A 57,671-nucleotide genomic window follows, 5' to 3' on the forward strand; every position below is an offset into this window, starting at 1 on the left:
GCTATGGTGATAGTGAGAGGGCGTTAAACTATAAGGATCCAAATTAATTGGCTATCTTAAAGAACAGTGTTAATTTTTATACCCTGATGATTGGAGCGGAAGGCACGAAGACTCCTGTGGGAGTATGGTTCAGGGGAGACCCCGCAGGCGCATGCGCCGAGGAGGCTCGCCGAAACACCCACGGAAAGCGAAGTGCCTGGAGCGGAAATCAACAGGCAAGTTTAACAGAGGCTAATTTAAAAATAAAAATGCCTTCTATCTAAATAGAAGGCTTTAGTGAATATATATAAGATTATGAGTGGAGAAACAAAAATATGTGTTTTACCAATCGCGAGTATTCTCAAGTAATTGATCTATCTCAACAGTGTGTACTTTATTTCCATTTTTCTCAGATGTTAGACCCGAAGTAGCTTCTAGTAATTTGTCGATATCAATAATAACGATTCCCATATCTAACCTCCATGAAATTTTGTTTTGAACCTATCGTTGGTCCCTTTACCAAATGATTCGACCATCCTCTATTAAACATGGGGGTCGTTTAATTAAAAATCAAAACTCCATTTGAACAAGCCTTTACTATAGATCACTTGAAAGGTATGATAAATTTCACTATTTTTTCACAAAAAGGGGTTTACAATGGGATTTGGAATCAGACAAGTAGTTGGGGGACTTCTTGTTTGATATTCATATAACGGGAGGGGATTTTATGTACCAATCTATTGCGTGGTACGCTACCTTATTTTTCGTATTCCTCTTAGCACTTGCTTTTTCTTTTGTGTACGGGGAATCGAGAAAATTTAAAGAGTATGGACCAATTCAAGAAAAAGGCTACAAGATACGTAAGTTCTACTTTCTTGGGTTACTAGCTGTAATGGGTTTTGCTTCAGCGATGTCACTAAGCAAGCTTCCTTACCATGATCAGCATGCACATGCTGAAGCAAATGGTAAAGTTGTTGATGTGACAGGAATGCAGTTTAGCTGGATTTTAAGCAATGAGGACTTTGTAGTTGGAGAGCCTATACAGTTTCGTGTGACTAGTAAAGATGTAACACATGGTTTTGGACTTTATGATAGTGATCTTAAGCTAATTGCACAAACACAAGCTATGCCAGATTATACTAATACTGTTTCGATTACATTTGAAAAGCCAGGAACATATAAAATCCTATGCTTAGAGTATTGCAGTACGGGTCATCATGTAATGATGAAGGATATCATTGTTAAACCGAAAGGAGGTAAATAAAATGGGGAATTCGTCTAGAAATTACATAAAAAAAGGCGTGTCGTTATCCTTACTTGTTACCTCTGTCGTACTGGTACTTATGATGACTTTTGGCGTCATGATGTTATTAAATCAAGGAAATGTATTAAAAATTTCATCACAATTATTTTATAAAATTATGACCGTACACGGAACAGGAATGGTTGGTATTGCAGCTTTAGGTGGAAGCGCAATCATGTGGTATTTTTTATCAAAGTATATTCACTTAAATCATAAGGTGTTTTTTGCAAACCTCATCTTATCTTTGATCGGTGTCGTAATGATTCTTACAGCCATTTTTGTCTTTAATTTTTCAGATGGATGGACCTTTCTTTACCCACTTCCATCCTTCTCAGCGAAGATTAATGGAACAACTGGTGCTTTACTATTTCTTTTTGGTCTTCTCATTTTAGGTGTTGGTTATTTGGTCATGTATTTTTATTTAGCCGCTAGACTTATAAAAGAATTTGGAGGTTTAGGTAAATCACTTGGTTGGGATTATATTTTCAGAGGAAAAAAAGGATACGGGCCACCTGCTGCAGTGGTTGCGACAACAATGGTCATTATCGCAAATTCTACAGGCATTCTTGCAGGAGCTACTGCATTGGTAGAATCAATCTTAAATATCATAAATCCTAATTTGACCTTTGATCCGATGTTAGCAAAGCATCTAACCTATGCTTTCGGTCATATTTTTGCCAATTGCACTATCTATATGGCGGTTATAGCTGTATATGAAATCTTATCAGAGTATACAGGACGTCCGTGGAAATCAAATAAAGCTTTTTTGATTGCATGGAACTTCTCAACGTTATTCACGTTAATGATTTATACTCATCATTTATTAATGGACTTTGCAGTACCAAAATGGATGTTAATCATCGGTCAAATTTTTTCATATGCAAATGGTTTACCGGTAATGGTTGTTACCGCATACGGAGCATTAATGATCATATTTCGTTCTGCTGTTAAATGGGATTTTGCATCAAGTATGATGTTTTTAGCTATGTTCGGATGGGTGGCTGGTGCGGTTCCTGCTATTATAGACGCGACTATTGTTGTAAACCACGTTATGCATAATACTAAATGGGTTCCTGGACATTTCCACACTTACATGGGCATGGGTGTAGTTGCCATGATTTTCGGATTTATGTATTACTTTAATAAAACAGAAGGTACACAAAAGCAAACTGGGCTTGATAAATTTGCGATTTCAATTTACTTCTTTTTCTTTACTGGAATTGCTGGCTCGTTTCTTTACGCAGGAAAAATAAGTGCCCCACGACGGTGGGCTGAACATTTACCAGAATGGACCGGTTCAGACCAAGTGGGAGCCCTTTGTGGTATCTTTGTCATTGTAGCCTCAATTATTTTTACCATCAGATTTTTCAATGGATTAAAAACGGTTGGTAAGCAAACAGACATCACTATTTCAAAAGCTGCCTCGTAAAAAAGTAGTAAAAAAATCCAGCCAATAGACTCTGGCTGGATTTGTTATTGTTTAGAAAATTATAAAAAGGTACTAGTGTGTATAACTGAACTAGCTGTCTGAATCTAGCTCCAGCACCTAGCCCCTCGGGTAAAATAACCTTCGGCAAGAAAAGTCAAAAGGCAGACTTTTCCCGCCGAAGAACATTTGCCTGTCGGGGCTGAACGGGGCGCTTTCGCCTTTTGTTCTTGTCCTCAAGCAGATGGCTTCATTTCTCTCACATCAGAACGTGGATTAAAAAAGTATTTCATCATTGGTGGAGTAACTATAGTAGTTATTAGGACGACAATAACCAAGATTGAAAAAAGTTCTTGGTTAATTAACTTGGTTTCAAGCCCGATTGTCGCAATAATTAATGCGACTTCTCCACGTGAGACCATTGCAGCCCCAATCCCAAGAGAGCTTCTCAAAGAAAACTTCGCCATTCTTGCTCCTATAGCCGATCCAACCAATTTAGTTAAAATCGCTAGTACACTTAGCCCAATGATAAGACCTATGTGTTGAGTGATTCCATCAAAGCTTGCCTTTACGCCGATGGAAGTAAAGAAAACAGGTACGAAAATAGAATAGCCAATTGTCTCTACCTTTTCAAAAATTTCATGCTTGTAATTGGTCACACTTATAGCTACTCCAGCAATATACGCACCTATAATTGCTGCAACACCTGTTAATTCGGCAACATAGGCATACAAAAAGCAAATAATTAGTGCGGCTGAAATGAGAGATTCAGTTACCTTTAACGGAGCAAATTTCTTAAGGACCCACGGAACAATCTTCCAAGCTACTAAAATAGCTCCTCCAAAGAATAGGACCTTTTTAATAATGACCATACTTAAGTTGACGTCTCCACCTGCCATACTCATTAAAAACGCTAATGCGATAATGACAAGAACATCATCGATTACCGCTGCACCCAAAATGGTTATTCCTTCTTTCGACTGCATCTTATTTAACTCTTTAAGAGCTTGAACAGAGATACTTACACTTGTAGCTGAGAGTAATAAGCCTAAAAACATGGCCTCAATGTTCGTCATGTTCATTATGATTCCTGCTATATATCCTACAAACAAGGGTACAACTATCCCACTTACACCTACTAATGCTGAAGCTTTCCCAGATCGTTTGAATTCATTAACATCTGTCTCTAGTCCAGCTATAAACATTAATAAAATGACACCTATTTGACTTATTTCTTCTAAAGTTTTTGTTTCTGAGACAAGTCCTAGCACAGCTGGACCTAAAAGGATTCCAATCAACAACTTACCTAAAACGGATGGCTGACCTAATTTTACACTTATGTCCCCTGCTAATTTAGAGGCAAGTAGAATAATTGCTAATTCGAAAATTAATTCCATAATATCACCTTTCCTTTTCTGAAAATTAAAAAGAGTCTGTTTATTTGTAAACAGACTCTTTCCTTAAAACACAAAAAAGTCTGTCAAACCAAAGGACATAGATATCCCTTGGTGACAGACTCCTCCAAGTACAACAGTTATTTAATTAATTTCATTATATCAAACTTTTTTAAGTTAATCAACCTACTTAATCCCATTGCTTAATCTTATCAATCACCCTTTGCTTCAAGAAGGTGATAAAGGTTGATTCTCCTTTATGAATTTTTTGTTTATGCCATTCATTAAAGCTTGCTATCGTTATTAAAATTAGCCCGGTAATTAGTAAATAGAACCACCATGGCATGTTGCCCCAATACGGTCTTGTTTGGAGAAATACATTTAAAAGCAGGACCCCTGCTCCCACAAAGAAATAAGATTTTATTTGTAGGAACATCCCAGCGATCATCGATAGTAAGGAAAGGGAACCAATAATGATGGCATCATAAATTGTATTGCTTGCTAATCCATCCTGTATTAATAAAATTGACACAATAATTAATACTGTCCATTGTATGATTCTCGTCAACTCTGAAAAGCGTCCTTTTAAAGTTCTTCGAATAAAAATGACCAAAATAATAAAAGGAAGTACACGCACTTCTCGATCCCATAAAGGTGGGATATTTAATTCATTTATTATTGCATAATATGGTTGAAGTAAATATGTACCCCCAAGAATTGACAGCACATAGGAAACAGCTGCGGGTACTCTTCTCCTTTGCAACCATATCGTTAGTGCAATTAGAATTCCAGGTAACGCATCACTCCAAAAATATTGATTCTCCAGAAAGTACATACACCCAAAATATAAAAACGATACGAATGTGTATCCATCTAACTTTATTTCATGGATTTTTTTACCATTTTTAAATAGCTTTTTGTAAATTATTTGACCACTTAGAGTCATGATTATTCCTAATACGCCTAATAGAAGCATTTTAAACAAATTATCCATTTCAGAAAGGAAAACAAATTCCACAGTTGCTACAAATATTAAAAAAAGTGGTATAACGCCTAAAATATCCCACTGAATCTTGTGTAAATAAATCACAAGTAAGATTACATAGACACACGTTACTAGAAAAGGAACCAAGACAAATGGGTAGGTCGAAAGCATACCTGTAATACCAATAATGGAGAACGGGACGAAAAAATACATAGTACGCTTTTTATATAGTTCATTGGTGAGATGTATGAAAATGAAGATGATTCCGCTGGTAATCGGGAATTCATACAACCCATAATAATGATTTAGAAAGGTGTTTAATCCTGTTGATACAACAACAAAGAAGGATAGGAAACACGCATAAAGAGATACTTTGATACCCCATTCCTTCGAAGCAACCCTGGTACTTAATGCGTATACCAAGGTAGCCACCATAAAACTGAAAATGGCATCAGATTGGTAAGCAATCAATGTAAAAGCAAGGGCTAATGGAAACAAAATATGCCCAGTCAATGAAAATGCACTTGCTAAGTTCTGGTCCTTTATTCTGTAAAGAAAGGCAATGAACAACAAGAGGACTGAACTGATTGACGGGATTAATGAATCGACAACTCTAGCAAATGGAATAGTTGCATTTATGGCTTGAATAATTGAAAAATAAGTTAGTAATGTTGTCCCACTGATTGTATATGGAATCCAGTTTGTTTGAACTTTTTTATATAGATAGCCATACATTCCAATTCCCGCTACTAATACAAGAGGCTGCACCCATAATTCATTAATAGGATTCATAAATGCATGGAAAATGGCTATGGTATAAAGGACTGGTGCAACGTAAAGAGATTTTATGTTTATTTCCATTTCACCTATTCTATTCCATACAAATCTGGACAATAAGACAAAAATGGCACCAGCTGCAAAATTAACTGCATAACCGTACTCTTCATAATAAACAGTAGAGTTAGAACATAACTCCTCACCAAAAGCGACAACTGACAAACCTAGTGAGGATGGTAATATCCATACAAATAGTCCCTGTAATAATATTCTTTTTTCCTTTTTATATAGGAGATAGGCAGCTACCACTAGCAGGAGGAGAATAACCCCTAATTCCCACCAGAAAAAGAAAGCGACTGCGGCCAACATGGCAACCCCTATAATAGCTAAACCCACATCTCTGGAGGCAATTTGAATGATTGTTAAGTACTTGGATAATGGTGCAAGCCCAAATACTGTCAATAAAATAAATCCTGTAAGTGAAAGAGCTAACGAAAAGTTGATCATGTACAACGATTGAGCGCAATATGAAATAGCCTCGTAAATGCCCGTTGCAACAAAAACTGAACTTAAATAAGGAAATAACCATCTTGGGTTATTATAGGAGAGATATGCAAAATTGATTGCAATAATAAAATACGCTAGCATAAGTATAATAGAAGGTTCTCCAGCTCTAAGTAGAATTCCTTCTAAACTAATATAAATATAGGCAAACCCTGATATCACTGCACTTGTATAATGAAAGACCTTTTCTAACTTAAATTTCCCATCAAGAGTCTTTGGAACAAACATTATACCAAAACCAATCAAAGCGTAGAAAACTTCTCCGAAATAGTCAAGGAAGCTATGTTCAATTAATTGATATGCCCCATAAACAATTAATACACTGAAAATAAAATGATATTCCTTTTTTCCACTGACATACATCATTGATAAATATATGATTGCTGTCAGGAATAGATTGAAGCTATAAATAACTTCATTATTAAAAATAAAAAGCATAAAAAATGTGCAAAGAACAAGATTAACCTGTACATATGGAACAAATTCTTTTGTAAATAATTTTATGGATTCAGTGTTCTTTATCCGATGGTATACAAATATAAGGACAGCATTAAAAATCATCATACCAAAATAGAAAAAATCAATTTCTAACTTGACACCTGCTAATAAAAATGCCATCCCAGCAGAAAATGATACATATGTGAACCACACAAACAATCTTGAACCTAGTTTCATCGCAAAGAGTATGTAAATAAAAATAGGCAACAAACTTCCGAGCATTCCGAGAAGGTATCGCCCTTCTCCAGAAATGGATAAATAGGACCCTAAAAGGCCGAACCATCCCAGAGACAGAATAAAGATTGGTAAGAACAAGCTACCTAAGACAATAAAGGCAAAGGCCGTTTTATCTATATGTAAGATTCGTTTCGCTAAGAAAGCAATCCCATAAAAAACTAGCGCAACAATAGCGATCGACCCGCTCTTCATAAAGCTTGTCATTGACTCCCAATTACTCGTTGCGACAAACAAGCCTCCTATTAACAGGAAAATTACACCCATATTTAATGACCAGGTAATATTTCTTTCGCGAATCTCTTCTGGAGTTAGTGACTTTTTCACTTTTGGTGGTTTGGCTGGTACCTTTTGTTGAATAGGTGTACTTATTTCTGACACTTGCTTAATAGCCTCTGATTCTAACAAATCCAAATGATATTGATGATGGGCTTTCGCCACAGTTCCCACAATATCATCTGATAAATAACCCTCATCTTTTAAAGTGAATAGCTCTTGTCTAAATATTTTTCTTTTTTCATCTCTTGTAATAGGATCCAATTGATTCCCCCCATTTCAACCTCCCTATAAACAACATAAGTATATAGGAATCCCTAATTTTTCCTTTAGTGTAATTTTACACTACTTTTTGAATATTTTCCAATATATTCTCAAAAAATAAAATGTACCGTTAAATATTAAAAAAGTTTTACCTTTAACCAATAAATCTGTATGATTAAAAATATGTGAATTAACTAATGGAGGAAATGCATGCTTACATTTAATGAAAAATTAGCTATTATCGAATCTTTCCCTGAATTAGAAAGAAAGAATGTTTCTTTAGGAAGAATCAATTTTCAGTACCCAAATAGTATCTCTGATAAGAAGAATATTGTTTATCATTTACATCCAAATGGGAATGGCTTTATATATGCAGGACATTTAGATCAATATGATACAGACGAAAAAGGTTTGGTCAATATTCGTGATTTTACAAGTAATCAGCTGCGCGAGATTTTAAAGGATTCTATACAAAGGTTATCACCAAATGAAAAAATTGAATTTGAGGAAGCAATCATAGGGGATTCGAATGACGAGGAACGCTGGGTAGATAGTGAAAACAATCAGCTAATAGTGATAAATGAAAATGATGCCTGGAATATTTACTTTGGGTTGAATCTTGATAATAGCTTCGATACCTATGAGGAAGCGGTAGAATTTTTGAAAGAAGAAGGATTTTCACGTAAGGGTTAAAACAAGGAACAAAGGTCTGTGCTTGGACAATTTAAGCACAGACCTTTTTTAATCGTATTCCCTATCAATCATTTGATCTAAACGAAGAATACTTTGTTTTGCTCGTTCGAAATCAATTGTTCGATAATGATGAAGACCACCTTCTTCTTCATCCTTTTCGTCTGCCCATTTTACAATCTGCTGAAGTGGGGTTCGCACAATATCGTTTGAAGGCAAAAAGGAGTCAGTATGGAATAGTATGGAAAGTGCAACAGCTTTCGCTTTAATCGGGTTTTCACCAAGTCGAATTAAAAGCTTATGAGCTCTTTCTGCCCCCTTAATGGCATGTATATCATTTTGTTTATACAAATCGTAATCCCATTTTCCATTTTTATACCAAGTATAATGTCCCATATCATGGAGTAGTCCTGCTTTTACAGCAATATCCACATCCTGTTGATGCTCCTTTGCTAAATGGAAAGCATGATAGGCAACAGCAATTGCATGGGCAAGCCCAGAACGATTCAAATATTTTTGGGCGATATGATGGTTAAATATATTTAATAGGGTGACGTCTCTCATGTGATCCCTCCTTACTTTTGCAATATAGTATATTTTATTTAGTATATGAGAATCAACAATTCCTTGTTAATTTTATAAAAAAAGAGAGAAGAATAATCTTCTCTCTTTGGTTAATTGTTTTCAGATGTTTTTACCGTTTTGCTTCCTTTTGGCCCTAAATATTCGTAGTCATTAGGATTGATTGGTGTGTAGCCTTGTGGTTTATAGAAGCGTAAAAGGTCTTTATAAACTATTTCATCAGACATTTGAAGTTCTGTATTCACTTTTTCACCAATAGCCTTACAAGCATCATTGTTATCTAACAGGTCACCCGTTTCAAATGAATAACACTTTTCATTGATTTGAATGGCATCTGATGAAACAAAGTCACCATTTCTAAATGTAGCCCAATTGCGGTGTTCTTTCGATAATAAATCAGAACCAAACTCCATGTAATCCTTGGTATCTATCCCAAGTAAATGAAGAAGCGTCGGACGAACGTCTACTTCACCACCGATTTGCTTTTGAACTCCACCTTTAACACCTGGAACATGAATAAACAATGGTACACGCTGTAATTTCGCATTTATTGCTGGAGTTATTTCGTCGACTCCAAGTACTTTTGCCATCGCATCATTGTGGTTTTCGGAAATACCATAGTGATCTCCATACATAACGATTACGGTATTATCATATAGACCAGATGCTTTTAAATCATTAAAGAACTGCTCAAAGGATTGGTCCATATAATGCGCAGATTGGAAATATTGGTTAACAACTGTATCTCCGTAATCTCCTGCAGGGAAATCAGTATCTTCCGTATCCATTTCAAATGGGAAATGGTTTGATAATGAGATAAACTTCGTGTAAAACGGCTGTTTCATATTTTCAAGAATTGGCATCGATTCCTTAAAGAAAGGCTTATCCTTCATACCATAATTCTTGGTATTTTCATCTGACATACTATAGTACTCTGCATCGTAGAATTGATCATATCCCAACGCTTTATACATGACATTTCGATTCCAGAAAGTTTTATAATTACCGTGGAATACGGCTGAATTATAACCATATCCTTTTAAAATAGCTGGAGCGGCTTGAAAAGTATTCTGAGCTTTATTAACAAACACAGCACCTTGAGCCATTGGATATAAAGAGTTTTCCATCAGGAATTCAGCATCTGATGTTTTTCCCTGCCCTGTTTGATGGAAGAAATTTTCAAAGTAAAAAGTATTGTTATCATGCGCTAGAGAGTTCAAGAACGGTGTAACTTCCTGACCATCAGGCATTTTATAATCAATCATAAAGCTTTGGAATGACTCCATTGAAATATATATAACGTTCATTCCTTTTGCCTTACCAAAATAAGTTGGATTTGGAGCTGCATAATTTGCTTTTCGGTAGTTCTCTACCTCAGTAATATCACTGCTGTCTGCTAATGCACGCTGAGATGATGACTTAATGTTTTGAATCACGTCATATATGGTAAAGTTATAGGCACCTAAATATTTAACTAAATAGTTGCGGTCAAAAGATCTTGTAAGAAGCTGAGGACGATCTTTTTCAGCTAAACCAAGATTAAATAAGAAGGTAGTGATTGAAAATAACAGAACAATCTTAAACGACTTTCTGTTTGAAACTGTTACTTTTTTGAAAACTGTTAACGCAAGAGCAACCAAGATAAACATATCTGTAAAATAAAACACATCAAATGGGGACATTAAAGACAGTGCACTATCACCAAGCTGTCCAGCATTTGTTTTAGTTTGCATTAATACAGGTACTGTTATGAAGTCATTAAAAAACCGATAATATGCAATATTTGCATATAATAAGAAGGACAAAAGGAAGTTTATGATAATCATGACCAACTTTGTCCTTTTCTTAAATAATAGTGCAATTCCAAAGAAGAAAAGGGCCGAACTAAGTGGGTTTATCAGTAATAAGAATTTCTGTAAGCTATTATCAATTCCAAGGTTAAATTCAATTTGATAAGCTGCATAAGTTTTAATCCAAAATAATACTACAGCAATAGCAAAAAATGTAATATGGCTATTTTTAAATTTTATAGGCAGTCTTATTTTATTCATTTCTCTACTCTCCTCTCACTTACCAATCATGCTCTGGTAAACGAACCTCAATTACTATATCATACTTTCTATAAAAATAAAAACATAAATTATGCCATTTTATGTATTATTTAACTCAATAATTTACGCCATTATTTTAACGATTTCGACATTATATCTAAAATCTAAAATCCTTGGCTGTTATACCCATTATTTGATTTTCCCTTTTATCTTTATGTTAGTCTCATGTTGGACATGACTCTTTTTCGTTTATCATTTATATATGACGAATGAAACTGTTAATGGTTTCACAATTTTTTCGTTTTCTTTAAAACAGATTCTTAATCTTTTCATAATTAACCGTTTGTACGATTAAGAGGAATCATTTCTACATATAATAAACCTTAAACAGTTAAGTAAGCAATATGAATTTAGACTTATCTTTTTAGGGGGATTGAAACATGCCTAGAATTAGGCCTGAATTTACAAAAAGTCAATTTTTTGTTGATGAACCTGGAAATTGGCATTTAAAACCGGGTGCTCCAAAGGAATTGAAAGAGGAATTAGAGAATTATTTGTCCAGTTTAGAGGATGTGGATGAACCTGGAACAGTAAATGGAATACAAATTGACTATCCTTACTATCATTAATTATTCTTAAATGGAGAGTCTAATACAGTCCTACATTATATAATAGAAGAAAACGGTTACATCCAGCATCTATTAAAACCTTGATAACGTTTAAAACCTACTTTTTTTCATATTAATGTATTAAATAAAGGAGTGAATTCAATGAATGTTAATCGCGTGAAACAAATATTATCATCCTCAGCAGATATTGAAGTTAAATATAATGGTACCTCAGTCTGGATTGATCAATTAAATGAAGACGGTAGAACGGCTACAGTTCACTTAAGAGGACCACTTGAAGAAAGATCTACTGTTGAAATTGGAGAGTTAGTAGAAGAATAGAACATAATGTCACCTGGTTTCAACTAGGTGACATTTTTCATTTCGGTATCTTATTAAGAATTTATGAACTTTTTCGTATATTTATTGTCATATGAAATGAACTAGTTCTATTATTAAAATATAATGTTAAAGGAATTTTATGGGAGTGTATGTCGAAAAATGACAATTAATAAGCGATGGTTTACCATTATCCTCATTTACCTAATTCCCCTTCTCTTAGATCAAACCAATCAATCTGAAGAACTCATTTGGCTTATCTATATTTTCCCTTCTGTATGGCTTGCCTTCTATTACGGCTTAAAGGGCGGATTACATGCTGCATTCTTTGGAACCTTGATTCATGGTACAAATGAATTTATTGAAATCATTTGCAAACATAATATTTATTCAATAAAGGAAATTTGGAGTATTACCATAATTACCCTTGTTAATATCACAGTAGCAATTACCATTGGAAGGTTAGTTGATAAATTAAAATCCGAGCAGCATTCTTTGCAAAAAGTAATCGCTAAAATGGAGTATATGGCCTATCACGATTATTTAACCGGATTACCCAACCGATGGAATTTTGAGATGAAATTAAAAACTGCCTTAGAAAAAGCAGCTAGGATAAATTCATTAGTTGCCGTACTTTTCCTCGATTTGGACAGATTTAAATTAATAAATGATAGTTTAGGCCACGCTGTTGGAGATCAATTATTAAAGGACGTTTCAAAGCGGATCCAACTCACAGTTAAGGATGAGGACTGTCTTGCGCGACAAGGTGGGGACGAGTTCATTTTATTTTTAACTGGTTCCTACACTAAAAAAGGGATTGAATCTATTGTATCGACCATCCATCAGTCCATACAATTGCCTTTTAAAATTAAAAATCAAGAATATTTTATTTCTTCAAGTATTGGGATCAGTATATACCCAACTAACGGATTGGTATGGGATGATTTAATTCAACAGGCAGACATCGCCATGTATACAGCTAAAGAAAATGGCGGGAATGGCTATCAATGGTATAACAGTGATATGCAACAAGAAATCCATGATTTGGTTAAAATTGAAACGCAACTTAGGAAGGCATTACACCAGAACGAATTCACTTTAAACTATCAGCCTTTGGTTGATATTAAGGATGGAAGGATTTTTGGATTTGAAGCACTCATTCGATGGAACAATGCCGATTTAGGTATGATTCCACCCTCAGATTTCATCTCTCTCGCTGAAGAAATAGGTATGATTAGTCAGCTTGGTGAATGGGTGTTAAAAGAAGCATGTATAAAAGCAAAAACTTTTTCTAAAATTTGCCGGGAACCTATTCAAATCGCTGTTAATATCTCTTCGAAACAATTTCAAGAAGAAAACTTTGTAGAAATTGTTCAACATGCACTATTAGAAACAAAACTTCCCCCTTTCCAGTTAGAACTTGAGATAACCGAAAGTGTTTCTATGGATAATATTGACTTGGTTATTTCAAAACTTAATTCATTAAAAGAGATGGGTATTAGTATTTCCATTGATGATTTTGGTACGGGGTATTCTTCAATCAGTTATTTGAAATATCTTCCTGTTAATACATTGAAAATTGACCGTTCCTTCGTACAAAATATGTTAAATAACACAAAAGATAGGGCAGTAGTGGAAAGTGTCATCTCTTTAGCAAAAAGCTTCGGTTTTAATGTAATCGCAGAGGGTGTTGAGACAGAGGAACAATTAGATTTATTAAAATCCTTCGAATGTGGTTATGCTCAAGGATATTTATTCTCAGCGCCACTTCCGATGAAAGATTTATATAGACTTTTTGAAGAAAACAAGAAAAAAATTAATGCCATTGAATATGTATCTTAAACTTGTATAATAACCAGCCGCTGGATGAACGGCTGGTTTTATTACTAATTGACAGTACTATATTTAGCAAGTATTTGAATTGTTGCATCGTCCATAGGAGGATTATGAAGTCCTGCTCTAACATCACGATAATACCTTTGTAACGGATTACTGATTGACAAGCTTCTCGCACCAACTATTCTCATAGCTAAATCGACCACTGAAATAGCTGTATTAGTAACAGTTAATTTGGCAGCTCCTAATATTGGCCCCATCTTGCTCCTCTCCACTTCATTTGAAATGTCCCATTGTTTAGCTACTCCGTATAGAAAATATTCTGCTTGCATTAACTGTAGTTCTATTTCACCTATTTTTTGTTGTATGTTTGGTAATTCTATAATTGCCCCAGTAATACTATTTGGAGTATATTCTTTTGCAAATTCAAGCGCATAACGCTTGGCTGCTTTGGCGATACCAAGATAACAGGCAGGTATATGGAGAAGCCACCCGTTTGCCCTCTTCCCTTCAGTGACCAGTGTTTCAACAAGAAACTCTTTTGGCACAACTACATCTTCAAGAATTAAATCATGGCTTCCTGTTCCCCTTAAGGATATACTGTCCCACGTTTCATCAATTTTCACTCCCTTTGTACCGCGGGGGATAAGAAAATTTCCTATGTCATCGGAATCTTTTATGGCAGCAGAAACTATAAAATAATCAAGAACGGGCGACATGGTAGTAAAAGTTTTCCTTCCACTAATGACCCAGTTTTGACCTCTTGTTTCTGCTCTAGTTTCTGGTTTACCACCTCTAGTCGGACTCCCTGTTTTTGGTTCTGTTGCAGCGCTATTTATTAAAGCACCATTTTTTACACGTTCACAAAGATATTTAAACATGCTCTCTTTCCATGAGTTCTTTTCATGAAGATTTAATATAATCCCCATGTGCCATCCGATTGAAAGCGCTGTGGCACCGTCACCCTCTGCTATTATTTCCTGTAAGCGAATGAATTCATAAAGAGATATTTCCATTCCCTCATATTTAGTTGGCATTGTCAGAGTTGTATAGCCCGCATCTTTTAAATCCTGGATGTTTTCAAATGGAAAACTTCCTTCTACATCTACCTGGTGCGCCCTTGTTAGAAATTTTTTTGAAAGATTTCTCATGAGCTCCAATCGCTCTTCCATTGTCTCAACCGTTCGAAAGTCCACTTCATTCCCTCCCATACTATTTTAAAAGGTATATTTATATTTACATTACCATAAAATTCTCGTTGGGCTGGTTTAAAGCTACAAAAAAATAAAAAGCAATCAATGTATGAATGCTTTTTAGGAAATATAAATATGTTCGTCACAAAATTCTTTTTCCTCTATCGTTACTTCCTCCATTAATTTTTTAATCTTTTTTAATGCACGATGTTGGGTGGTCTTCACTTTGCTCTCTGACCATTCGAGTGCTATAGCGGTTTCACTAATTGACATGGACTGGATATATCTCAAAATTAATACCAATCGATACTCAATCGAACATTTATCTAAACAAGAATAGAGCAAATGGATTTGTTCGTTTTGAAGGGAAATTTCCTCAGGCAACGGTGATAAATCTTTAAATTCATTTTTATTCCAATCAAACGAACTAATAATTCTTTTTTTCCAGCCTGAATTCTTGCGAAAGGAATCAATGGCAACATGCCGGGCAATAGAGAATAGCCAAGTTTTTTCACTGCTCTTTCCTTGAAAGGTCCCATAAGATTTGAATATTCGTATATATACTTCCTGTAAGAGGTCTTCAGCTTGTTCACGGCTATTGACCAAATAATATAAAAAAGAAAATAGGTCCTGATGATATTTTTCATAGAGCTCCTCAAATTGACCTGACACAAATTTCGCCTCCTTTCAATGCATAAGGCGAAATTTGACTATTAAAAGTTACACTCCAGGGATAAATTTAATCTCAATGTAAAAATTCGAGATACTTGCAATATATATAAAATCATTCTAAATTTGCAAATCTTTCTAGATCCCGGTTTTCTCCTATCACAACTAATACATCACCATGATTAATAATCTTATCTGGCGAAGGAGATATATTAATCTCATCCTCATGCCTGATAGCTATTACACTTAAATTAAACTTAGCTCTTATGTCTAACTCTCTTAAAGTTTTTTCAATCATGTTTTCAGGTATTTTCACTTCTTCGACACTATAGTTTTTAGAAATCTCAATGAAATTTAATACTTTAGGTGATAGTAACTGATGGGCAACTCGTACACCCATATCTCTCTCAGGAAATACAACCCAATCAGCTCCAACCTTGTCTAAAACCTGTCCATGAAGCTTATTTAAGGCTTTAGCAATTACCCTTTTTACTCCCAGTTCCTTTAAAAGTAAAACCGTGAGTATGCTTGCTTGTATATCGTTTCCTATAGCCACTACAACGGTATCGAAATTTCGTATGCCAATAGATTTTAATGCCTCTGCATCTGTTGAGTCGGCAATAACAGCATGAGTAACAGAAGAATGCGAATCATCCACTCGTTCCTCATTTACATCGACACCTAACACTTCTTGTCCAGATTCGAATAACTTTTGGGCAATACTTATTCCAAATCTACCTAAACCAATAACTGCGTATTGATTAGCCATTTACAAGTCCCTCCTTGAACCCAACCTAAGAACATAAAAAAATAGGTTATTTATACTACTTTTACCCTTGGAGGAATAAAATATTTTGCTCTTTTTTTTAATGGACAAAAAAATGACAAGTAAATTTTATTTATCAAAGGCCCATTATGTGTCATACCTCACTGTATTATTTAAAAAAGTGTTCTATAATACTGAAGAAAATTTTTCCATACCTGTAGAATATGTAAGTAAGACAATATGTTTTGGCAATAATAATATGACATGGGAGTTAAGGGGGATAAAAATGAAGCAAGGAACAAAACAACTTTTTATTCAAACGGGAAGTCTTGTCGCAGGATTTATGGTTTGGGTGCTCATATCTTCACTAATGCCTTTTATAAAGGCAGATATACCGCTCTCATCCACTGAAATCGCATGGGCAACAGCGGTACCGGTTATACTCGGGTCACTCCTTAGGGTTCCAATTGGTTATTGGACCAATCGCTATGGAGCACGAATACTATTCACAATTAGCTTTATCGTTTTGCTGATTCCTATTGTAATTGTTAGTTACGCAAATTCATTATTCATGCTAATACTTGGTGGTTTTATGCTTGGTATCGGCGGAGCAGTGTTTTCCATTGGTGTTACTTCTCTTCCTAAATACTATGAAAAAGCTAGGCATGGTTTCATAAATGGAATTTATGGAGCAGGAAACATTGGTACAGCTATTACCTCCTTTTCAGCACCAGTACTAGCCAACATGTATGGTTGGAGAACTACCGTAAAGATTTTTTTAGTTATCGTGTTGATCTTTACAGTAATCAATTTCTTATTTGGAGATAGGAAAGAAAAGAGAGTAAACAATTCCTTATCTAACCAAGTAAAAGAAGTTTATAAAAATCCTAAACTTTGGTTTTTAAGTTTATTTTATTTTATAACGTTTGGTTCTTTTGTGGCGTTCACGATATACTTACCGTCCTTCTTAGTCAATCATTTTGAACTAGATAAAGTTGACGCTGGTTTACGTACAGCTGGTTTTATAGCACTTGCAACTTTTTTTAGACCAGTAGGAGGATGGCTGGGAGATAAAATTAATCCTTTCCTAATCCTAATGGCGGTTTTTTTCAGTTTAACCTTTGCAGGATTTCTACTGTCATTTACCCCATCCTTACCTATTTATTCTTTTGGGTGTTTATTAGTTGCTTTCTTTGCTGGCATTGGTAATGGTGCAATTTTTAAGCTTGTACCATTGTATTTTTCAAAGCAGGCAGGCATAGTAAATGGGATTGTTGCAGCAATGGGAGGATTAGGGGGTTTCTTCCCTCCAATCATTCTTACTATCCTATTTGATTGGACTGGTCATTACGCAATTGGATTTATGTCACTTTCCGAGTTTTCTCTTGCAAGTTTAGTCATTGTTGTTTGGCTATACTATCAAGATAAACTAGATATTTCAGCAAAAATCGTAAACCATGCTGTTGACGGTATTTGCGTTACAGATATAAATGGAATTATTCAGAGCGTAAATCCGGCTTTTACAAGAATTACGGGTTTTAGTGAGGACGAAGTAGTTGGGAAGACACCTAGTGTCCTTCAATCTGGCGAACATGACAATGAATTTTATAAGCAAATGTGGAATGTTTTAAGGACAGAAGGATTTTGGGAAGGGTATATTTGGAATAAACGCAAAAATAATGAGATTTATAAAGAATGGTTAACTATTACTGCAATTAAAGATGATGTGGGGGAAACAAAAAATTACGTTGGAATGTTCAATGAAGAGAAAGAATCGTAACTTACTATATGAAATAAGCTGAGAGATCTTCAAAGATGAAGGTCTCTTTTTTTTGCGTGATAAATTTTACAACTTTTTGTCAAACGAACTGAGTTCACAGTTCCTTCACTATTTTTGTGACGAACATCACAAAAATCATGTTACCATGTGTCTTATAGTAATAACACAAGGAACAACATAACATTTGTTAATTAATTAGATTGGAAATATAGGAGGAAAAAATTATGGCTCGAATTAATTATTGGAATCCAGAAGATGAAAAGTTCTGGAATGCAGAAGGAAAAAAACATGCAAAAAGAAATTTATGGATCTCAGTCCCGTCTTTGATGCTTGCATTTATCGTTTGGCAAATATGGTCAGTTGTAGCTGTCAGACTTAACGATATTGGCTTTCAGTTTACAGAAGAACAATTATTCACACTTGCTGCTATCCCGGGCCTTGTTGGTGCGACACTTCGCTTTGTTTATACTTTTGCTGTTGGGTCTTTTGGTGGTAAAAACTGGACAGTGATTTCAACAGGAATCTTAGCCATACCGGCAATCGGTATTGGTTTTGCAGTCCAAAATCCTGATACACCATTTTCAATCATGCTCCTACTAGCAGCCCTTTGTGGTCTTGGCGGAGGAAGCTTTTCATCTTCTTCAGCAAACATTAGTTTCTTCTTTCCTAAAAAAGAGAAAGGAACTGCACTTGGAATTAATGGCGGCTTAGGAAATATGGGTGTATCTGTCGTACAGTTTGTCACACCATTAATTATTACATCAGGCACTTTTGCACTTGTTGGTAATAAACAAGTTTTAGCAAATGGTCAAGAAGTATGGTTACAAAATGCTGCGTTTATCTGGGTCATTCCCATAGTCATCATGACACTTTTAGCAATGTTTAAAATGGATAATGTTCCAGGAGCAAAGCAGTCCGTTGCCGATCAATTTGTAGTTGTAAAACGGAAGCACACTTGGATTATGACAGCACTTTATGTAGCTACCTTTGGTTCATTTATTGGTTACTCAGCTGCATTCCCACTTTTATTAAAGTCTCAATTTCCGGAACACATTTCACTTGCCTTCCTTGGTGCATTAGTGGCTGCTGCAGCAAGACCTGTTGGCGGCTGGATGGCTGATAAAATTGGCGGTGCAAAGGTAACGGCTTATGTCTTAATAATAATGGGAATTGGTGCAGCAGGTGTTATCTACTTCTTAAATGGCAAACAATTTGCTGGATTCTTAATTGCTTTCTTAGTTCTTTTCCTTGCATCTGGAATCGGCTCAGGCTCTACGTTCCAAATGATTCCAAACATTTTTATTCCAAAAGAGGCAGCACCTGTAATCGGTTTTTCTGCAGCATTTGCAGCATATGGTTCATTCTTTATTCCTAAGTTATTTGGATGGTCTGTTAAAGCGACTGGAACACCTGTTACTGCGTTCTACTTCTTTATCGGATTCTATGTTATCGCATATGGTTTGAACTGGTTCTTCTATCAAAGAAAAACAGTTGCAGCCAAAACACTAGTAAAACAAGCCGGTTAATCCGGCTTGTTTTTTACAATAAAAAAAACTGCCATATTCGGCAGTTTTTTGTTTTAGTCTAATATTTTTACTTTTATTTCCTTCCTACCCCATTCAAGTGCTTTTTCTTCTGAGGGGATAAACACGTCAATTCTGTTTCCTTTGATTGCTCCACCTGTATCTGAAGCGATGGCTTCTCCATATCCCTCAACCAGAACTTTACTTCCAAGTGGAATGACAGAGGGGTCAACTGCAATTACCTTAGCACCAGGGTTAGCATTTAAATCGAGTCCTGTTGCAGTAGTTCCGCTACACCCTTCACACGATGCAGTATATGCAGTAGCCTTAACAGTAATTTCCTTCGAATTTTCCTCGGCTTTTGTTGTAACCGGAACTTCAGGTTTACTAGCAACATTTGTTGAAGCAGCCTTCACTTTTGTGTCCTCGCTCATAGAAGTGTCAGATTCTTTAGTAGCAACCGCTGGAGCTTTCGAGACCACTGGAGCTTTCGAGACCACTGGAGTTTTGGCTGGTTCAACCATCTTCCCAGTAGAAAAGTTATTTATTTCATCATAGATTACTAATTGTAATCCCGGATGAATCAGATCAGTATTTAATTTATTCCATTCTTTAATCATTGCAACCGATACTTGATATTCCTTTGCAATATCCCAGAGTGTATCATCCTTCACTACTGTGTATTGCTTTTCAGTTGCAATCGTTAATACATCTCCAGGGTGAATAAGGTCAGTAGAAAGGTGATTCCACTTTTGAATGTTTTCGACAGATGTATTATGTACACGTGAAAGATCCCATAAGGTATCCCCATCCTGTACAGTTAACTCTGCCGCTTGTACATTAGCACCTACAGTTCCTGAGAGTGCAACAACTGCAATAAAAGTTTTAATTTTTTTTATCATTTTTTTACCTCCCATGTTCTTTCGCAGCTAACTTTAATCATCTTAACATGAAATTTTCTAATCCAAAGAACAGGGGCATGTTAATTCGTTTACAAGGATGGCAGTTATATTACAATAACATTTCTAATTACCCGAACCACATATTTATTTTGAAATCATTTCCTATACTGGTATTAATTTCACCTTTTATAAAAAAAATAATAGTGCAAGGTATCCCCTGCACTATTTTACTAAAATATTCTTTTATACCTTTGATATAGAAACAGCACATGCTTTATATTCAGCTGTTCCAGAAATTGGGTCATACTCATTTAAGGTTAATACATTTGTTGGTGTTTCACTCCAATGGAAACTCATAAAAACAAGACCGGGAACCACTTGATCGGTTACCTTCGCCTTTACCTCGAGTTCACCTCTTCGAGATCGAACCTGAACAATCTCTCCATCCGAAATTCCAAGTCTATTTGCATCTTCTGGATGGATATCGACTGTCTCTTCTGTTTGCTTCACTTTTACTCCAGAAGCATAGTAGCGTGTTTGAGTGTGGGTATTATATGACTCATAGCGCCGCCCAGTTGTTAGCGTAAAAGGATATTCATTATCTGGTAGCTCTAAAGGCTCTGTATAATCTACAGGCACGAATGGCGCTTTTTTCACCACAGGGTTTTGTTGATGAAACCTCTCATGCATAACAAATGTACCTGGATGAGTTTCATCTGGACAAGGATAATGAAGACTATACTCATTTTCCAGTCTCTCATAAGAAATTCCACCGTACATTTCCCATGCTAGTCTTCTTATTTCATTCCAAATTTCCTCACTATTTTCATAGTGCATAGAATAACCCATTAGGGTAGACAGTTCACAAAGTATTTCCCAGTCTTCTTTCGTATTAGGGTGTGCCTCAACAGCTTTCCGAACGCGTTGGATTCTTCTATCTGTATTCGTATAGGTTCCTTCTACTTCTCCCCAGGATCGGGCAGGTAAAACAACATCAGCTAATTTTGCTGTTTCTGTTAAGAAAATATCTTGAACTATTAATAAATCAAGCTTTTTAAAGATTTCTTTTGTATGGTTCATATGAACATCAGCTTGGATTGGATTTTCTCCAATGACATAAAGTGCCTTTAACTCCCCCATCTCTAAACGGTCAAAGGTACGTGTTTGCGTGTCACCAGCCTGTGGATTCAGAACTACGTTCCATTCCTTTTCAAAACGTGCTCTGAACTCCATATTTGCAAGACTTAATGCTCCAGTCAATTGGTTTGGTAGACAGCCCATATCACCGGCACCTTGGACATTATTTTGCCCCCTAAGCGGCATAATTCCTGTACCCTGTTTACCAATATTACCTGTTAGTAAGGCTAAATTCGCAATATCAAATACATTATTTACACCACAATGGTGTTCAGTAATTCCCAATGTATATGCAATCATGGAACCATTCGATGCAGCATATTCTCTAGCGGTCGCTGTAATATCCTCTGCTTTTACCCCGGTAATTGCAGCAGCATATTCAGGAGTGTACGGATCCACCTGTTTTTTTAATTTTTCAAAATCAATAGTAAACTGCTCGATAAACGCTGGATCATATAGATTTTCTTCCAAAATAACTCGTATAAAGGCATTTATTAGAGCAATGTCAGAACCTACATTGATTTGTAAGTGGCGATGAGCCACTTTTACCATATCTATTTTCCTTGGATCTATTACAATTATCTTTAACCCCGACTTTGCTGCTTTCTTGATTCGATTGGCAATAATAGGATGTGCTTCTGTTGTGTTTGAACCCATTAGAAGTAAAACTTCTGCCTTTTCAAAGTCTTCTAGAGTATTTGTTGGGAAACCGCTTCCAAAAACAGTTGCCAGACCGGCAACGCTAGGAGCATGTCACGTTCGGTTACAACCATCAATATTGTTACTATTTATAACTGTCCTCATAAACTTTTGTGTAATAAAATTGGATTCATTTGTACTTCTCGCACAGGCAAACATGCTAATAGCATTTGAGCCCCAAGTATTTTTGATTCGATTTAGATTTTTGGCAATGTATTGATAGGCTTCTTCCCAAGTTGTTTCCACCAGCTTACCTGCTTTTCGGATGAGTGGCGATGTTAACCTATTCTTCGCATGTACATATTCATAGGCAAACGCACCTTTTACACATGTTTGCCCCTTATTTACAGGTGCTTCCTTGTCACCTCGTATTTTCATTATTTTATTGTCCTGAACCTCTAGAACTAAGCCACAACCTGTACCACAATAGCCGCATATTGTTTTAACAAAGTTTGGTTCCCCCACGTTCTTTCCTCCCTTACAATCATTATTACCTATATAACTATATTAATCTATTTATTCCATTTGTAGCTTTCCTTTTTTATGAAAATTATGGCTTTTTTTCGACGGAATCAAATGAAATAAAAAAAACGAGAGGAGTGCTCTCGTTTTAAGCAGTTTTTGCTGGTAATAAAATATTAAAGGTTGTTCCTTTATTAGGCTCACTTTCAACAAACACTTTACCATTATGGCTTTCAATAATCTTAAAACTTACCATTAAGCCTAATCCGTTGCCATTCTTTTTCGTAGTGAAAAATGGCTCCCCTAGCTTCTTTAATTTCTCTTTAGAGATTCCAACCCCTGAGTCTTGAATGGAAATTTGTACATTATTTTCATGTATGATGGTCTTAACATGCAGGTCTCCACCATTCGGCATGGCTTCAATTCCATTTTTAATAAAGTTTAAGAACACTTGTTTTAAGCGATTTTCATCACATTCAATTTGAATAATCTCTTGATTACAGTCAAAGGACAAGTGGACATTTTTCTTTCTAGCTTCAAATTCAAGTAATGAAACTACATTTTTTATAACAGGAACAACATTCTTTTCTTCCAATTCTACTGCCTTTGGTTTGGCTAATACCATGAAGTCTTCAACAATGGTATTGACCCTTTCAATTTCATCAAGAATAATATTCAGGAATTCCATTCGTTCAGGATCTTTTTCATCTAACTGTAAGAATTCTGCATATCCTTTCATGGATGTGAGAGGGTTTCGAATTTCATGTGCAACTCCAGCAGCCAATTGACCCACTGCTGCGAGCTTATCCTGACGATGTAGAACTTCTTCCGTTTTCTTTCGCTCAGTAATGTCATTTCGAATCGCAAGATACTGATAGGGCTTGCCATGTTCATTTAAAAACGGAACAATAGTTGTGTCTACCCAATAATATGTCCCATCTTTCGCTTTATTCCTGATTTCACCCTTCCATACTCTTCCTTCACCAATAGTTCTCCAAAGATTTTTGAAGAAGTCTTTAGAATGGTATCCAGAATTCAGGATATTATGGTCCCTCCCAATAATTTCCTCACGGCTGTATTTAGATATTTCGCAGAACTTATCATTGACATTTGTAATGATTCCTTTTGCGTCTGTAAAGGCTACAATAGAGGATTGATCCAAAGCAAATTTTATATCATTAATTTCTTTAATTGTTTCTTTTAGATGCTCTTCTGCTTGTTTTCTATTGGTGATATCAGATCTAATCGCAATATATTGAACTGGTTTCCCTTTTGAATTCAGGAACGGAACAATAGTCGTATCGACCCAATAAAAAGAACCATCCTTAGCTTTATTACGAATTTCCCCCCGCCAAATTTGGCCTGATTGAATGGTTTTCCATAAATTTTTAAAGAAATCTTTTGAATGATATCCAGAATTTAATATTCGGTGATTTTTCCCAAGAATTTCTTCCTTTTTGTACTTTGAAATCTCTTCGAATTTATCATTCACATAAATAATAGTTCCATGTGGATCAGTTATAGCAACAATGGCAGCAGCGTCAAGTGCGGCCTTAATATCTTTTAAATTAGTATCTGTTGTAGCTAATTGTTTACTTATTAGTGCACTTGAAATGATGAGTCCCCCAATGATCAGAACCGCAACAAATAATACTAAATAAATAAAAAAAGGACTATCCGTACTTGACCCTTTAACTACTTCACTAGTGGTAATCGTGGCCCTTTTTAAAAGAAAATGCCCTTGAGCAATTGCAGCAGAGATAATGATTGCACTTATTGGTTTTAACCAAACCTGATTACTGTTGTTATAGCTTTTTGTGGAGTAAAGGATCCAAAAGGAAAATAAAAATAATCCAAATATTAACAAAACTGAAAACAAGTATAGTAAAAAATTATATTTAATGCTTACATTCATAGCATATAAACTAATAACCTGGACTGCCAGCACAGCAAACGTCAAAAATGTGCTACCTACAATTAGATGGTAGTATCCAATTGATTTTCCAAAAAACGAAAGGAAGGCCATTCCTGTAAACGCAATTCCAATAAAAATAGAAAGAATAGTAAGTGGAATATGGTAACTAGCGAATCTATTTGTATCAGCAGCAATATGTCCAATAAAATTCATGATCCATATTCCAATTCCCATGGAAAATGTACCACCAAGAAAAAGCAGTCTTTTATTTCGGTCAGTCGACCTGATTAAGGTGAACATATCTAAAGCTGTATATGATGCCATTATGGTTAATCCGATAGCAATAATAATAAAATAAGGATGAAAAGTTCCAATCATCACATTCATTAACCAGCATCCCCCCAATTTCTACATTTTATTTCTACTATGATTGTAATGTAATCAATAAAGTTATGGAAGTATTATTTATTAATCAAGAACCATTTCTCCTTATTTTAACCCTTAATTTCTTGTCCATGACAATAACTATTCTCACCTTTTAAAAGGGATTTGTGATAAAAGACTTATTTTTATAAAATTTTCTGTTTTTTTAAAAAAAAGTCTACACAAATTCTTATTTTTTGTTTATACTGTACTATAACAAGACGGTTATTAAAAAACTGTACTAATAAAGGAGGAGTTTTAAATGTTAATGAGTCCGGTGGAGTTTTTCCGTAATTTACCTAAGAAGGAATGTTCAGAGTGTGGTCAGCATATGGAGGAGCAGGCTGAAAGTTATTTTATGGAATGTGACCACTGTTTAGCGAAAAAAGAAGAGTAGTTGTAAAACTCTCCAATTATTGGAGAGTTTTTTATTTGTTTCCGTTTCGTAAATATTTAGGCAGGGATAATCTGTTATAACATAGCAAATGCTTTATGTAAGGAGATGATGTCATTGACCAAAAATGAAGATAAGATAACAGCTTCAAACAATACTATTGGGTCTACAATTCCAAAAAAAAAATATGTAGCGGGAGAATCGGTGGATGAGCATACATTCTTTGAAGAAGCCAACATTATCCTAACTGGTGATGAAATTCTGCAGCAAAATGAAAATCTTTAAAGGAAGGTTATTATAAATGAGTTATCTCGATATAAATAACGCAAAACCAGGCGATGAAGTCTACGTCATATATCGAAATCCACATGTTCCCTCGGTAGCAAATGTAAAGGCTGCCGAAATTGTTCAGCATCCAAAAGACCCTAATGCATTGGCTTTATTTTTAAATGAGACTTTCCATGTCATTGAAGATGATGACGCGTTATTTTCAACCTCCGAAGCAGCACAACAGGCTTATGATGATCATTTCTTTAGTTCTTACGATGAATAAAAGACTGTCCCATTGCTGTGACAGTCTTTTTTCCATCAGGTTTTATTAAATTTTGGGAAGCTCTTTCATTTCCTGTATCATTTCATTGCCACACATCGGACATAACAAATCATCTGCAACAAATTCTTTTCTCATCCAGCCGATACATGAGTCATCCATACAAGAATAGATTTCGGTATCCACCAGTATTGTTTCGATCTCTTCTTCTTTTGCTCGTTTACCGTAAAAAATTGGTACCGCCTCCTTTACTATTTAGTATGGACAATAATATGACTTTTCATTTCATAAATATCCCTTTTCTAAGGAGGTTCCCATCCATGGTTGGTAATAAGCTCTGTCATTTCACAAAAGTTGGTACTGATATTGAAGAGGTAAAAAGATTAAATAGTCAATCAGGCTTAAGTTATAATGAAGTGAAAAAACTGCTCGCTTTAAAATATCTTCAAAATAAATAATGAAGTGGAACCAATTCAGGTTCCACTTTTTTAATCCAATTTATTTTTAGAACGATCTGTTGATATCGCGATCGAACGCCTTCCGATAATGGAACGATATACAATAAATTTTCGGCTTAGATACTCTAGGGGGAGACTCCATACATGAACTAATCTGGTAAATGGCCATATACCAAAAAGTAACAGGGCTGATACCACATGAATTTGAAAACCAAGCGGAATACCCACCATTAAGCTTGGTGTCGGGCGTAGAGAAAGAATACCACGAAACCATGGACTAATTGTTTCCCTATATTCAAATGCTACTCCTCTACCTGTATACCAGACTGTATTAACAAAGCCTGAAAAAATAATAAGTGTTAATAAAACGAGAACAATAATATCCCGAAAGGTACTATGAATATAGATTCGCTTTACGGTAAACCTGCGAATCATTAGTAAAACAACACCTATAATAGTAGCAATTCCAGCAATTCCACCAATCCATACTGCCCCAAAATGGTACATATGATCTGTAACTCCAATGGCCTCGTATAATGCCTTTGGAACGAGTACGCCAGCCACATGTCCAAAGAAAACGAAGACAATCCCATAGTGAAATAGAATACTTCCCCATTTCAACTGCTTTTTTTCAAGAAACTCACTTGATTTTGCTGACCATCCAAACTGATCAACGTTATATCGATATATATGCCCCACCACGAACATCGTCAACATAATATATGGGAAAGACACCCAAAAGAAATTTTGAAAAAACGTCATCATTCAGTCCCCCTACGAAGCCTTTTGCTTACTTAGCATGTCTTCAATTGTTTGTACACATGCTTGCAGAATCATTTGGAATGGACTTTCTATTAATGATAATTCTTTTAATAAATTGTCAATGGACCTTCGATGAATCAGTAGCATTTTTTGTGCAGTTTTTGTTGGTACTAAAGAGCAAAATTCAAGTATTAAAGGTAAATAATCTGGGAGCTCCTCACTTTGTAAAGGGAGACCTGCTTCATAAAACTCACTCTTTAATTTCAAAAGTGCTTTTCCTCGATCTGGATTCTCACCAAAAAGAGGATAGGTTAAATAAAGGGTTGTTTTATCATTAAAATCAAATGTCTTCGTATAATCGGTACACAGCTCTAAATAAGTAGTTGATTCCAAATATGATTGAAATTGCTTAAATAAGACCTTCACTAGCTGATTTTCAATTAAGGCAATTTCATCTTTTAGCTCATTTGATTCAACCCAATTTCTTTCAGGATGCTGAAGTAAAATAGATGCAAGACCAAAAATACGTTGATAATCATCCATTTAGTTCCCCCCAATAATCGTCTCCTACTTTATAATCTCCCGGTATCCCTGGTGTAACCGAGCATCCGGAGCACGCCTCCATAAAATCAAACCCTCCAGTTCCTTGTCCTAAATATTGGTTTGCAGCATCCTCCCGATGTGAGGATGGAATAACATAGCGATCATCGTACTTCGCAATTGCTGCAAGTTGATACATTTCATGCATTGTTTCTTCTGTCATTCCAACAGCATCTAGTATACTTTTCTCTGGTTTCTTCCCTAGATTTAGTGACCTCATATAACTTCTCATCGCGACCATCTTCTTAAGAACTTTCCGAATAACTTCTGTATCCCCGGCACTTAACATATTGGCTAGATACTCGATTGGAATTCTAAGCTGGTCAATTTGAGGGTATATAACATGAGGATTGACCCCATCTAAGCCTCCATCAAATGCGCTCATCACTGGACTGAGCGGTGGAATATACCAGACCATAGGCAATGTTCTATATTCTGGATGAAGGGGTAAAGCGATCCGTTGTTCCACTGCTAATTTATAGACAGGTGACCTTTGTGCAGCTTCAATCCAATCCTCTTGATAACCAGCTTTTCGCGCTTCCTTGATTACCTCTGGATCGTGGGGATCTAAGAAGATTCCTAAATGGGCTTCATATAAATCTTTTTCATTGGTAACGGATGCCGCTTCTTCAACCTTATCTAAATCATAAAAAACAATCCCTAAATACCGAAGTCTTCCTACACATGTTTCTGAACAAACAGTTGGAAGTCCAGCCTCTATTCTTGGAAAACAAAAGGTACATTTTTCTGCTTTATGTGTTTTCCAATTAAAATAGACCTTTTTATATGGACAACCTGTTGTACAATACCGCCAGCTTCGGCATGCATCTTGATCTACCAATACAATTCCGTCCTCTTCCCTTTTGTAAATGGCACCAGAGGGACAGGAAGCTACACAAGTTGGATTGACACAATGCTCACAGATTCTTGGCAGATACATCATGAAGGTTTGTTCATACTCAAATTTCACTCTTTCTTCAATACCCTTTATGTTAGGGTCATTTTTCCCAGTCTGATATACACCGGCCAAATCATCTTCCCAATTCGGCCCCCACTTAATATCCATATACTCCCCTGTCACCTGAGACTTTGGTCGAGCCACTGGCTGGTGTTCTTTTTCAGGGCTATCTATTAAATTTTCATAATCATAGGTCCACGGTTCATAGTAATCATCTAATTGGGCTAAATCAGGATTGTGAAAAATATTTAAGAGCTTCGAAACTCTACCACCTGCCTTTAGTTCAAGCTTCCCATTCTTTAACACCCAGCCCCCTTTATATTTTTCTTGGTTTTCCCATTCTTTTGGATAACCGATTCCTGGTTTTGTTTCAACATTATTCCACCACATATATTCCGCTCCGGGACGGTTTGTCCACGTATTGTTACAGGTGATGCTGCACGTATGACACCCAATACATTTATCTAGGTTCATCACCATTCCAAATTGTGCTTTAATTCTCAAGCCAGTCCACCTCATCCCTATCTAGTTTACTAATAATAACTCTCTCATCGCGCTGGCTTCCACATGGACCATAATAGTTAAACCCATAACTTAGCTGGGCATATCCGCCAATTACGTGCGTTGGCTTCATTTGTAATCGCGTTGGACTGTTAAATGTACCACCACGTTCGTTCGTAATGGTTGAACCGGGGACGTTAATATGCCGCTCTTGAACGTGATACATGAAGGCTACTCCCCTTGGTAATCGATGGGAAACAACTGCCCTTGCAACGACAACCCCATTTCGGTTATACATTTGAAGCCAATCATTATCTGCAATACCAACTTCTTCTGCATCATGAAGATTCATCCATACAGTCGGTCCGCCTCTAAATAGTGTTAACATCGGAAGAGTATCAAAATAGGTACTATGGAATGACCATTTAAAGTGTGGTGTTAAATAACGTAAATTTATTTCCTTGCCCATATTAATTGGCTTTCGATCCTTTGACCGGAATGCCAACTTTTTTAAAGGTGCCTTAAATACTGGAAACTCTTCTCCAAATTCGAACATGGTTTCGTGGTCTAAATAAAAGTGCTGGCGGCCTGTTAATGTACGCCATGGAATTAAACGTTCCACATTTGTTGTAAATGGAGAATACCGTCTACCCCCCGTTTCCGTTCCACTAAAAACAGGTGTAGAAATGACTTGCCGGGGCTGGGCTGTGATTTCGCTAAATGACATATGCTCTTCTGCTCTTTCTTCTGCTAAATCTTTTAATTTCTGTCCTGATTTTTTCTCCAGCGCATCCCATGCCTTCATAGCTAGAGAGCCGTTTGTAGAACTAGAAAGAGATAGAATTGCTTCAGCAGCATCCCGAGCAGTGTATAGACTTGGACAATCCTTGTAAGAGGTTTTATTTGCTGTTCCAAGTATCTTTTTTAATTTTTCGTATTCTTCTTTTGCATTCCAGCCAATACCCTTAGCTCCAATTTGTTCCTTGATAACAGGTCCAAGGGTTATAAATTTTTCATAGACCTTTGTATAGTCACGTTCGACAATGTGCAACCGCGGGAAATTCTGTCCAGGAACTGGCTCAAATGAACCGTTTTGCCAATCTGGAATTTTCCCAAATGTACATGCCTCGGAAATTTCATCCCTAGAATCATGAAGCATAGGTGTTGCCACAACGTCTTGTACAGGCCCGCTAAAATATTGTTCGGCCATGGAAGAAAACTTTTTAGCCAATCCTCTAAATGTGTCCCAATCTGATTTCGATTCCCACGGAGGGGCAATTGCCGGGTTAAACGGATGGATGAACGGGTGCATATCCGTACTGCTTATATCATATTTTTCGTACCAGGTAGCTGCTGGAAGAATGATATCCGAGTATAACCCTGTTCCTGCCATGCGAAAATCTATATTTACCATTAAATCGAGTTTTCCCTCTGTTGACGGTTCGTCCCAATTTATATCTTCAGTTTTTAATTCTGTATTTTGCTCACTTAAATTTCCATGATGGGTTCCAAGCATATATTTCAAAAAATATTCGTGTCCTTTGGAAGAACTACCAATTAAGTTTCCTCTCCAAACAAACATAACTTTTGGAAATGATTTAGGGTCCTCAGGATTTTGAATCGCAAATTTTGTTCTTCCATCTTTCACATCATCTACAATGGATTGAATTATTTGCTCTTTATCAGTTCCTTTCGATTCTTCTACAAGTTTAATTGAATTCTTATCAAACTGTGGATAGGCTGGTGTCCATCCTAATCTTGTTCCCAAATAATAGTAATCACCTGTATGCTTATATCTTGGTTCACTAACTAAAGGTGATATTTGGTCTTCAATGGATTGATCATCATATCTCCACTGTTCTGTAACAAAATAAAAGAACGGCGTGGCAGCATGAAGCCTCGGAGGTCCACCCCAATCTCTTGCCATTGCAAGAGTCTGCCAACCTTCTAGCGGACGAACCTTTTCCTGTCCTACATAATGAGCCCAGCCGCCTCCGTTCACTCCTTGAGAACCTGTTAATAGAACTAAATTTAGAACGGTACGGTATGTCGCATCAGCGTGATACCATTGGTTTATGCCAGAACCCATAATAACCATGGAACGGCCTTTTGATTCATCGGCATTCTGTGCAAACTCTCTCGCTATCTGTGCTGCTAGCTTTCGGTCCACTCCAGTGAGGGCCTCTTGCCATGCAGGGGTGTATGGTTTTGGATCATCATAATCCTTCGGAAAATCACCTTGGAGCCCATTTCTTGCTACCCCAAATTTAGAAAGCATTAAATCAAACACAGTAGTTATATAGATTTTTTCTCCATTTATTTGAATTTCCTTTACTGGTACCTCACGTTTGAAAGTTTCTCTTTTTTCCACTTCAAAGTGAGGAAATTCAACGTTAACAACTGTATCTTCATTTCCTAACATAGTTAATAATGGGTTTAAATCAGATATGTTTTGTTCTGTGTCTTTTAAGTGGAGGTTCCATTGACCTTTTTCCTCCCATCGATGTCCAATCGTTCCATTTGGAAATGCAGGCTGATTGGTTTCATTGTTCCAAACAGCTGTTTTCCACTCTCCATTTGAAAGAGTCTTGTCAAGCTCACTAGCTCTTAAAAACGTACTGGAAACGAAGTTTTCTCCATGTGGTTTTAATTTCACCAGGAATGGGAGGTCCGTGAATTTTTTCGCATAGTCATAAAAATATTCTGTTTCTTGGTCCACATAAAACTCTTTTAAAATAACATGAGTCATTGCCATTCCTAGGGCTCCGTCCATACCTGCTTGAACATTTAGCCAGTTATCAGCGAATTTTACAAACTCAGCATAATCAGGGCTAACAGCAACGACCTTTGTCCCACGGTACCGTGCTTCGACCATAAAATGAGCATCTGGAGTCCTTGTCTGTGGAATATTAGAACCCCATACTAATAGATAAGAAGAGTTAAACCAATCAGAGCTCTCTGGTACATCTGTTTGTTCTCCCCATACTTGTGGAGAGGCAGGTGGAAGGTCTGCGTACCAATCATAAAAACTTAATAAGGAACCGCCTAGTAGTGATAAAAATCGACCGCCTCCTGCATAACTAACCATTGACATTGCTGGGATGGGTGAAAATCCAAAAATACGGTCTGGACCAAATTCTTGAATTGAATGAATAAGAGAAGCACAGATTAGTTCATTCACCTCATCCCATGATGCCCGGACAAGCCCCCCTTTTCCCCTTGACTGTTTATATCGTTTTGATTTCTCTGGGTTTGTAGTGATTTCCCGCCATGCAGCAACAGGATCGTTCGATTTTTGCAACTCTTCACGCCACATATCTAATAAATGACCACGAACATATGGGTAACGAACCCGGAGAGGGCTATAAATATACCAAGAAAAGTTTGCCCCTCTTGGGCATCCACGCGGTTCATATTCGGGCATGTTAGGTCCTGTTGATGGATAATCGGTCTGCTGTGTTTCCCATGCGATAATTCCATCCTTCACATGCACCTTCCAGCTGCATGATCCTGTACAGTTAACCCCATGCGTCGTTCGAACCGTTTTATCATGCTGCCATCTTCTGCGATAAATCTTTTCTGAATCTCTATCCATTGGAGACATCACGGCATGCGTAGCTACATCCCTAGATTTTCCAAAGAATTTTATTTTTTTCATTAGTGGCGTTCGTTTTCGACCCATAGACTCACCTTCCTACGACATTTTTACTTATTACCGTTTCCCAAAAATGTTAATGTATACAAAAATTATGACTCCCAGAATGGTCAATCTGAACCTATTAAGTTTTAAATCAATTTATTTTGGACAAGAATGGAATATAGTATTTATGAAGGAGAACACTTATGTCAGGACCGTCTTTAAGAAAAAAAAATTCTCATCATTCGATTCATGATGGCATATTTACAGAAGCCCGCGATTTAACAAATGTGCTAAAAAAACTTTTATTGGAAAAAAGAGATAAAGAATCAAAGGAAATTTGTGATGCCTTGATTGAGCATTGGGAGACGAGAACACTTGCCCACGCACAATCAGAAGAGGAAGGATTTTTCGTTGAAAAATTGAAGGAAAATCCTGAGTTAAAAGAGATGATTATTAAATTGAAAAGGGACCATCAAATTTTAGAAATCATCGTAAACTCGATTAAAACGAAGATTGAGAATAAGGGAGTGACAGAAGAAATTCTCCCCTATTTCTATGCTTTACTTGTTGTTTTTGAGTTACATAATCATGAGGAAGAAAACAATTTGTTCATAACCGAATAAGAAATAAAAAATAACTCATACTTAGGAAAAGAGCTTTGTAAGTTCAACTAAACTAGGTGACGAGGGAACCACATGAAAGAGTTAGTCTTAAGCTTAATTGCCGGTATGGCTGTTGGAGTTTTGTTTAGATTTTTAAAACTGCCCCTGCCAGCTCCTCCAGTCTTCTCTGCCGTACTAGGTGTATTTGGCGTCTATTTTGGAGGAGTTGTTGTAGACTGGATTATGCAAAATTATATAAAATGAAGAAAAGCGTCAGCTAGAAATATACTCCTAGCTGACGCTTTTTTATTCTGTATAGTCAATTGTTAGATTTTCTTCATGACCTTTATTGAGTATTTTACTTTTCTTTCTATTTTCCTTTGATTGAAAAATAATATCAAAATCATAATCTTCCGGATAAAGCTCACTTGCAGGAAGATACAAACCAATTCTTTTATGATTGATTGACATTTTTTCCCCTTTCACTTGGACTATATAATTTCCAAATTGATCTGGACCTTTATAAATTATGCCAAATTCATTTGAAGGAGAAAGTTTCACATTATCACCTTGTTGGTAGTGTTGTACTTTCGACTCTGTTTTTGAAGCGATTTTTTCATTACGATGTTTATTAATAATTACCTGTTTTTCAATTTCTTTCAATTTCCATGGGTCTGTAATTTCCGTTTTATACTCTTTTGCTTCCTTGTAAGTAACGAAGTGTGCTTTCTCGATTATTTTTGGATGAATCCCAAGTTTTAATGCAATAGCAAACGCCTGACTCTCGCCCCCTCGCCCGATAATTAAGCGGTAGGTCGGGCTTAACGTTGCTAAATCAAATTCCATCGATCCATTTAAAAATCCTTCATGTGTTTCTGCAAAATCCTTTATTTCACTATAATGAGTGGTTGCCAAAAGCACTGCACCTTTTTCGTACAAGGTTTCTAATATCGCTGTAGCAAGCCCCATACCTTCCCCTGGATCTGTCCCAGAACCCAGTTCATCTAATAAGACCAAGGTCCGATTGTTCGTTTCCTTTAAAATATCAATAATATTTACGATTCTCGAACTAAACGTACTTAAATTTTCAGCAATGCTTTGCCCATCACCAATATCAACTAAAATCCGTTCAAAGAGGCAAAGATTGCTCTCTTTAGCAGCTGGTATATGAAGACCACATTGGACCATTATCGTCAAAAGGCCAACTGTTTTTATTGTTACAGTTTTTCCTCCTGTGTTGGGTCCAGTAATAACTAATGCATGTTGCCCTTTACTCATTTTAAACGACAACGGCACAGCCTTTTCACCTAAAAGAGGATGTTTTGCTTGGATCAATTCAATTTCATCTGATTGATTGATTCCTACTTTCGTACCATTTATAGAGCGACAATACTTAGCTTTAGCAAACAAAAAATCATAATGAACCATGGTCTCAATAGCAATGAGGATTTGCTGCTCCTTTTCTTCCACCAACCCGGTTAAATAACTAAGAACTTTTTGTACCTCAACCTCTTCATCTGCAAGTACCCACGTTAATTGATCCTGATATACGGCAATTTCCTCGGGCTCAATAAAAAGAGTGGAACCGGATGCGGATGTATCTAGCACCGTTCCCTTCAGTTTATTTCGATATTCTTTCTTTATGGGAATGACATATCTTCCATTCCTCTGACTAACCACATTTTCCTGTAGAAAAGATTTATATTTATTTGATCGGATTAGTTGCAGTGTCTTTTCTTTCAAACGCTCTTCTTGAATGGCAATTTGTTTTCTTATCTTTAATAATTCTTTACTCGCGTAATCATCCACCCTTCCATTACGGATGCACCGAATAATCTCACTTGCAAGTTCAGGTAATTCATCGATCGCATCCACGTAAGCAGACACTCTCGGAGCGTAATACTCCTTATCCTTCATATATCTTCTCATTTTCCCACAGCAATCCAAAAAGTCGTAAAGCTTCACAAGCTGATCAACTCTTAATGCAACCCCCTTGTTCATGTTATTTATTAACTGTTCCATTCCCTCTAACCCATGGACAGGAACACTAGCACTCTTTTTTAAAATTTCAACCGCTTCTGTAACTTCATCTAGCCATGCTTCAATTTGCTTTTGATTGGTCGATGGTGTCAGGCACCTAATTTTTGTTTTCCCCTCTTTTGTTAACGCAAAGGTTGAAATGGCTTCTTTAATTTCCTCAAATTGTAATACTTGAAAAGTATGTTGGTTCAATTGAAAAACCTCCTAATAATAAAAATAGCCGCAATGAACAATGTCATTGCGGCTAAACGTAAAATACGTTCAATTCGTCACACCAAATTTAACCAAAATAAAAACTGTCTACACGAGTGTACACAGGCTACATTGGTAAAAGAATGTATGCGTATGTTTGCCCATTGTTCTTAACTTCACTCCATAACTACAACTAAATAAACCTTCCTTGTCTCTCAAACAAGAGGTTATTCTGGCTATTATAGAATGAGTGTATCCAATTGATTGGATTAGTTAAGAACGACACCTAACATAAAACATACTCCCTTTTTTAGAAAAAAGTTAAATTCTTATAAATCATACAATAAAATTCAATTATTTGTCAATTCGCTGAATGAACAAAAATTCAAAAACCTTTAACATTCATCGTTCAAAAGTGGGTACTTTAATTTTCCTCTAGCGTTTATGATAAACCTAAGGACTATTTTAATTAAGGAGGTAAAAATGAGTCATAATCAAACAGCAAATACTCTAACAATTGAATTAATCGAACTCTTACACCGTGCTAGCGCTGGCAGGACAATTGACAAAAAAAAAGGGACTTTCTTATTCCAAGAAGGTCAAAATGCTACGGAAATGTTCCTGATATTATCAGGCCAGATTCAAATTTCAAAAATGAACGCAAAAGGCCAGGAGCTTTACTTAAGACTATGCTCAGCCAATGAAATCGTTGGGGAATTAACATTATTCACCGAGGATCCAAAATACATATTTAATGCTAAAGTCGTTACTGACAGTAGGGTAGCTGCAATTCCTCTATCTTCCTTAGAAAGCTCCCTTTTTCAAAATAGCAAACTCGCTTTTCTTTTTCTAAAGTGGATGAACGATCATTATCGAAGAACAATGACTAAGTTTAGAGATTTAGTACTCTATGGCAAAAAAGGAGCCCTTTACTCCACACTAATCAGACTTTCTAATAGCTATGGAATACAACAAGAAGACGGCATTCATATTACAGTTCCCTTAACCAATCAAGATTTAGCCAATTTTTGTGGAACAGCTAGAGAAATCATTAGTAGGTTGCTTGCTGAATTAAAAAGAAATAAAATTATATCTATTGACCGCAAAAAAATCATTATACATAATATCGAGTTTCTAAGGTTACAAAATGACTGTGAGAATTGCCCCGTTTCCATTTGTAATATTGATTAATATGGAGTAGTTAAAATAGTTAAGTTAATTAACAAAACCATTTATGTTAAGATATTCAACTGATGAAATCAATAATATACGGAATGATAAGAGAGGTTAATACCGCTGCGATTCCCATTGCAGCACCTGACACAGCTCCCTGTATCTCCCCTTCTTTCACCGCCTCTGCTGTTCCTATTCCATGGGCAATGGTTCCAATCGACAATCCTCGAGCAAAGGGATGGTTTATTTTAAACCAATCCAAGAGTTTTGCACCAAACATGGCTCCAATCATTCCTGTTATAATAACAAAAGCTGCAATTAGTGAAACATTACCTTTTATGATTTTTCCAATTTCGGTAGCAACTGGAACGGTAACAGATTTAACTGTTAACCCTCGAATAAACATCTCCGATAATTCAAACCAATGAGCTAGTATAAGAGCAGAGGTAATTGTTGAAACTGTCCCGATTATTAGACCAACAAAAGCTGCAGAAAAATATTTAGTGAATAGATGACGATTTTTATAAATGGGTAGAGCAAGTGCAACTGTAGCTGGGCCTAGGAAATAAGTTAAGAAGTTTTTCGCGGGAATGTACTCTTCATAGGACAGATTAGAAGCAACTAATAATACAATAATAATGACTGTACTTAAAAAAACAGGGCTAGTTAACGGAGTGGAATATTTTTTTGAAATGACTCTTGCTAGATAATAGACAGAAATAGTTAGGATAATATTATATAGCGTGATCATGATGGCTCACTTTATCCTTTTCATTTTTTATGATTACAGCTTGCGTCGCTTTACCCGCCGTTAAAAGCCCTATAAATGCACTAACAATAAGTATAAACATGAGTGGTAACCACTTATTTACTAAGGTATCCCCTAAGGTCATTAATCCAACTGAAATGGGGATAAAAAAGAACCCAAGATGTTTTAATAGCCAGCCAGCTGCTGTTTCTATTTGGTCCACCTTTATAATACCCATCAAAAGAAAGAGGAAAAGAAGAACAATTCCAATTACATTCCCCGGAATAGGCATCTTAAAAAATCTGACAATAAGATTCCCCAGCTGATATATGACAATCAGAATCACCATCTGTAAAGTAAATTTAAACGCTTGTTTTACCATAACAAACACCTATCCTCTAAATTAAAATCCAATTAAATACTTTTCACCGAACCGATGAATACCTCTATTAATATTAAAGTATAAATGATTATTCAGTCGAAGACCTAAACTTTTGTTCACAATATATCCATATCTTTTTTTTGAGAACTTCATTATCTTATTGTTAGGAGGGATTGTTATTATGAAAAAAATCTATCTCATTTGCGGACTAGCTATATTTTTGGGGATTGCAGGAGGAATCTCGTTCTTTCTCATTAGAGACGCAAATGCGAAAATACCAGCAGAAGTAAGTTTGATTAATCAAAATGGTACTACATATAATTTTGGCAAGGACCATACTAAATTGAAACTAATTGAATTTATCTATACCCATTGCCCTGATATATGTCCTACCACCACACAAAAGATGGTTGATTTGAAGAAAGATTTAGAGAAAAGTGGCGTATACGGCAAGAAAATTGAATTCATTACCATTACCATTGACCCGTACCGTGATACTCCTGAGATATTGCAAGGGTATATGAAAGGCTTTGGAATAAATAACGACGAAAAATGGACATTTTTAACAGGAGACAAACAAAATATTAAAAAAGACCAAGAGCAAATTCAAAAGGTAACGGATGCCTTGCAATTTCAATACAAAGACCCCGGAAATGGGCAATTCGTTCATTCCACCTTTACGTACTTAGTCAATCAAGACAATAACTTTATAGCAAAGTTTCCTATGGGAAATGACTTTAATAAAGAAGAAGTATATGAAACAATTATGGATAAGCTTGATTAGCCCACATAGGTTTGTTATAAATAAAAAAAGCGGTTAGTCCTTAGGATTAATCGCTTTTTAATACCAATTTTTCCTATTTAATTCACTAATTCACAGATGAAGGATATTTTTTAATTTGCTGCAAAGATAAAAGGTAATTGGACTTAGGTTTAGTTAAGCTTGCTTTTATTCCAGCTTTTTTTAATTTATTTACGAGTTCAGTAAGCTGTTTTTTCGCCATACTTCTCACCTTCTTTAAAACTTCTTAATCCAATTCTACAACAAAATTATGAATAAAGTGTGAAAATGAAAAAATTTTTTAGAAAAATTTTCTTTCTATCCAGGATAATGAAAGAATTCGCTCTTCGACAGCTTTAGTGATATAATTAATAGATATTTTGTTTTGGAGGATATTGTATATGATTACAGTAAGTAATGTAAGTTTAAGATATGGTGACCGGAAATTATTTGAAGATGTAAACATTAAATTCACACCTGGTAATTGCTATGGTCTAATCGGTGCAAATGGAGCTGGTAAGTCCACATTTTTAAAGATACTTTCTGGCGAAATTGAATCACAAACAGGAACAGTTCAACTGGGACCTAATGAGAGAATGGCTGTTCTTAAACAAAACCACTTTGAATACGAAGAATACGAAGTTCTAAAAACGGTTATCATGGGTCATTCCAGACTTTATGAGGTTATGCAGGAAAAAGACGCGATCTATATGAAAGAGAACTTCACTGACGAAGATGGCATGAAAGCTGCTGAACTTGAAGGTGAATTTGCTGAATTAAACGGATGGGAAGCAGAGCCTGAAGCGGCAATTCTTTTAAAAGGCCTTGGAATCGGAGAAGACCTTCATTATAAGACGATGGCTGAATTAACTGGTTCTGAAAAAGTAAAGGTTCTACTTGCACAAGCGTTGTTTGGCAGACCCGATGTTTTGCTTCTGGACGAGCCTACAAACCACTTAGATATCAAAGCAATCCAATGGCTAGAGGAATTCTTAATTAACTTTGAAAATACAGTCATTGTTGTATCCCATGACCGTCACTTCTTAAATAAAGTATGTACCCATATTGCTGACTTAGACTATGGAAAAATGCAAATTTATGTGGGGAACTATGATTTTTGGTATGAATCAAGCCAGTTAGCATCAAGATTAACCTCTGATGCAAACAAGAAGAAAGAAGAGAAAATAAAGGAACTGCAAGCCTTTATTGCCCGGTTTAGTGCCAATGCATCGAAATCCAAACAGGCTACTTCTCGTAAGAAGCTATTGGATAAAATAACTCTCGATGACATTAAGCCTTCCTCTCGCCGTTATCCATTTGTTGGCTTTACACCGGACCGTGAAATCGGGAACGATTTACTAAGAGTTGAGGGATTAACAAAAACGATTGATGGCGTAAAAGTTTTGGATAATGTTAGTTTCTTTATGAATAAGAACGATAAAATTGCTCTTGTAGGTACAAATGAAATTGCGAAAACTACTCTTTTCAAAATCTTAATGGGTGAAATGGAAGCAGACAGTGGTACCTTTAAATGGGGAATTACCACTTCACAAGCATATTTCCCTAAAGATAACTCCGAGTACTTTGAAAACTCTGAGCTAAATCTGGTGGATTGGTTACGTCAATTCTCTCCAAAAGATGAAAGCGAAAGCTTCTTACGCGGGTTCTTAGGAAGAATGCTGTTTTCAGGAGAAGAAGTTTTAAAGAAAGCTAGCGTTCTTTCCGGAGGAGAAAAAGTTCGTTGTATGCTCTCAAAAATGATGCTAAATGGTGCCAACGTTTTACTTCTAGACGAACCAACGAACCACTTGGACTTAGAATCAATTACGGCACTCAATAATGGGCTAATTAATTTTAAAGGCTCATTGATTTTTTCATCACACGATCATCAGTTCATTCAAACAATTGCAAATCGGATTTTTGAATTAACACCTAAAGGATTAGTAGATAAACAAATGTCTTACGATGAATATTTAGAAAATGATGAAATTCAAAAGCAAGTAGCAGAAATGTATAAATAAACGATTAGAGGCTGACCTATTTTCAAAGATAGGCAGCCTCTTTCTTTCTAACCTTACATTTGTTTTTGTTTTCTTCGTGAAGAAGGCTCAGCTCTTGATCCCGTTTCTGTAGTTGTTGTCCCTTGACCCTCTACTTGGGGTGAACTAAGTCCGATTGTCGAAGGATCAGCTTTCTTTTTACTCCGTTTACCCATCATTACACCTCCCCTAATAGCTTTTGGAAGATTATTGCTACTTATACCGAATATTTACGGTAAACTTAGGCATGATAATCTACAGGAGGAGGTGTTTTGTATGGCAAAAGTTGGAGTAGAACAGTCTCTTACAAACATTCAACAAGCACTACGCGAAAAAGGCTACGACGTAGTTGAACTTAAGCAGGAATCAGATGCACAAAACTGCGATTGCTGTGTTGTAACTGGGCTCGATTCAAACGTAATGGGAATGCAGGATACGGTTACAAAAGGTGCAGTTATAGATGCAAATGGGATGTCTGCTGATGAAGTATGTCAGCAAGTGGAAAGCAGACTTCAATAATGATTATCCAAAAGACTAAAGGATGACACTTTAGTCTTTTTTATTTGACTGGAAATTAATCTTTGGACCTTTTTGAGAAGAAGAACTTTTGAAATTCTTCTTTTGTTGTTCCCCCCCTTCCTCTTCATTATCTAGATTAGGTTGGTATTCACTTCCATAAGTTGCCCCAATATTTAATTTCCCTTTAAGTTCTTTAATTCCAAGTTGACCAAAATTATTATTTAGTTCGTATTTATCTAAAATGATTTTTTCAATGTTTATCTTCTCTATTATAATTGGCGGATCTTTTGTTTTACCTGTCTCTTCAGAGGGAGATTGTTGTTGGAGGGTTTGTAGCGATTTTTTTAATTCCTCTATGTTTAATTCTAAGGAAGTCAACTTTTTCTTTAAATCCTTTTCATAATCACTTTTGTTAAAGATTAGGAATAAATCTTTTAATGACATGCTCACAAACGCTCCCTTATTTTTTACCTTACTTTCATATATATGGGAAATTTAGTCTAACATGTCCACTATTAAAAGGACGATCTAAAACTGAGATTTACTTCAAAGATCACTTTCAGCACTTTCTAATCAATTGGAATGATTTCCCCTTTTTCAACGATTCGCTGATAACTTACAAATAATAATCCATTCCAAAATTTAGCACTCAATTGATTAGGACTAACAGTGTCTGGCAATCTAATTTGTCTCTGAAAATCTCCATAAAACCTTTCTGAATAGGTAAGCTTCAATTCAGAATGATTTAATAAGGCCTTTCCTTTAACCGTTAAGGAATTTCCGTTCAGCCCTAATTCAAGATTCTCTTTTTTCATTCCAGGAACCTCAATCACAACCAGGACTTCACTTTCACCTTCCAATATATCGATAGCGGGGTATGGGGGTGTATTTTTTTCTTCCCTTCCAGATTGTTTAGCAGCACTTGAATTTGGCGCTGTAAAAGGCTGATCATTCATAAATTGCTTAGCAAAATCCTGGTCAAAAATGTTGTTCCAAAAATCTCCTCCATTCATATTTTTGGCCACATCCATCCATTGCTTTAATTTATCCATGTCCATCTAATCCCACCTCCTACTTCGTGTATTACACAATAGAGGATATTTATTACTATTATCTTACTAACGATATTTATAATTTAATCCATATATTACTCTTCTTTCATAAACGTACACGAAAGACATATATTAATAAACAAGGAAAAGGAGGAGATTCAAATGCCGGCACCAGCTCCGTATATAAATATTAATATATTCATGATTAAAATAAATTCCTTCGAAAATGCTTCTGCCGTAAATATTGGTCAAAATCTATTGGCCGAATGGCATAATTCCGATAAGAAAAATCAAGGCTACGGACAAAATTTTGGAGATAAAAGTGATTTTATCGGAACCAGAAGTTTTGTCGATGACAAAGATCAAATCGACTCCCCATCCTCTTTTAATGCCCGTCCTCTTCATTCTGAAAATGATTGCCCATAAATTCCAACCTCTGGCAGGGAAATATAGTCACTTCGAAAACTGCCTAGGCAGTTTTTTATATTCTCATCTTTAACATTCCATCACATTTAGCTATAATAATCAGGTAGAGATTACACTAAAGAAATTTTCAAAAAATATGGTTTTACAGTATTGGATTGATGACCTTGTTTCATGATGAATTTTGGACACCAATAGTATTATCAATAAAAGTTGCAGCCATTTCAGTAACTGTAGTATTTTTCCTCGGAATTTTACTTGGCAGATTATTTGCAAGAAAGCAATTTAAGGGCAAGATACTACTCGAGACCTTCCTTCTTCTTCCAATCGTCTTACCTCCAACTGTTATTGGTTTTTTATTAATTTACATATTCGGAAGAAATGGTCCATTTGGAATAATTATAGAAGAAGTATTTGCACATCCAATTATTTTCACTCCAACGGCAGCAGTGATTGCATCAACGATTGTTGCCTTTCCATTAATGTACCAAACTGTCAAAATAGGTTTCCAAGCAGTAGATAGAGGAATCGAAGAAGCGGCAAGGGTAGATGGTGCTGGCGAAATTAAAGTATTTATATATATCACTTTCCCATTATCTATTAAATCAATATTTGCAGGATTAATTCTAAGTTTTGCACGAGCACTAGGGGAGTTCGGTGCTACCTTTATGTTTGCCGGAAATATTCCTGGAAAAACGCAAACGGCACCTACAGCAATTTATATTGCAATGGAATCCGGAAATATGAATTTAGCCTGGTTTTTAGTTGCAACAATGGTTTTTATCTCCTTTTCTTTCTTGTTACTCACAACAATTACACAAAAATAGCCATGGAAGGTTCTATAACCTCCATGGCTTTTTTAGATTTTTAATAGTTTCTGGTAAATACTTTGCGTCTTCGCATTCCAATAATAGTTACGGTACATAGAATAATGAATATGCCAATTAACGTATTAACAAGAATAAGTGGTGACTCTTTTTTGTTAACCTTCTTACTTATTACAGGTGCTTTTTGGGGCTTTGGGGGTTCTTTTAATTTTAATTGAACCGATTGAATCACATGTCCATTATTATTCGCAATAGAAAGTAGCCCTTCATTACTTACCTTCTTTAAATTCCCACTAAGGTTCTCTGTGATTAGAATATCCTTTTCTGGGTAAAATTCTTTATTATCTACCTTAAAAACTTCCTCTTGCTTAATCATTGCATGCTGATAGCTTTTAAAACCGTAATCAAACAATGTAGCGGTATCATTATACTTATCGTTTTTTAAATCTGATTTCAGTACAACTGCAGTTAACTTTAAGGTTCCATTACTTGCGGTCGTTGCCAACGTTTGTTTTGCTTCGGTTGTGTACCCCGTCTTCCCTCCTGAAATCCCAGGATACGGCAGCTCTCCCTTTAGCATACGGTGATGGGTTAATATTTTTGTATTCCAAGATTGACCCTGCCAATCGAGAATTTTTGTCCCGAAAATCTCGGCAAAAATAGGATTTTTCATAGCGTAATTTGTCATTAATGCCAAGTCCATTGCTGTTGTATAATGATTTTCATCATGCAATCCATTAGGATTAGTGAAGTGAGTATTAGTAACACCAATTTTTGTTTTAAGGTATTCGTTCAAGTTCTCAGAAAATCTTTCTACACTGCCATCCAAAAACTCTGCGATCGCGACAGCTGCATCGTTTCCTGAGTTAACAAGCATTCCTTGAATAAGCTTCTTTAAAGGCACTTGTTCTCCCTCATTTAAATAAACCCTCGTACCATCCTGTCTAACTGCATTTTCACTCACCGTAACAAGGCTGTCTAAGTTCCCTTTATCAATAGCATAGATAGCTGTAGCAATTTTTGTAAGACTAGCAGGATACATTTTTTCATTAGCGTTTTTTGCATAAAGGACAGCATTTGTTTCTGTATCTAATAAAACAGCTCCCTCACTTTTCAAGTCCAACTGCTCCTGTGTCTCCGTTGCGAGGACATTGGACTGGAAAGAAAATAGGAGGAAAATAATCATTATGAGGTACGAAAAAATTTTTTTCATTATTACACCCTTACTTTTACATTTAATCCCCATTCGATTTTAACAGATTATTTGAATAAATAAATAGTTTTTAAAAAAATGTTATGAATTGGAATTGATTCTAATTATTAAAAAGAAAGGCTCTGTTAAACTTGTCTGTTGATTTCCGCTCCAGGCACTTCGCTCCAATCAACAGGGTGTTAAAATCAACACTGTTCTTTAACACAGCCAAAAGAAAAACCGGTTGTTAAAATTACAACCGGTTGAATCTATGCCCTTTTTTTGGAAATCAATAATGTTATTTGAGCCATAATAATCGGTAATGAAGATTTTCTTCTATAAGCAAGATATTTAGGTTCCCAAATATTTGTATATTTCTGCTTAAATTGCCGTAGACCTTGAAATTGATAAATAAAGTGACCATGTAAGAATAATTGCGCAGCAATTTTCTCACTTAAAAAAGCAAATCGAGATAAACCAACATTAGCCAAAGGGGCCATCCCCATATTAAATCTTTCATAGCCCTGTTCCTTAGCCCAATCAATTAATGATAGAAAGAGAAAATCAATCATTCCCGGTGGTGAGTTAGGTCGAAATCTCATTAGGTCCACGGAGATGGTTTGTTTATTATCGTATACATACATAAGGCTCATAAAACCGAGAATTTTCTTTTCTTCATCCCTAACAATCGCGATTGGAGCTTTATTTAGATACTCTTCATCAAAAAATCCCAGCGAAAAACCTTTCTCTCTTCTCCCTTGAAGCCACTCATTAGAGACCTCTCGTAATTCTTCAATAATTTGGTTAGAGTATGGTGGTTGAATTAGTTCAAAAACATAACTTTCTCGATTGAATTTATTTTTTAATGCTCTTAACCCTTTCTGTTTGTTACCAAATAGTGAGAATGTTTTTAGGTCTACAAAGGCCTCTTCTCCAAGTTTAAAAAACGCAAAGCCATGTCCATGTAAATATGGGAGCATTTCATCACTAACTTGATAGAAAACAGGAGTAAAACCATAAAGATCCGCTATTTCTTGAAATTCCTCAATTGCATTAGAAATTTCACTTTGTTCACCGATTGGATCACCGAGAATGACTAATTTATCAGCATACTTCTGAAAAGGAATTAACACATTTTTCTTGCTGTTCCAAAAGATATATTTATCATGCAAAAAAATAAGATGAGATAAAACCTTTCCATGATATTTTTTTAAATGATTGTAAATTTCCTTTTCATGATCGATTGATTTCTCTAGCTTCCATTTCTTTGGCAAGCTAATTAAATAACCTGTAAATAAAATCATCATGGCAATGACAAGTCCAATAATTGCACTTGTAAACAAATCACGATAATCCAAGATTACATATGGCAGAAATTTATCAGGTATGGTTAATTTCGAGATTGGTAAATTTAAATAACCGATTAAAATATACATTGAAGTGATCACTAGTATCACAGTAACATCAAAAATTGTTTTCCCCCATGTTAAAACATAACTTTCACGGTAGAACTGCCCCTTAGAAATTCTAAGTAAAAGCGCTACTATGATTAAAAAAGTAGCTTCTTCATAATCTATCCCTTTAAATATGGAGAATAAAGCAGCAAGTATTAAAGCAAGCATGGTTAACTCATATGCTCTTTTTACATTGTATTCAATACCGCGAGACAAACCTAATAACAAAAAACCAGCAGCAACTGATAATTGATGGGATACATTTATTATTGGGAATGACAACAACTCCTGAGCAATCTTAAGTCTTGACATAATACCCGGAACACTAGCAGACAAAAGAAGAATTAAGCCAGATAGAAAAACCAACATCGTTAATATCACGTGACTTAACCCTTGGATAATCGCTTTTGGAAGTTGATTCCATGCTTGATTCCATCTCTCCCAATAAAGCTTTACAAAAAAAACTAGGCTAATAAAAAATGGTACAAAGTAATAGCCCAATCGGTAAAATAACAACAATACTAGTACCTTTTCATCCGGTACGTGTAACTCCTGCATTCCCCATAGAAATATTAAATCAAAAGAACCTAATCCCCCAGGAATCATACTAATAATACCTGCACAAGCCGCCACAATATAGACCGGAAACAAATCTTTTGTTGCTACAGGAATCCCTAATAACCGGCTCAATAGTAAAATGGCAACAAACACAGCCAACCATTCTATGACCGAAACAATGACCAGCTCTATACCTACCTTAGCAGTAATCACTGACTCTTTCCTCGACTTCATCATGTGTACACTTACAAAAATGGGTAGGTACAAACCAACACCTAATACTGCAAAATATAGCCATTTTGTATCAACAAACAATGAAAAATGACGAAAGCCAATTGCTACAATCCATGCGAGCACAGATATACCTGTTAAATAAAAAAGTGAAACTGAAGCAATTACACCAAGAAGCTTGCGTTTATCCTGTTCAAGTTTATGAAAAAAGTATGTTCTAAGCATGGCCCCTACTAGACCACCGAATCCTATTAAATTAGAAAATGAATTGGCAATAAACGATTGTTCTAGCAGTTCCCTACTAACTACCTTTAACTTTAAAATTCGTACAAGTATAACGTCGTAAAGCAACATAGGTAAAACAGCAATAAATGTGATCGTTAAAATCAGCAATAAGACCCATATATTTAACTGATTGATTTCGTTCTTCAGTAATTCTACATTCAAATCTCCAGTAAACCTTTTCATTTCTATAATTGCAAAAATTAATAATAATAGCGGAAAGATAAATTTAATTACTTTAACTATTTTCTCTTTCTTCATTCCCAACAATATGACCACCTATTATTTTTTTACTGACTTAAATATAAACTTTTCAACTGTAAAAACAAAGAAATATATTCTGTGATAGATGATTTATTATTCTTCATTGTAGACATTTTCTTTTTGGTTCAACCGTTTTCACTGTAATTCAATAGTACGCATCCTATTGTCCTATACTTTAGCAAAATGAAAAGTTTTAAAAAAAAAGACAAGTTTTCTAACCAATTATGCATAAGTATTAAATAGGACAAATTTAGGAGGCGGTTATTAATGAAGTTTGTAGTGTTTAAGAAAGAGACCCTGCTGTTTTTTTTAGCATTAGGTGCAGTAATAGCAAGTATTTCTGCTTGGTTGATGTTAAAAGCAGGCGATACAACCGTTTTTAATCAACAGGCAGATAGGAATATCCGTGAAATCCATATGGTAACAGGGGAATTCAAAACAAAAATGAAAGATGGAAAAGAAATAGAGGCATACCGTTGGGATCCTGGCACAATAGTAATTGAAAAAGGGGAAAAGGTCCGTTTAATTATTAGTGGAATCAACGGTGAGGAGCACCCATTTTATATTGAAGGAACTGCAATTAAAGGAAAAGTAAAAAAAGGAGAAGATACAATTGTCCCCCTACAGTTTAAAAAAGAAGGAACGTATCGCCTCGTATGTGAAATTCATCCAGACAGAGTTCATAATGGTCCAATGATTGGTTATATAATAGTAGATTAAAAGCAGGAGACAATCTCCTGCTTATTTCTTTTTTTCCGCTGCTCTGTTTCATGGGTTTCCACTATACATACGTTGTTATTATTGAATTCTTCTTGTATAACAGATGTTGTTTTTTATTATTTTTTTATAGTACAGTTTATAATTTTCTCTTTATTCGTTCATAAAAAGTTCAAAAAATAACACAGAAAACCCCTGAAAATCCAGACTTCACAATATCTTAACATTTATCCGTTTTTCAGGTGACAATTATCACTTTTAAACTGTTATACTCAATGTAAGATATAAACAGTAAAACAGTTTAATGTTTTCTATAAATTGAAGAGGTGAAAAATGATGGAACAATGGCATGGATTTGATAAAGGTACTTGGACGAAAGAAGTTAATGTTCGAGATTTTATACTTAGAAATTATAAGCCTTATGAAGGAAATGATTCTTTTTTAGCAGATGCAACTGAAGCTACAAAAAACCTTTGGGAACAGGTAATGGAATTAACAAAGCAAGAGCGTGAAAACGGCGGTGTCCTTGAAATGGACACAGAAACAGTTTCTACTATTACTTCACATGGGCCAGGTTACCTTAATGAAGACCTCGAAAAAATAGTGGGCGTACAAACAGACAAACCATTTAATCGTTCTTTACAGCCCTTCGGCGGTATTCGGATGGCTAAAAGTGCATGTGAAGCATACGGTTACCAATTGAATCCTGAAATCGAAAGAATCTTCACAGATTACCGTAAAACTCACAATCAGGGTGTTTTCGATGCCTATACTGATGAAATGATGCTTGCTCGAAAGGCAGCGATTATTACTGGACTTCCAGATGCATACGGGCGTGGACGTATCATTGGTGACTATCGTCGTGTAGCTTTATATGGTGTTAACTTCCTTATCCAAGAAAAACATCTAGATAAAAAAAATACAAGCAAGGTAATGACCGAGGACAATATGCGTCTTCGTGAAGAAATTGCAGAGCAAATCCGTGCTTTAAATGAACTAAAGGAATTAGGTATTAGCTATGGTTTCGACCTGTCTCGACCTGCTGCTAACGCACAAGAAGCGTTCCAGTGGCTATATCTTGGGTACCTTGCAGCCATTAAGGAGCAAAACGGTGCAGCAATGAGTCTTGGACGGGTATCAACATTTTTAGATATTTACATCGAAAGAGATTTACATGCTGGGACAATCACAGAAGAGGAAGCACAAGAAATCGTTGATCACTTTATTATGAAGCTTCGTTTAGTGAAATTTGCCCGTACTCCTGATTATAATGAATTATTTAGCGGTGACCCTACTTGGGTAACAGAGTCTATCGGAGGAATGGCACAGGACGGTCGCTCTCTTGTAACAAAAAGCTCCTTCCGCTTCCTTCATTCACTAGATAACTTAGGACCAGCTCCAGAGCCAAATTTAACCGTTCTATGGTCTCCACAGCTACCTGAAAACTTTAAAAAATATTGTGCAAAGATGTCGATTAAAACTAGCTCCATTCAATATGAAAACGATGATATAATGCGCCCTGAATACGGCGATGATTATGGAATTGCCTGCTGTGTATCCGCGATGGAAATTGGAAAGCAAATGCAGTTCTTTGGTGCACGCGCGAATTTAGCAAAAGCTCTTCTATACTCCATTAACGGTGGTATAGATGAAAAATTAAAGATTCAAGTTGGTCCACAGTATATGCCAATTACTTCAGAAGTACTGGACTATAAAGAAGTTATGCAACGCTTTGACCAAATGATGGAATGGTTAGCAGGTTTATATATTAATACCCTAAATGTTATTCATTATATGCATGATAAATACAGCTATGAACGAATTGAAATGGCTTTACATGATACAAAAATACTTCGTACCATGGCAACTGGAATTGCTGGTTTGAGTGTAGTGGCTGACTCTTTAAGTGCCATTAAATATGGTGAAGTGAAAGTAATTCGTGATGAAAATGGTATAGCAGTTGACTTTGAAATTAAGGGAGATTTCCCTAAATATGGCAACAATGATGATCGCGTGGATAGTATAGCAGTTGAAATTGTTAAGACCTTTATGAAGAAACTACGCAAACATGTAACCTATCGCGATTCACTTCATACCTTATCTGTTTTAACAATCACTTCAAACGTGGTCTATGGAAAGAAAACTGGTAACACTCCTGATGGACGCCGTGCGGGAGAACCATTTGCTCCTGGTGCCAATCCAATGCATGGTCGTGATACAAAGGGAACCTTGGCTTCTTTATCATCTGTTGCAAAAATTCCTTACAGCTATTCGATGGATGGAATTTCTAACACTTTCTCCATTGTACCAAAAGCACTAGGAAAAGAAGACGAGAGTCAGATTCGCAACCTTGTTTCTATCTTGGATGGCTATGCCATTAAATCTGGACATCATCTAAATGTTAACGTCTTTAATAGAGAAACTTTAATCGACGCAATGGAACATCCTGAGCTGTATCCACAATTAACGATTCGTGTTTCTGGTTATGCGGTAAACTTTATTAAACTTACTAAAGAACAACAGCTTGACGTTATTAATCGGACTTTCCATGAGTCCTTATAAAAAAGATAACTGAGGCCGACTCAAATACAAAAGGGTCAGCCTCCCTGATAAATGAAAGGGGATATTATCATGATTGGAAATATACATTCCATTGAAACTCTAGGAACAGTTGACGGGCCTGGAATAAGGTACGTGATTTTTACACAAGGCTGCTTATTACGTTGCCAATTCTGTCACAACGCAGATACTTGGGAAATCGGCTCTGGTAAGCAAATGACTGTTTCTGACATAATGGAAGATCTCATGAGTTATCTCCCCTTCATTCAGGCTTCAGGTGGCGGTATTACTGTTAGTGGTGGTGAGCCCTTATTACAAATCCCTTTCCTTACTGCATTATTTAAGGAGTGCAAAAAGAAAGGGATTCATACGACCATAGATTCTTCTGGAGGCTGTTTCTCCCATTCTAAGCTTTTCATTGAACAGCTTGATGAGCTATTGCTTTACACTGATCTTGTCCTTCTAGACTTAAAACATATTAACCGGAAGAAACATATTCAGCTTACAGGAATGGCAAATGATCATATTCTTGAGTTTGCGAAATTTTTATCTGATCGGAAGATACCCATCTGGGTTCGACACGTCCTTGTCCCAACAGTTACAGATGATCAAAATGACCTGCAGAAACTCGGAGAATTCATCGGGACACTTGAAAATGTACAGAAGGTTGAAATTCTTCCTTACCACAAACTTGGGGTTTATAAATGGGAAGCACTTGGACTTGAATATCCTCTCAAGCATGTAGAACCACCATCTGAGGATAAGGTCGAATTTGCCTATCAGATGCTTATCGCTCATTGGAGGACTCCATTAAAGAAAGAATAACGTTAAACGAGGACTGAATCTATCATAAAAGGCTGACCCAAGTCTTAAGGTGTCAGCCTTTTTGTTAGTTATCTTCTTCATCGAGATTCACTAATAAATCCATTATTCTGGCATATTCCTTGTCTGCTACTTCATTTGAGATAACATCATCTCTAGTTAAATCTCTGATCGCTTCGTGTTCAGCATATAATGCTTGTTTTAAGAGTAAACTTTTTTGTTTTTCTTTTAATTCAGTATGGTTCTGATATAACATTTGAATCTGCTCTTCAATCGATTCCTTTTTATCTACATACTCCTTAACAAGCTCATTAGAAAGTGATTCTGTAATAAAAAGCCTCTTCCTCACTTTATGAATTTCATCAATTGCAGCTTCATATTGATGAATGTTTGCTATTAAATATTCATATTCACTGGCAACTTCAGGTTTTGGGTTTACACCAAGTAATTTAATTAGTGTCTTAACTGATAAACCCTGAACGACCAGGGAGAAGAAAACCACGAAAAAAGTTAATACTAATAACTCGTCTCTTCCCTTAAAATCGTAAGGAAGGCTCAATGCAAGTGCAATTGATAATGAACCCTTTAGGCCACCCCAATTAATGATATGTTTCCAGGAGTGAGGAAAATTTTTGATGAATGCTAAACTTGTATAGACAGCTACACTTCTCGCTCCTAGAACAATTACGATTGCTGCAAAAATTGTTCCCCATTTATTAAATATCCCAATTCTGGTTATTTCAAGCCCTACCATTAAAAAGACAATTGAATTCGCTAGTAGAGCGGCGACATCCCAAAAATTCCCTATATTTAATTTAGTAGTGGGGGTCATTCCAATTTTCGCACCAAAATTCCCAAAAATTAAAGCAGCAACAACAACAGCTATTACTCCGGAAGCATGTATACTTTCTGCTAAAAGATAAGATCCATAAAATAAAATAATACTGAAAATAATCTCGAGAGGATAATCATCATAGAACTTTGTTAAGATTGAAAAACCATATCCAAGTGCACCGCCGATTATTAAGCCAAGGAATATGACTTTCACAAAAGTCCATGCGCCTAAACCCAACCCTTCCCATCCTAAGTCTATATAGGATAGTAAATAAAAAGCAGAAAGTTGAAAAAGAACTACTGCCATGCCATCGTTGAATAAACTTTCCCCTTCTACGACTATTGCCAATCTTTTATTTACACCAATGCTTTTAAAAATACTTAAAACACTTACCGGGTCTGTAGCACTCATTAGTGCCCCGAATACAAAGGCTGCAGTAATCGTTAACCCAAAAAGATAATAGGTCGAGAAACCAACAATGAGAAACGACAATAATGTTCCACCAAATGCCAGAGAAAGAATAGGTATCTTATTTGTCTTTAACTCAACAAAAGGAAGTTTTAAAGATGCTTCACCTAAAAGGGCTGGTAAAAATAAAGTGACAATGACAAAATGGAATACTTCTCCTTGTGTAATAAAGGTTTTTAATGGCTCTAACGTAGGAAAATTCATTAAACCGATCAAAGCCCCTACAATGACTAAAGCAATAGGGTATGGTTGCTTAAATTTCTTGGCAATCGCTGTAATACCCGCCGCAATCATAACTAGAAATAATGACATGACAAAAATGAGATGTAAATCTAAATGCTCCACGTGGCACCACCTTTACACTATTTATAAAAAAAGTGCAGTTTAATCCTATTTAATATTTGCAATAAATAATAACTTAAACAACAGCCTCTTAATAAGATTGAAAAAAATTTAGCAAACTCTTCATATTCTGGTATTTTGCCAAACAATAAATTGATTCTTTACCTATTCTCCTTTATACTCATATCATTGGCATTTAAAAGAGGTGATTATTTTTGTTTCAATTGCTCATCGATCATTCAGATATTCATGCCTTAAACGCGCTATACGTCAGTATATACGTAGGTATTTCATTAAAATTTTTATGGGCATGGGGCGTTGAATATTCATTTAGTGGTTCTCAAACTAATCCTACTGACACAAAAATGATCCAGCCATTGTTTTTTTACCGAAAAAAAAGCTGTTTAAATGGCAATATGATTTTAAATAGAATTGTTAAATATATTCGTAGAAAAGAATGTTCTAAGGATGATTCTGAAGAACCTATTTCCTTCCTATTTTAACAAAAAAAATCACTTACACTTTAGGAGGAAATATGAAAACGAAACGTTCTTCACTTATAATTATCTCTATTCTTACTATTACAACATTCCTATTATCTGCATGTTCAGCTCAGACTCAAAGCGGTAAAAACGACGGATTTTTTCATACTTATTTTGTAAATCCATTTTCATTTACCATTCATTCAGTAGCAGATTTTTTTGGTGGGAATTACGGCTTAGCGATTATTCTTGTAACCCTGATTATTAGACTTATACTAATGCCATTAATGTTAAAACAATATAAAAACCAAATGGCTATGAAAGAAAAAATGGATGTTTTAAAGCCTGAGATGGATGTTATTCAAAAGAAAATGAAGGCCGAGAAAGATCCAAAGAAAAAACAAGAACTTCAAGCAGAAATGATGGGCCTTTATCAAAAACATGGTGTCAATCCACTTAATATGGGTTGTTTACCTATTCTCATTCAAATGCCTATTTTAACCGGCTTCTATTATGCGATTAGAGGTTCGGAGGAAATTAAGACACACGAATTTTTATGGTTCAGTCTTGGACATCCTGATATAGTGATTACCATTATTGCTGGGCTAATTTATTATTTTCAATTTAAAGTATCCCAATCCAATATGCCGACACAGCAGCAGGAACAAATGAAATATATGGGCTTGCTTTCTCCATTAATGATTGTCATGTTCTCTTTTAATGCACCTGCTGCCCTCCCTCTTTATTGGGTTGTAGGGGGTACATTTTTAATTGTTCAAACCTACATTAGTCGTAGCCTATATCAAAGCAAAAAACCTGAAGTACAGTTGAAACAAAAATAAAAAAATAAAAGCTGCCTGGTACACAAGTACCAGGCAGCTTTTATTTTTGAAGTCATGAACTTATTTATACATCTTGAAAGTAATCCTTGTAAAAGCCACCAACTTTGCCAGTATTGTCAATGATATAATAAAATTCCTCTGTTTCATTTTTTACATCATAAATTTCACCTGCAGTTAGTGCATTGTTTACCAGGTATTTCTCCGCATCTGTATGAACGCATTTTACTTTCTTAACGGTTTCCCGCTCACGCCATGATAAATGAATCATTGTTGCCATCGTTCCTTTCCGTCTTTGTCCAATTATTAGTATAATCAATACAACCCTTGATACGCAACAATATCCCTTCATCTCCTCTTGAAAAATTAATGCTTTGCTACTACATTTCTTGCATTCTCTCGTAAAAGGTATTTTTGAATTTTTCCTGATGCTGTCATTGGAAATGACTCTGTAAACTCAATATATCTTGGGATTTTATGCTTAGAAATCTTACCAATACAATATTCCTTAATCTCCTCTGCAGATGCTTTTTCTCCCTCTTTTAATATTATCCATGCCATAACTTCCTCACCGTACACTTCGTCTGCAACACCTATTACTTGAATATCAAGTATTTTCGGATGGGAATAGAGAAACTCTTCAATTTCACGAGGATAAATATTTTCTCCTCCTCTGATAATCATATCCTTCAAACGACCTGTAACCTTGCAATATCCATTTTCATCCATAATGGCTAAATCACCCGTATGTAACCATCCATCCTGATCTATTGCATCATTTGTTGCTGCTAAATTTTTATAATATCCTTTCATCACATGGTAACCTCTTGTACATAATTCCCCCTGCACACCTCGTTCCACTTCTCTGTTTGATCCAGGTTCAACAATTTTCACCTCAACGTTTGGAAGTGCTTTCCCAACGGATTCGACTCGTAATTCAATTGGATCGTCAGTCCTGGTTTGGGTAATGACTGGTGAAGACTCTGTTTGTCCATAAGCAATCGTTATTTCCCTAACACCCATTTTTTCAATGACAGCCTTCATTACCTCAATCGGACAGTTGGATCCTGCCATAATACCCGTTCGTAACGTTGATAGGTCATAAATATCAAAATCCGGCTCATTCAGTTCTGCGATAAACATCGTTGGCACACCATGGAGCCCGGTACACTTTTCGTCTTGAACCGTTTGAAGCACTTTTTTCGGATTAAAATCTTGAACGGGGACCATTGTTGCACCGACGGAAACACATGCCATCGTACCAAGGACACAACCAAAGCAATGAAAAAAAGGAACAGGGATACAAAGCCTGTCTTCAACAGTCAGTTTCATGCAATTAGCTATATTAAATCCATTATTGACGATGTTGTAATGTGTAAGCATAACACCTTTTGGAAATCCAGTAGTCCCCGAGGTATACTGCATATTAATCACATCATCAGGCTCTAGGGAGTCCATCCGTCGGTTTAATTCTTCATCGGTAACCTCTTCACCCAGTCGCATGATATCCTCCCAGGAAAAGGTACCTGGATATTTCTTATCACCAAGAACAATTACATTCTTAAGAAAAGGAAGCCTGCTGCTATTCACCTTCCCAGGTTCTGAGTTCTTCAATTCAGGGACAATTTCGTAAATCATATCTATATAAGAAGAATCCTTCCAAATATCCATTAAAAGAATGGTAGTAGAATCAGATTGTTTTAATAAATACTCGAGTTCAGCTGTACGATAGTTGGTATTCACAGTAACTAAAACAGCCCCCATTTTACCTGTAGCAAATTGGGTTACAAGCCATTCAGGCGTGTTACTCGACCATGCTGCTAATTGTTCCCCTTTTTCTATACCAAGCTTCATAAAGCCCTTAGCAGCTTTTCTACATATACTGTCAAATTTACGATAACTCCATCTTAAATTTCGATCTGAATAGATCACTGCTGTATGGTCTGGATGCAATTCTGCTTTTTCTTCTAATAATTTACCAATAGTACTATTTAATAAAGCTGCCATTTTTTCATCCCCCTCAATACCAGTAGACCAAGCGCTAAAATAAAACGCTTTCAAAAGTATGTTACCATATTTTTAAGAATATTCAATATTTTTAAAAATATATTTTTCCTTTTTTTACAAGTCTGTGAACCTTTAAAAAAATGATAAAAAAGGGTTCTCAAAGTGAATGAAAACCATTACAATAATAAAAACTGAATACTCAATCCACTTTCCAAGGAGGCCATCTTATCTTGAAAATTATGAGTAACGAGCAATTGGTTGTTTCGTATCGGGATGCATTAAAGTCAGGTAAGGAAAAGGAATGGATTAAGATTTTGAAAGATGAGATTCAACGTCGTGGACTAAGGCCGTTTAAGAAACGTTAACTTTTTACATTGAAAGACCGCTGAAATGTATTTCAGCGGTCTTTCATCATTTTCAACACCATTGGAATCAGGATTTCCCTTGATTTGCGACAATTGGTATAGAAATACTCACTTTTGTTCCAATACCTTCTTTACTTTCAATTAATATTGATCCCTTGTATTTTATTACTAGCTGCTTAGCAATGGAAAGGCCCAGACCCGTACCACCGTTTTCACGAACACGTGCTTTATCTACTCGATAAAAACGGTTAAACACGTCTGGGATATTCTCATTAGCGATCCCAATTCCATGATCTGAAACAGAAACAATCACATCCCCCTCATCTCGGACACCAGAA

56 protein-coding genes (1 of these 56 running past the window's edge) are annotated in these 57,671 nt (G+C 35.8%); 27 read left to right on the plus strand and 29 right to left on the minus strand.

The window, feature by feature from the left end; all coding sequences use genetic code 11:
• Window positions 1–47 precede the first annotated feature (47 nt).
• The gene (locus ABES03_RS23080; protein WP_430121113.1) at window positions 48–263 is read left to right on the plus strand and encodes a hypothetical protein; all 216 of its coding nucleotides are present in this window, start codon (window positions 48–50) and stop codon (window positions 261–263) included.
• Between the two features lie 58 nt (window positions 264–321).
• On the opposite strand, the gene ABES03_RS23085 is transcribed toward ABES03_RS23080, so the two are convergent.
• Entirely contained in the window at window positions 322–450 is a 129-nt protein-coding gene (locus tag ABES03_RS23085) for a hypothetical protein (protein WP_430121115.1), read from the minus strand.
• Window positions 451–706: 256 nt separating this feature from the next.
• Here ABES03_RS23085 and ABES03_RS23090 point away from each other — a divergent pair, with 256 nt between their 5' ends.
• Both ABES03_RS23090 and ABES03_RS23095 read left to right on the plus strand, forming a co-directional pair.
• Complete coding sequence (locus ABES03_RS23090) at window positions 707–1,243, plus strand: cytochrome c oxidase subunit II (RefSeq protein WP_430121117.1); 537 nt, start codon at window positions 707–709, stop codon at window positions 1,241–1,243.
• A 1-nt stretch (window position 1,244) separates the two neighbouring features.
• Window positions 1,245–2,711 (plus strand): cbb3-type cytochrome c oxidase subunit I, encoded by a 1,467-nt coding sequence (locus ABES03_RS23095; RefSeq protein ID WP_430121119.1) that lies wholly within the window; start codon window positions 1,245–1,247, stop codon window positions 2,709–2,711.
• A gap of 233 nt (window positions 2,712–2,944) precedes the next feature.
• Here ABES03_RS23095 and ABES03_RS23100 read toward each other — a convergent pair whose 3' ends face one another.
• Window positions 2,945–4,105, minus strand: a complete 1,161-nt coding sequence (locus ABES03_RS23100; RefSeq protein ID WP_430121121.1) for a cation:proton antiporter — start codon at window positions 4,103–4,105, stop codon at window positions 2,945–2,947.
• A gap of 187 nt (window positions 4,106–4,292) precedes the next feature.
• A complete protein-coding gene (locus ABES03_RS23105) occupies window positions 4,293–7,700 on the minus strand; it encodes a hypothetical protein (protein ID WP_430121123.1) in 3,408 nt (1,135 codons plus the stop codon).
• Window positions 7,701–7,910: 210 nt separating this feature from the next.
• Here ABES03_RS23105 and ABES03_RS23110 point away from each other — a divergent pair, with 210 nt between their 5' ends.
• Entirely contained in the window at window positions 7,911–8,393 is a 483-nt protein-coding gene (locus tag ABES03_RS23110) for a hypothetical protein (RefSeq protein WP_430121125.1), read from the plus strand.
• A 48-nt stretch (window positions 8,394–8,441) separates the two neighbouring features.
• Here the strand turns inward: ABES03_RS23110 and ABES03_RS23115 are convergent, their stop codons facing one another.
• Complete coding sequence (locus tag ABES03_RS23115; protein WP_430121127.1) at window positions 8,442–8,954, minus strand: HD domain-containing protein; 513 nt, start codon at window positions 8,952–8,954, stop codon at window positions 8,442–8,444.
• 110 nt (window positions 8,955–9,064) lie between these two features.
• Entirely contained in the window at window positions 9,065–11,023 is a 1,959-nt protein-coding gene (locus ABES03_RS23120) for an LTA synthase family protein (RefSeq protein ID WP_430121129.1), read from the minus strand.
• Window positions 11,024–11,463: 440 nt separating this feature from the next.
• On the opposite strand from ABES03_RS23120, the gene ABES03_RS23125 reads away from it, so the two are divergent.
• The 3 genes from ABES03_RS23125 (at window position 11,464) to ABES03_RS23135 (ending at window position 13,812) form a co-directional block, all read left to right on the plus strand.
• Entirely contained in the window at window positions 11,464–11,652 is a 189-nt protein-coding gene (locus ABES03_RS23125; protein ID WP_430121131.1) for a hypothetical protein, read from the plus strand.
• 141 nt (window positions 11,653–11,793) lie between these two features.
• Window positions 11,794–11,973, plus strand: a complete 180-nt coding sequence (locus ABES03_RS23130) for a small, acid-soluble spore protein, H family (protein ID WP_430121133.1) — start codon at window positions 11,794–11,796, stop codon at window positions 11,971–11,973.
• Window positions 11,974–12,132: 159 nt separating this feature from the next.
• Window positions 12,133–13,812 carry a putative bifunctional diguanylate cyclase/phosphodiesterase gene (locus ABES03_RS23135; RefSeq protein ID WP_430121135.1) on the plus strand — a complete coding sequence of 560 codons (1,680 nt, stop codon included), beginning with the start codon at window positions 12,133–12,135 and terminating at the stop codon, window positions 13,810–13,812.
• Between the two features lie 44 nt (window positions 13,813–13,856).
• Here ABES03_RS23135 and ABES03_RS23140 read toward each other — a convergent pair whose 3' ends face one another.
• The 3 genes from ABES03_RS23140 to ABES03_RS23150 form a co-directional block, all read right to left on the minus strand.
• Window positions 13,857–15,002 (minus strand): acyl-CoA dehydrogenase family protein, encoded by a 1,146-nt coding sequence (locus ABES03_RS23140; protein WP_430121137.1) that lies wholly within the window; start codon window positions 15,000–15,002, stop codon window positions 13,857–13,859.
• Window positions 15,003–15,119: 117 nt separating this feature from the next.
• Window positions 15,120–15,671, minus strand: a complete 552-nt coding sequence (sigX, locus tag ABES03_RS23145; protein WP_430121139.1) for an RNA polymerase sigma factor SigX — start codon at window positions 15,669–15,671, stop codon at window positions 15,120–15,122.
• Between the two features lie 112 nt (window positions 15,672–15,783).
• Window positions 15,784–16,437, minus strand: coding sequence for a potassium channel family protein (locus ABES03_RS23150; RefSeq protein WP_430121141.1), 654 nt, complete (start codon window positions 16,435–16,437; stop codon window positions 15,784–15,786).
• Between the two features lie 283 nt (window positions 16,438–16,720).
• Here ABES03_RS23150 and ABES03_RS23155 point away from each other — a divergent pair, with 283 nt between their 5' ends.
• Both ABES03_RS23155 and ABES03_RS23160 read left to right on the plus strand, forming a co-directional pair.
• On the plus strand, window positions 16,721–18,214 hold the full coding sequence (locus ABES03_RS23155) for an MFS transporter (RefSeq protein ID WP_430121143.1): 1,494 nt from the start codon (window positions 16,721–16,723) through the stop codon (window positions 18,212–18,214).
• Window positions 18,215–18,438: 224 nt separating this feature from the next.
• Window positions 18,439–19,740, plus strand: a complete 1,302-nt coding sequence (locus ABES03_RS23160; RefSeq protein WP_430121145.1) for a NarK family nitrate/nitrite MFS transporter — start codon at window positions 18,439–18,441, stop codon at window positions 19,738–19,740.
• A gap of 53 nt (window positions 19,741–19,793) precedes the next feature.
• Here the strand turns inward: ABES03_RS23160 and ABES03_RS23165 are convergent, their stop codons facing one another.
• The 3 genes from ABES03_RS23165 to ABES03_RS23175 all read right to left on the minus strand — a co-directional run bounded on the left by ABES03_RS23165 (window position 19,794) and on the right by ABES03_RS23175 (window position 25,239).
• Window positions 19,794–20,639, minus strand: a complete 846-nt coding sequence (locus ABES03_RS23165; protein WP_430121147.1) for a LysM peptidoglycan-binding domain-containing protein — start codon at window positions 20,637–20,639, stop codon at window positions 19,794–19,796.
• 243 nt (window positions 20,640–20,882) lie between these two features.
• The gene (gene fdhF, locus ABES03_RS23170; protein ID WP_430121149.1) at window positions 20,883–22,940 is read right to left on the minus strand and encodes a formate dehydrogenase subunit alpha; all 2,058 of its coding nucleotides are present in this window, start codon (window positions 22,938–22,940) and stop codon (window positions 20,883–20,885) included.
• 145 nt (window positions 22,941–23,085) lie between these two features.
• Window positions 23,086–25,239 carry a PAS domain S-box protein gene (locus ABES03_RS23175; protein WP_430121151.1) on the minus strand — a complete coding sequence of 718 codons (2,154 nt, stop codon included), beginning with the start codon at window positions 25,237–25,239 and terminating at the stop codon, window positions 23,086–23,088.
• Between the two features lie 298 nt (window positions 25,240–25,537).
• Between ABES03_RS23175 and yhfH the strand changes: the two genes are divergently transcribed.
• From yhfH to ABES03_RS23190, 3 genes are all read left to right on the plus strand, one after another.
• Window positions 25,538–25,672 (plus strand): protein YhfH, encoded by a 135-nt coding sequence (yhfH, locus tag ABES03_RS23180; RefSeq protein ID WP_307287180.1) that lies wholly within the window; start codon window positions 25,538–25,540, stop codon window positions 25,670–25,672.
• 114 nt (window positions 25,673–25,786) lie between these two features.
• The gene (locus ABES03_RS23185; protein ID WP_430121153.1) at window positions 25,787–25,954 is read left to right on the plus strand and encodes a hypothetical protein; all 168 of its coding nucleotides are present in this window, start codon (window positions 25,787–25,789) and stop codon (window positions 25,952–25,954) included.
• Between the two features lie 16 nt (window positions 25,955–25,970).
• Complete coding sequence (locus tag ABES03_RS23190; RefSeq protein ID WP_430121155.1) at window positions 25,971–26,222, plus strand: transcriptional regulator SplA domain-containing protein; 252 nt, start codon at window positions 25,971–25,973, stop codon at window positions 26,220–26,222.
• A 45-nt stretch (window positions 26,223–26,267) separates the two neighbouring features.
• On the opposite strand, the gene ABES03_RS23195 is transcribed toward ABES03_RS23190, so the two are convergent.
• Window positions 26,268–26,474 (minus strand): cold-inducible protein YdjO-related protein, encoded by a 207-nt coding sequence (locus ABES03_RS23195; RefSeq protein ID WP_430121232.1) that lies wholly within the window; start codon window positions 26,472–26,474, stop codon window positions 26,268–26,270.
• A gap of 65 nt (window positions 26,475–26,539) precedes the next feature.
• Here ABES03_RS23195 and ABES03_RS23200 point away from each other — a divergent pair, with 65 nt between their 5' ends.
• A complete protein-coding gene (locus tag ABES03_RS23200; RefSeq protein ID WP_430121157.1) occupies window positions 26,540–26,677 on the plus strand; it encodes a hypothetical protein in 138 nt (45 codons plus the stop codon).
• A 30-nt stretch (window positions 26,678–26,707) separates the two neighbouring features.
• On the opposite strand, the gene narI is transcribed toward ABES03_RS23200, so the two are convergent.
• From narI to ABES03_RS23220, 4 genes are read right to left on the minus strand one after another with little or no spacing between them, the layout of a single operon-like run.
• The gene (gene narI, locus ABES03_RS23205; RefSeq protein ID WP_430121234.1) at window positions 26,708–27,439 is read right to left on the minus strand and encodes a respiratory nitrate reductase subunit gamma; all 732 of its coding nucleotides are present in this window, start codon (window positions 27,437–27,439) and stop codon (window positions 26,708–26,710) included.
• A gap of 12 nt (window positions 27,440–27,451) precedes the next feature.
• Window positions 27,452–27,982: a nitrate reductase molybdenum cofactor assembly chaperone gene (gene narJ / locus ABES03_RS23210; RefSeq protein ID WP_430121159.1), complete on the minus strand. Its 531-nt coding sequence runs from the start codon at window positions 27,980–27,982 to the stop codon at window positions 27,452–27,454.
• Window positions 27,975–29,501 (minus strand): nitrate reductase subunit beta, encoded by a 1,527-nt coding sequence (narH, locus tag ABES03_RS23215; protein WP_430121161.1) that lies wholly within the window; start codon window positions 29,499–29,501, stop codon window positions 27,975–27,977. The genes narJ and narH overlap by 8 nt, the downstream gene beginning before the upstream one ends.
• On the minus strand, window positions 29,491–33,180 hold the full coding sequence (locus tag ABES03_RS23220) for a nitrate reductase subunit alpha (RefSeq protein WP_430121163.1): 3,690 nt from the start codon (window positions 33,178–33,180) through the stop codon (window positions 29,491–29,493). The genes narH and ABES03_RS23220 overlap by 11 nt, the downstream gene beginning before the upstream one ends.
• A gap of 161 nt (window positions 33,181–33,341) precedes the next feature.
• On the opposite strand from ABES03_RS23220, the gene ABES03_RS23225 reads away from it, so the two are divergent.
• Both ABES03_RS23225 and ABES03_RS23230 read left to right on the plus strand, forming a co-directional pair.
• The gene (locus tag ABES03_RS23225) at window positions 33,342–33,761 is read left to right on the plus strand and encodes a hemerythrin domain-containing protein (RefSeq protein WP_430121164.1); all 420 of its coding nucleotides are present in this window, start codon (window positions 33,342–33,344) and stop codon (window positions 33,759–33,761) included.
• Between the two features lie 72 nt (window positions 33,762–33,833).
• Window positions 33,834–34,004 (plus strand): XapX domain-containing protein, encoded by a 171-nt coding sequence (locus tag ABES03_RS23230; RefSeq protein WP_430121166.1) that lies wholly within the window; start codon window positions 33,834–33,836, stop codon window positions 34,002–34,004.
• Window positions 34,005–34,046: 42 nt separating this feature from the next.
• Here the strand turns inward: ABES03_RS23230 and ABES03_RS23235 are convergent, their stop codons facing one another.
• The gene (locus ABES03_RS23235; RefSeq protein ID WP_430121167.1) at window positions 34,047–35,972 is read right to left on the minus strand and encodes an endonuclease MutS2; all 1,926 of its coding nucleotides are present in this window, start codon (window positions 35,970–35,972) and stop codon (window positions 34,047–34,049) included.
• A 483-nt stretch (window positions 35,973–36,455) separates the two neighbouring features.
• Here ABES03_RS23235 and ABES03_RS23240 point away from each other — a divergent pair, with 483 nt between their 5' ends.
• A complete protein-coding gene (locus ABES03_RS23240; RefSeq protein WP_430121169.1) occupies window positions 36,456–37,163 on the plus strand; it encodes a Crp/Fnr family transcriptional regulator in 708 nt (235 codons plus the stop codon).
• Between the two features lie 55 nt (window positions 37,164–37,218).
• Here ABES03_RS23240 and ABES03_RS23245 read toward each other — a convergent pair whose 3' ends face one another.
• Together ABES03_RS23245 and ABES03_RS23250 are read right to left on the minus strand one after the other, a co-directional pair.
• A complete protein-coding gene (locus ABES03_RS23245) occupies window positions 37,219–37,896 on the minus strand; it encodes an LrgB family protein (protein WP_430121171.1) in 678 nt (225 codons plus the stop codon).
• Window positions 37,880–38,275, minus strand: coding sequence for a CidA/LrgA family protein (locus tag ABES03_RS23250; RefSeq protein WP_430121173.1), 396 nt, complete (start codon window positions 38,273–38,275; stop codon window positions 37,880–37,882). Before ABES03_RS23250 ends, ABES03_RS23245 begins: the two co-directional genes overlap by 17 nt.
• Before the next feature lie 181 nt (window positions 38,276–38,456).
• On the opposite strand from ABES03_RS23250, the gene ABES03_RS23255 reads away from it, so the two are divergent.
• Complete coding sequence (locus tag ABES03_RS23255) at window positions 38,457–39,059, plus strand: SCO family protein (RefSeq protein ID WP_430121175.1); 603 nt, start codon at window positions 38,457–38,459, stop codon at window positions 39,057–39,059.
• Window positions 39,060–39,144: 85 nt separating this feature from the next.
• Here ABES03_RS23255 and ABES03_RS23260 read toward each other — a convergent pair whose 3' ends face one another.
• A complete protein-coding gene (locus ABES03_RS23260) occupies window positions 39,145–39,279 on the minus strand; it encodes a hypothetical protein (RefSeq protein ID WP_264760442.1) in 135 nt (44 codons plus the stop codon).
• Between the two features lie 178 nt (window positions 39,280–39,457).
• Between ABES03_RS23260 and ABES03_RS23265 the strand changes: the two genes are divergently transcribed.
• The gene (locus ABES03_RS23265; protein ID WP_430121177.1) at window positions 39,458–41,077 is read left to right on the plus strand and encodes an ABC-F family ATP-binding cassette domain-containing protein; all 1,620 of its coding nucleotides are present in this window, start codon (window positions 39,458–39,460) and stop codon (window positions 41,075–41,077) included.
• Between the two features lie 53 nt (window positions 41,078–41,130).
• Here the strand turns inward: ABES03_RS23265 and ABES03_RS23270 are convergent, their stop codons facing one another.
• Window positions 41,131–41,271, minus strand: coding sequence for a YuzL family protein (locus tag ABES03_RS23270; protein WP_413310022.1), 141 nt, complete (start codon window positions 41,269–41,271; stop codon window positions 41,131–41,133).
• A 100-nt stretch (window positions 41,272–41,371) separates the two neighbouring features.
• Between ABES03_RS23270 and ABES03_RS23275 the strand changes: the two genes are divergently transcribed.
• On the plus strand, window positions 41,372–41,614 hold the full coding sequence (locus tag ABES03_RS23275; RefSeq protein WP_308083584.1) for a YkuS family protein: 243 nt from the start codon (window positions 41,372–41,374) through the stop codon (window positions 41,612–41,614).
• A gap of 30 nt (window positions 41,615–41,644) precedes the next feature.
• Here the strand turns inward: ABES03_RS23275 and ABES03_RS23280 are convergent, their stop codons facing one another.
• Together ABES03_RS23280 and ABES03_RS23285 are read right to left on the minus strand one after the other, a co-directional pair.
• Window positions 41,645–42,058, minus strand: a complete 414-nt coding sequence (locus ABES03_RS23280; protein ID WP_430121179.1) for a hypothetical protein — start codon at window positions 42,056–42,058, stop codon at window positions 41,645–41,647.
• 125 nt (window positions 42,059–42,183) lie between these two features.
• Window positions 42,184–42,672, minus strand: a complete 489-nt coding sequence (locus ABES03_RS23285; protein WP_430121181.1) for an Hsp20/alpha crystallin family protein — start codon at window positions 42,670–42,672, stop codon at window positions 42,184–42,186.
• Between the two features lie 156 nt (window positions 42,673–42,828).
• Between ABES03_RS23285 and ABES03_RS23290 the strand changes: the two genes are divergently transcribed.
• Window positions 42,829–43,092, plus strand: a complete 264-nt coding sequence (locus tag ABES03_RS23290; protein WP_430121182.1) for a hypothetical protein — start codon at window positions 42,829–42,831, stop codon at window positions 43,090–43,092.
• Between the two features lie 164 nt (window positions 43,093–43,256).
• Complete coding sequence (modB, locus tag ABES03_RS23295; protein ID WP_430121184.1) at window positions 43,257–43,916, plus strand: molybdate ABC transporter permease subunit; 660 nt, start codon at window positions 43,257–43,259, stop codon at window positions 43,914–43,916.
• A gap of 40 nt (window positions 43,917–43,956) precedes the next feature.
• On the opposite strand, the gene ABES03_RS23300 is transcribed toward modB, so the two are convergent.
• Both ABES03_RS23300 and mprF read right to left on the minus strand, forming a co-directional pair.
• Window positions 43,957–45,162 carry a D-alanyl-D-alanine carboxypeptidase family protein gene (locus ABES03_RS23300; protein ID WP_430121186.1) on the minus strand — a complete coding sequence of 402 codons (1,206 nt, stop codon included), beginning with the start codon at window positions 45,160–45,162 and terminating at the stop codon, window positions 43,957–43,959.
• A gap of 215 nt (window positions 45,163–45,377) precedes the next feature.
• On the minus strand, window positions 45,378–47,894 hold the full coding sequence (gene mprF, locus ABES03_RS23305) for a bifunctional lysylphosphatidylglycerol flippase/synthetase MprF (protein ID WP_430121236.1): 2,517 nt from the start codon (window positions 47,892–47,894) through the stop codon (window positions 45,378–45,380).
• 270 nt (window positions 47,895–48,164) lie between these two features.
• On the opposite strand from mprF, the gene ABES03_RS23310 reads away from it, so the two are divergent.
• The 3 genes from ABES03_RS23310 (at window position 48,165) to pflA (ending at window position 51,998) form a co-directional block, all read left to right on the plus strand.
• Entirely contained in the window at window positions 48,165–48,617 is a 453-nt protein-coding gene (locus ABES03_RS23310) for a cupredoxin domain-containing protein (RefSeq protein ID WP_430121188.1), read from the plus strand.
• Between the two features lie 333 nt (window positions 48,618–48,950).
• Window positions 48,951–51,176, plus strand: a complete 2,226-nt coding sequence (gene pflB / locus ABES03_RS23315) for a formate C-acetyltransferase (protein WP_430121238.1) — start codon at window positions 48,951–48,953, stop codon at window positions 51,174–51,176.
• 69 nt (window positions 51,177–51,245) lie between these two features.
• Window positions 51,246–51,998: a pyruvate formate-lyase-activating protein gene (pflA, locus tag ABES03_RS23320; protein WP_430121190.1), complete on the plus strand. Its 753-nt coding sequence runs from the start codon at window positions 51,246–51,248 to the stop codon at window positions 51,996–51,998.
• Between the two features lie 64 nt (window positions 51,999–52,062).
• On the opposite strand, the gene ABES03_RS23325 is transcribed toward pflA, so the two are convergent.
• Entirely contained in the window at window positions 52,063–53,643 is a 1,581-nt protein-coding gene (locus ABES03_RS23325; protein WP_430121192.1) for a Na+/H+ antiporter, read from the minus strand.
• Window positions 53,644–53,855: 212 nt separating this feature from the next.
• Between ABES03_RS23325 and ABES03_RS23330 the strand changes: the two genes are divergently transcribed.
• On the plus strand, window positions 53,856–54,143 hold the full coding sequence (locus tag ABES03_RS23330) for a hypothetical protein (RefSeq protein ID WP_430121194.1): 288 nt from the start codon (window positions 53,856–53,858) through the stop codon (window positions 54,141–54,143).
• A 32-nt stretch (window positions 54,144–54,175) separates the two neighbouring features.
• Window positions 54,176–54,964 (plus strand): membrane protein insertase YidC, encoded by a 789-nt coding sequence (gene yidC, locus ABES03_RS23335; protein ID WP_430121196.1) that lies wholly within the window; start codon window positions 54,176–54,178, stop codon window positions 54,962–54,964.
• A gap of 64 nt (window positions 54,965–55,028) precedes the next feature.
• Here yidC and ABES03_RS23340 read toward each other — a convergent pair whose 3' ends face one another.
• Together ABES03_RS23340 and ABES03_RS23345 are read right to left on the minus strand one after the other, a co-directional pair.
• The gene (locus tag ABES03_RS23340) at window positions 55,029–55,232 is read right to left on the minus strand and encodes a DUF6501 family protein (RefSeq protein WP_430121240.1); all 204 of its coding nucleotides are present in this window, start codon (window positions 55,230–55,232) and stop codon (window positions 55,029–55,031) included.
• Between the two features lie 95 nt (window positions 55,233–55,327).
• On the minus strand, window positions 55,328–56,968 hold the full coding sequence (locus ABES03_RS23345) for an AMP-binding protein (RefSeq protein WP_430121198.1): 1,641 nt from the start codon (window positions 56,966–56,968) through the stop codon (window positions 55,328–55,330).
• A 239-nt stretch (window positions 56,969–57,207) separates the two neighbouring features.
• Between ABES03_RS23345 and sda the strand changes: the two genes are divergently transcribed.
• Window positions 57,208–57,333 carry a sporulation histidine kinase inhibitor Sda gene (sda, locus tag ABES03_RS23350; RefSeq protein ID WP_413310016.1) on the plus strand — a complete coding sequence of 42 codons (126 nt, stop codon included), beginning with the start codon at window positions 57,208–57,210 and terminating at the stop codon, window positions 57,331–57,333.
• A gap of 67 nt (window positions 57,334–57,400) precedes the next feature.
• On the opposite strand, the gene ABES03_RS23355 is transcribed toward sda, so the two are convergent.
• Window positions 57,401–57,671 carry the end of a HAMP domain-containing sensor histidine kinase gene (locus ABES03_RS23355; protein WP_430121200.1) on the minus strand. Its footprint extends 1,145 nt past the window's final position, so 271 of the gene's 1,416 nt are visible here — the last part of the coding sequence; its start codon lies off the right edge, out of view — the gene reads right to left on this strand; the stop codon is at window positions 57,401–57,403.

This window comes from Neobacillus rhizosphaerae (assembly GCF_050477885.1).
In the GTDB taxonomy this organism is placed as follows: Bacteria; Bacillota; Bacilli; order Bacillales; family Cytobacillaceae; genus Neobacillus; species Neobacillus rhizosphaerae_A.

Bases quoted from the DNA above. Each gene is read 5' to 3' on its own strand.
- ABES03_RS23085 (WP_430121115.1), bottom strand. From the start codon at position 450: ATGGGAATCGTTATTATTGATATCGACAAATTACTAGAAGCTACTTCG.
- ABES03_RS23090 (WP_430121117.1), top strand. From the start codon at position 707: ATGTACCAATCTATTGCGTGGTACGCTACCTTATTTTTCGTATTCCTC.
- ABES03_RS23095 (WP_430121119.1), top strand. From the start codon at position 1,245: ATGGGGAATTCGTCTAGAAATTACATAAAAAAAGGCGTGTCGTTATCC.
- ABES03_RS23100 (WP_430121121.1), bottom strand. From the start codon at position 4,105: ATGGAATTAATTTTCGAATTAGCAATTATTCTACTTGCCTCTAAATTA.
- ABES03_RS23110 (WP_430121125.1), top strand. From the start codon at position 7,911: ATGCTTACATTTAATGAAAAATTAGCTATTATCGAATCTTTCCCTGAA.
- ABES03_RS23115 (WP_430121127.1), bottom strand. From the start codon at position 8,954: ATGAGAGACGTCACCCTATTAAATATATTTAACCATCATATCGCCCAA.
- ABES03_RS23120 (WP_430121129.1), bottom strand. From the start codon at position 11,023: ATGAATAAAATAAGACTGCCTATAAAATTTAAAAATAGCCATATTACA.
- ABES03_RS23125 (WP_430121131.1), top strand. From the start codon at position 11,464: ATGCCTAGAATTAGGCCTGAATTTACAAAAAGTCAATTTTTTGTTGAT.
- ABES03_RS23130 (WP_430121133.1), top strand. From the start codon at position 11,794: ATGAATGTTAATCGCGTGAAACAAATATTATCATCCTCAGCAGATATT.
- ABES03_RS23135 (WP_430121135.1), top strand. From the start codon at position 12,133: ATGACAATTAATAAGCGATGGTTTACCATTATCCTCATTTACCTAATT.
- ABES03_RS23150 (WP_430121141.1), bottom strand. From the start codon at position 16,437: ATGGCTAATCAATACGCAGTTATTGGTTTAGGTAGATTTGGAATAAGT.
- ABES03_RS23155 (WP_430121143.1), top strand. From the start codon at position 16,721: ATGAAGCAAGGAACAAAACAACTTTTTATTCAAACGGGAAGTCTTGTC.
- ABES03_RS23160 (WP_430121145.1), top strand. From the start codon at position 18,439: ATGGCTCGAATTAATTATTGGAATCCAGAAGATGAAAAGTTCTGGAAT.
- ABES03_RS23165 (WP_430121147.1), bottom strand. From the start codon at position 20,639: ATGATAAAAAAAATTAAAACTTTTATTGCAGTTGTTGCACTCTCAGGA.
- ABES03_RS23175 (WP_430121151.1), bottom strand. From the start codon at position 25,239: ATGAATGTGATGATTGGAACTTTTCATCCTTATTTTATTATTATTGCT.
- yhfH (WP_307287180.1), top strand. From the start codon at position 25,538: ATGTTAATGAGTCCGGTGGAGTTTTTCCGTAATTTACCTAAGAAGGAA.
- ABES03_RS23190 (WP_430121155.1), top strand. From the start codon at position 25,971: ATGAGTTATCTCGATATAAATAACGCAAAACCAGGCGATGAAGTCTAC.
- ABES03_RS23200 (WP_430121157.1), top strand. From the start codon at position 26,540: ATGGTTGGTAATAAGCTCTGTCATTTCACAAAAGTTGGTACTGATATT.
- narI (WP_430121234.1), bottom strand. From the start codon at position 27,439: ATGACGTTTTTTCAAAATTTCTTTTGGGTGTCTTTCCCATATATTATG.
- narJ (WP_430121159.1), bottom strand. From the start codon at position 27,982: ATGGATGATTATCAACGTATTTTTGGTCTTGCATCTATTTTACTTCAG.
- ABES03_RS23220 (WP_430121163.1), bottom strand. From the start codon at position 33,180: ATGGGTCGAAAACGAACGCCACTAATGAAAAAAATAAAATTCTTTGGA.
- ABES03_RS23225 (WP_430121164.1), top strand. From the start codon at position 33,342: ATGTCAGGACCGTCTTTAAGAAAAAAAAATTCTCATCATTCGATTCAT.
- ABES03_RS23230 (WP_430121166.1), top strand. From the start codon at position 33,834: ATGAAAGAGTTAGTCTTAAGCTTAATTGCCGGTATGGCTGTTGGAGTT.
- ABES03_RS23240 (WP_430121169.1), top strand. From the start codon at position 36,456: ATGAGTCATAATCAAACAGCAAATACTCTAACAATTGAATTAATCGAA.
- ABES03_RS23245 (WP_430121171.1), bottom strand. From the start codon at position 37,896: ATGATCACGCTATATAATATTATCCTAACTATTTCTGTCTATTATCTA.
- ABES03_RS23250 (WP_430121173.1), bottom strand. From the start codon at position 38,275: ATGGTAAAACAAGCGTTTAAATTTACTTTACAGATGGTGATTCTGATT.
- ABES03_RS23255 (WP_430121175.1), top strand. From the start codon at position 38,457: ATGAAAAAAATCTATCTCATTTGCGGACTAGCTATATTTTTGGGGATT.
- ABES03_RS23260 (WP_264760442.1), bottom strand. From the start codon at position 39,279: ATGGCGAAAAAACAGCTTACTGAACTCGTAAATAAATTAAAAAAAGCT.
- ABES03_RS23265 (WP_430121177.1), top strand. From the start codon at position 39,458: ATGATTACAGTAAGTAATGTAAGTTTAAGATATGGTGACCGGAAATTA.
- ABES03_RS23270 (WP_413310022.1), bottom strand. From the start codon at position 41,271: ATGGGTAAACGGAGTAAAAAGAAAGCTGATCCTTCGACAATCGGACTT.
- ABES03_RS23275 (WP_308083584.1), top strand. From the start codon at position 41,372: ATGGCAAAAGTTGGAGTAGAACAGTCTCTTACAAACATTCAACAAGCA.
- ABES03_RS23280 (WP_430121179.1), bottom strand. From the start codon at position 42,058: ATGTCATTAAAAGATTTATTCCTAATCTTTAACAAAAGTGATTATGAA.
- ABES03_RS23285 (WP_430121181.1), bottom strand. From the start codon at position 42,672: ATGGACATGGATAAATTAAAGCAATGGATGGATGTGGCCAAAAATATG.
- ABES03_RS23290 (WP_430121182.1), top strand. From the start codon at position 42,829: ATGCCGGCACCAGCTCCGTATATAAATATTAATATATTCATGATTAAA.
- ABES03_RS23300 (WP_430121186.1), bottom strand. From the start codon at position 45,162: ATGGGGATTAAATGTAAAAGTAAGGGTGTAATAATGAAAAAAATTTTT.
- mprF (WP_430121236.1), bottom strand. From the start codon at position 47,894: ATGAAGAAAGAGAAAATAGTTAAAGTAATTAAATTTATCTTTCCGCTA.
- ABES03_RS23310 (WP_430121188.1), top strand. From the start codon at position 48,165: ATGAAGTTTGTAGTGTTTAAGAAAGAGACCCTGCTGTTTTTTTTAGCA.
- pflB (WP_430121238.1), top strand. From the start codon at position 48,951: ATGGAACAATGGCATGGATTTGATAAAGGTACTTGGACGAAAGAAGTT.
- pflA (WP_430121190.1), top strand. From the start codon at position 51,246: ATGATTGGAAATATACATTCCATTGAAACTCTAGGAACAGTTGACGGG.
- yidC (WP_430121196.1), top strand. From the start codon at position 54,176: ATGAAAACGAAACGTTCTTCACTTATAATTATCTCTATTCTTACTATT.
- ABES03_RS23340 (WP_430121240.1), bottom strand. From the start codon at position 55,232: ATGATTCATTTATCATGGCGTGAGCGGGAAACCGTTAAGAAAGTAAAA.
- ABES03_RS23345 (WP_430121198.1), bottom strand. From the start codon at position 56,968: ATGGCAGCTTTATTAAATAGTACTATTGGTAAATTATTAGAAGAAAAA.
- sda (WP_413310016.1), top strand. From the start codon at position 57,208: ATGAGTAACGAGCAATTGGTTGTTTCGTATCGGGATGCATTAAAGTCA.